Annotated in this window: 60 protein-coding genes and 2 pseudogenes (2 of these 62 running past the window's edge); 24 read left to right on the top strand and 38 right to left on the bottom strand. The window is 57.4% G+C overall.

What is annotated here, in order from left to right:
• From D8M41_RS10160 to D8M41_RS10115, 10 genes are all read right to left on the bottom strand, one after another.
• A protein-coding gene (locus D8M41_RS10160; protein ID WP_126854296.1) for a histone-like nucleoid-structuring protein Lsr2 crosses the window boundary here: on the bottom strand, positions 1-25 show its 5' end (the start). Its footprint begins 338 nt before the window's first position; 25 of the gene's 363 nt are visible here — the first part of the coding sequence; its start codon is at positions 23-25; the stop codon falls past the left edge of the window.
• Between the two features lie 165 nt (positions 26-190).
• On the bottom strand, positions 191-385 hold the full coding sequence (locus D8M41_RS10155; protein ID WP_006888603.1) for a hypothetical protein: 195 nt from the start codon (positions 383-385) through the stop codon (positions 191-193).
• A 169-nt stretch (positions 386-554) separates the two neighbouring features.
• Positions 555-2,087, bottom strand: a complete 1,533-nt coding sequence (gene lysS, locus D8M41_RS10150) for a lysine--tRNA ligase (RefSeq protein WP_238693521.1) — start codon at positions 2,085-2,087, stop codon at positions 555-557.
• Positions 2,088-2,235: 148 nt separating this feature from the next.
• On the bottom strand, positions 2,236-3,183 hold the full coding sequence (gene panC / locus D8M41_RS10145) for a pantoate--beta-alanine ligase (RefSeq protein WP_126499483.1): 948 nt from the start codon (positions 3,181-3,183) through the stop codon (positions 2,236-2,238).
• A complete protein-coding gene (locus tag D8M41_RS10140; protein WP_446737496.1) occupies positions 3,176-4,153 on the bottom strand; it encodes a Rossmann-like and DUF2520 domain-containing protein in 978 nt (325 codons plus the stop codon). The genes panC and D8M41_RS10140 overlap by 8 nt, the downstream gene beginning before the upstream one ends.
• 196 nt (positions 4,154-4,349) lie before the next feature.
• A complete protein-coding gene (locus D8M41_RS10135; RefSeq protein ID WP_126926946.1) occupies positions 4,350-4,883 on the bottom strand; it encodes a DUF3180 domain-containing protein in 534 nt (177 codons plus the stop codon).
• Positions 4,884-4,947: 64 nt separating this feature from the next.
• Positions 4,948-5,517, bottom strand: coding sequence for a 2-amino-4-hydroxy-6-hydroxymethyldihydropteridine diphosphokinase (folK, locus tag D8M41_RS10130; RefSeq protein WP_126926962.1), 570 nt, complete (start codon positions 5,515-5,517; stop codon positions 4,948-4,950).
• A 37-nt stretch (positions 5,518-5,554) separates the two neighbouring features.
• Positions 5,555-5,989 (bottom strand): dihydroneopterin aldolase, encoded by a 435-nt coding sequence (gene folB, locus D8M41_RS10125; protein WP_126926945.1) that lies wholly within the window; start codon positions 5,987-5,989, stop codon positions 5,555-5,557.
• A 37-nt stretch (positions 5,990-6,026) separates the two neighbouring features.
• Positions 6,027-6,977, bottom strand: coding sequence for a dihydropteroate synthase (gene folP / locus D8M41_RS10120; RefSeq protein ID WP_126926944.1), 951 nt, complete (start codon positions 6,975-6,977; stop codon positions 6,027-6,029).
• Between the two features lie 111 nt (positions 6,978-7,088).
• Positions 7,089-7,277 (bottom strand): hypothetical protein, encoded by a 189-nt coding sequence (locus tag D8M41_RS10115; RefSeq protein ID WP_094758617.1) that lies wholly within the window; start codon positions 7,275-7,277, stop codon positions 7,089-7,091.
• A gap of 250 nt (positions 7,278-7,527) precedes the next feature.
• On the opposite strand from D8M41_RS10115, the gene D8M41_RS10110 reads away from it, so the two are divergent.
• Positions 7,528-8,124 (top strand): GNAT family N-acetyltransferase, encoded by a 597-nt coding sequence (locus D8M41_RS10110; protein ID WP_126926943.1) that lies wholly within the window; start codon positions 7,528-7,530, stop codon positions 8,122-8,124.
• A gap of 126 nt (positions 8,125-8,250) precedes the next feature.
• Here the strand turns inward: D8M41_RS10110 and D8M41_RS10105 are convergent, their stop codons facing one another.
• Both D8M41_RS10105 and D8M41_RS10100 read right to left on the bottom strand, forming a co-directional pair.
• Complete coding sequence (locus D8M41_RS10105; protein ID WP_174232428.1) at positions 8,251-9,072, bottom strand: Fic/DOC family protein; 822 nt, start codon at positions 9,070-9,072, stop codon at positions 8,251-8,253.
• On the bottom strand, positions 9,069-9,323 hold the full coding sequence (locus D8M41_RS10100) for an antitoxin VbhA family protein (protein WP_126926942.1): 255 nt from the start codon (positions 9,321-9,323) through the stop codon (positions 9,069-9,071). The genes D8M41_RS10105 and D8M41_RS10100 overlap by 4 nt, the downstream gene beginning before the upstream one ends.
• 618 nt (positions 9,324-9,941) lie before the next feature.
• Here D8M41_RS10100 and D8M41_RS10095 point away from each other — a divergent pair.
• Entirely contained in the window at positions 9,942-10,157 is a 216-nt protein-coding gene (locus D8M41_RS10095; RefSeq protein WP_197720827.1) for a toxin HicA, read from the top strand.
• A 1-nt stretch (position 10,158) separates the two neighbouring features.
• Entirely contained in the window at positions 10,159-10,497 is a 339-nt protein-coding gene (locus tag D8M41_RS10090) for a type II toxin-antitoxin system HicB family antitoxin (protein ID WP_070534750.1), read from the top strand.
• A 48-nt stretch (positions 10,498-10,545) separates the two neighbouring features.
• Here the strand turns inward: D8M41_RS10090 and D8M41_RS10085 are convergent, their stop codons facing one another.
• From D8M41_RS10085 to ppa, 9 genes and pseudogenes are all read right to left on the bottom strand, one after another.
• Positions 10,546-11,682 carry a hypothetical protein gene (locus D8M41_RS10085; protein ID WP_126926941.1) on the bottom strand — a complete coding sequence of 379 codons (1,137 nt, stop codon included), beginning with the start codon at positions 11,680-11,682 and terminating at the stop codon, positions 10,546-10,548.
• A gap of 58 nt (positions 11,683-11,740) precedes the next feature.
• On the bottom strand, positions 11,741-12,391 hold the full coding sequence (locus tag D8M41_RS10080) for a Fic/DOC family protein (RefSeq protein ID WP_006888426.1): 651 nt from the start codon (positions 12,389-12,391) through the stop codon (positions 11,741-11,743).
• Positions 12,388-12,591: a hypothetical protein gene (locus D8M41_RS10075; RefSeq protein ID WP_006888335.1), complete on the bottom strand. Its 204-nt coding sequence runs from the start codon at positions 12,589-12,591 to the stop codon at positions 12,388-12,390. The genes D8M41_RS10080 and D8M41_RS10075 overlap by 4 nt, the downstream gene beginning before the upstream one ends.
• Before the next feature lie 149 nt (positions 12,592-12,740).
• Entirely contained in the window at positions 12,741-13,328 is a 588-nt protein-coding gene (gene folE, locus D8M41_RS10070) for a GTP cyclohydrolase I FolE (RefSeq protein ID WP_006888422.1), read from the bottom strand.
• A complete protein-coding gene (gene ftsH, locus D8M41_RS10065) occupies positions 13,315-15,579 on the bottom strand; it encodes an ATP-dependent zinc metalloprotease FtsH (protein WP_006888494.1) in 2,265 nt (754 codons plus the stop codon). The genes folE and ftsH overlap by 14 nt, the downstream gene beginning before the upstream one ends.
• Positions 15,580-15,975: 396 nt before the next feature.
• Positions 15,976-16,527 (bottom strand): hypoxanthine phosphoribosyltransferase, encoded by a 552-nt coding sequence (gene hpt, locus D8M41_RS10055; protein ID WP_006888433.1) that lies wholly within the window; start codon positions 16,525-16,527, stop codon positions 15,976-15,978.
• 266 nt (positions 16,528-16,793) lie between these two features.
• Entirely contained in the window at positions 16,794-17,996 is a 1,203-nt protein-coding gene (tilS, locus tag D8M41_RS10050) for a tRNA lysidine(34) synthetase TilS (protein WP_126926940.1), read from the bottom strand.
• Between the two features lie 153 nt (positions 17,997-18,149).
• Positions 18,150-19,286 carry a zinc-dependent metalloprotease gene (locus D8M41_RS10045; RefSeq protein ID WP_023133534.1) on the bottom strand — a complete coding sequence of 379 codons (1,137 nt, stop codon included), beginning with the start codon at positions 19,284-19,286 and terminating at the stop codon, positions 18,150-18,152.
• A gap of 190 nt (positions 19,287-19,476) precedes the next feature.
• Positions 19,477-19,965 (bottom strand): annotated as a pseudogene (gene ppa / locus D8M41_RS10040) (inorganic diphosphatase); the annotation flags it as partial.
• A gap of 90 nt (positions 19,966-20,055) precedes the next feature.
• On the opposite strand from ppa, the gene dacB reads away from it, so the two are divergent.
• The 3 genes from dacB to D8M41_RS10025 all read left to right on the top strand — a co-directional run bounded on the left by dacB (position 20,056) and on the right by D8M41_RS10025 (position 25,156).
• Positions 20,056-21,585 carry a D-alanyl-D-alanine carboxypeptidase/D-alanyl-D-alanine endopeptidase gene (gene dacB / locus D8M41_RS10035; RefSeq protein WP_126926938.1) on the top strand — a complete coding sequence of 510 codons (1,530 nt, stop codon included), beginning with the start codon at positions 20,056-20,058 and terminating at the stop codon, positions 21,583-21,585.
• A gap of 3 nt (positions 21,586-21,588) precedes the next feature.
• Positions 21,589-24,294 carry a DEAD/DEAH box helicase gene (locus D8M41_RS10030; RefSeq protein ID WP_126926937.1) on the top strand — a complete coding sequence of 902 codons (2,706 nt, stop codon included), beginning with the start codon at positions 21,589-21,591 and terminating at the stop codon, positions 24,292-24,294.
• 232 nt (positions 24,295-24,526) lie between these two features.
• Entirely contained in the window at positions 24,527-25,156 is a 630-nt protein-coding gene (locus D8M41_RS10025; RefSeq protein ID WP_037236636.1) for a hypothetical protein, read from the top strand.
• 284 nt (positions 25,157-25,440) lie between these two features.
• Here the strand turns inward: D8M41_RS10025 and D8M41_RS10020 are convergent, their stop codons facing one another.
• Positions 25,441-25,935 (bottom strand): thiol-disulfide oxidoreductase DCC family protein, encoded by a 495-nt coding sequence (locus D8M41_RS10020; protein WP_238693516.1) that lies wholly within the window; start codon positions 25,933-25,935, stop codon positions 25,441-25,443.
• Positions 25,932-26,759: a MarR family winged helix-turn-helix transcriptional regulator gene (locus D8M41_RS10015; protein ID WP_161970782.1), complete on the bottom strand. Its 828-nt coding sequence runs from the start codon at positions 26,757-26,759 to the stop codon at positions 25,932-25,934. Before D8M41_RS10015 ends, D8M41_RS10020 begins: the two co-directional genes overlap by 4 nt.
• 299 nt (positions 26,760-27,058) lie before the next feature.
• Here D8M41_RS10015 and D8M41_RS10010 point away from each other — a divergent pair, with 299 nt between their 5' ends.
• A complete protein-coding gene (locus tag D8M41_RS10010; protein ID WP_006888374.1) occupies positions 27,059-27,778 on the top strand; it encodes a metal-dependent transcriptional regulator in 720 nt (239 codons plus the stop codon).
• 24 nt (positions 27,779-27,802) lie between these two features.
• Here D8M41_RS10010 and D8M41_RS10005 read toward each other — a convergent pair whose 3' ends face one another.
• Genes D8M41_RS10005 through D8M41_RS09995 form a run of 3 tightly spaced genes read right to left on the bottom strand, consistent with a single transcriptional unit; the run spans position 27,803 to position 30,458 of the window.
• Positions 27,803-28,678 (bottom strand): metal ABC transporter permease, encoded by an 876-nt coding sequence (locus D8M41_RS10005; protein WP_126926935.1) that lies wholly within the window; start codon positions 28,676-28,678, stop codon positions 27,803-27,805.
• Complete coding sequence (locus tag D8M41_RS10000; protein ID WP_126926934.1) at positions 28,675-29,475, bottom strand: metal ABC transporter ATP-binding protein; 801 nt, start codon at positions 29,473-29,475, stop codon at positions 28,675-28,677. Before D8M41_RS10000 ends, D8M41_RS10005 begins: the two co-directional genes overlap by 4 nt.
• A gap of 17 nt (positions 29,476-29,492) precedes the next feature.
• Positions 29,493-30,458, bottom strand: coding sequence for a metal ABC transporter substrate-binding protein (locus tag D8M41_RS09995; protein ID WP_126926933.1), 966 nt, complete (start codon positions 30,456-30,458; stop codon positions 29,493-29,495).
• A gap of 383 nt (positions 30,459-30,841) precedes the next feature.
• On the opposite strand from D8M41_RS09995, the gene D8M41_RS09990 reads away from it, so the two are divergent.
• Positions 30,842-31,927 carry a 2,3-butanediol dehydrogenase gene (locus D8M41_RS09990; protein WP_006888352.1) on the top strand — a complete coding sequence of 362 codons (1,086 nt, stop codon included), beginning with the start codon at positions 30,842-30,844 and terminating at the stop codon, positions 31,925-31,927.
• 105 nt (positions 31,928-32,032) lie between these two features.
• Here the strand turns inward: D8M41_RS09990 and D8M41_RS09985 are convergent, their stop codons facing one another.
• The 4 genes from D8M41_RS09985 to D8M41_RS09970 all read right to left on the bottom strand — a co-directional run bounded on the left by D8M41_RS09985 (position 32,033) and on the right by D8M41_RS09970 (position 35,020).
• Positions 32,033-32,911 carry a hypothetical protein gene (locus tag D8M41_RS09985; protein WP_126926932.1) on the bottom strand — a complete coding sequence of 293 codons (879 nt, stop codon included), beginning with the start codon at positions 32,909-32,911 and terminating at the stop codon, positions 32,033-32,035.
• 152 nt (positions 32,912-33,063) lie between these two features.
• A complete protein-coding gene (locus tag D8M41_RS09980) occupies positions 33,064-33,270 on the bottom strand; it encodes a hypothetical protein (protein ID WP_006888626.1) in 207 nt (68 codons plus the stop codon).
• Between the two features lie 41 nt (positions 33,271-33,311).
• Entirely contained in the window at positions 33,312-34,187 is an 876-nt protein-coding gene (locus D8M41_RS09975; protein ID WP_126926931.1) for an alpha/beta fold hydrolase, read from the bottom strand.
• 29 nt (positions 34,188-34,216) lie between these two features.
• Complete coding sequence (locus D8M41_RS09970) at positions 34,217-35,020, bottom strand: exodeoxyribonuclease III (RefSeq protein WP_126926930.1); 804 nt, start codon at positions 35,018-35,020, stop codon at positions 34,217-34,219.
• A 178-nt stretch (positions 35,021-35,198) separates the two neighbouring features.
• Between D8M41_RS09970 and D8M41_RS09965 the strand changes: the two genes are divergently transcribed.
• Complete coding sequence (locus tag D8M41_RS09965) at positions 35,199-35,489, top strand: hypothetical protein (protein WP_126499463.1); 291 nt, start codon at positions 35,199-35,201, stop codon at positions 35,487-35,489.
• A 9-nt stretch (positions 35,490-35,498) separates the two neighbouring features.
• Here the strand turns inward: D8M41_RS09965 and D8M41_RS09960 are convergent, their stop codons facing one another.
• Complete coding sequence (locus D8M41_RS09960) at positions 35,499-36,110, bottom strand: TetR/AcrR family transcriptional regulator (protein ID WP_006888441.1); 612 nt, start codon at positions 36,108-36,110, stop codon at positions 35,499-35,501.
• Positions 36,111-36,210: 100 nt separating this feature from the next.
• On the opposite strand from D8M41_RS09960, the gene D8M41_RS09955 reads away from it, so the two are divergent.
• Entirely contained in the window at positions 36,211-36,864 is a 654-nt protein-coding gene (locus D8M41_RS09955; RefSeq protein WP_232018668.1) for a GAP family protein, read from the top strand.
• Between the two features lie 110 nt (positions 36,865-36,974).
• On the opposite strand, the gene D8M41_RS09950 is transcribed toward D8M41_RS09955, so the two are convergent.
• The 5 genes from D8M41_RS09950 to D8M41_RS09930 all read right to left on the bottom strand — a co-directional run bounded on the left by D8M41_RS09950 (position 36,975) and on the right by D8M41_RS09930 (position 42,248).
• Complete coding sequence (locus D8M41_RS09950; protein WP_126926929.1) at positions 36,975-38,057, bottom strand: diacylglycerol/lipid kinase family protein; 1,083 nt, start codon at positions 38,055-38,057, stop codon at positions 36,975-36,977.
• A 207-nt stretch (positions 38,058-38,264) separates the two neighbouring features.
• The gene (gene serS / locus D8M41_RS09945) at positions 38,265-39,566 is read right to left on the bottom strand and encodes a serine--tRNA ligase (protein ID WP_126926928.1); all 1,302 of its coding nucleotides are present in this window, start codon (positions 39,564-39,566) and stop codon (positions 38,265-38,267) included.
• A gap of 115 nt (positions 39,567-39,681) precedes the next feature.
• On the bottom strand, positions 39,682-40,647 hold the full coding sequence (pheA, locus tag D8M41_RS09940) for a prephenate dehydratase (RefSeq protein ID WP_126926927.1): 966 nt from the start codon (positions 40,645-40,647) through the stop codon (positions 39,682-39,684).
• A 216-nt stretch (positions 40,648-40,863) separates the two neighbouring features.
• Entirely contained in the window at positions 40,864-41,730 is an 867-nt protein-coding gene (locus D8M41_RS09935) for a spermidine synthase (protein ID WP_126926926.1), read from the bottom strand.
• Positions 41,731-41,930: 200 nt separating this feature from the next.
• Complete coding sequence (locus tag D8M41_RS09930; RefSeq protein WP_037236548.1) at positions 41,931-42,248, bottom strand: thiamine-binding protein; 318 nt, start codon at positions 42,246-42,248, stop codon at positions 41,931-41,933.
• 268 nt (positions 42,249-42,516) lie between these two features.
• Here D8M41_RS09930 and pta point away from each other — a divergent pair, with 268 nt between their 5' ends.
• The 3 genes and pseudogenes from pta (at position 42,517) to D8M41_RS09915 (ending at position 46,601) form a co-directional block, all read left to right on the top strand.
• Positions 42,517-44,610, top strand: coding sequence for a phosphate acetyltransferase (gene pta, locus D8M41_RS09925; RefSeq protein WP_126926925.1), 2,094 nt, complete (start codon positions 42,517-42,519; stop codon positions 44,608-44,610).
• Positions 44,611-44,683: 73 nt separating this feature from the next.
• Positions 44,684-45,739, top strand: a complete 1,056-nt coding sequence (locus tag D8M41_RS09920; RefSeq protein WP_238693515.1) for a DNA cytosine methyltransferase — start codon at positions 44,684-44,686, stop codon at positions 45,737-45,739.
• Positions 45,729-46,601 (top strand): annotated as a pseudogene (locus D8M41_RS09915) (NgoMIV family type II restriction endonuclease). The gene D8M41_RS09920 and the pseudogene D8M41_RS09915 overlap by 11 nt, the downstream one beginning before the upstream one ends.
• A 278-nt stretch (positions 46,602-46,879) precedes the next feature.
• Here the strand turns inward: D8M41_RS09915 and D8M41_RS09910 are convergent.
• Complete coding sequence (locus D8M41_RS09910; RefSeq protein ID WP_126926924.1) at positions 46,880-47,182, bottom strand: nucleotidyltransferase family protein; 303 nt, start codon at positions 47,180-47,182, stop codon at positions 46,880-46,882.
• Between the two features lie 68 nt (positions 47,183-47,250).
• Here D8M41_RS09910 and D8M41_RS09905 point away from each other — a divergent pair, with 68 nt between their 5' ends.
• The 6 genes from D8M41_RS09905 (at position 47,251) to D8M41_RS09880 (ending at position 52,447) form a co-directional block, all read left to right on the top strand.
• On the top strand, positions 47,251-47,574 hold the full coding sequence (locus tag D8M41_RS09905; RefSeq protein ID WP_013398024.1) for a metal-sensitive transcriptional regulator: 324 nt from the start codon (positions 47,251-47,253) through the stop codon (positions 47,572-47,574).
• Between the two features lie 55 nt (positions 47,575-47,629).
• The gene (locus D8M41_RS09900; protein WP_048755344.1) at positions 47,630-47,845 is read left to right on the top strand and encodes a heavy-metal-associated domain-containing protein; all 216 of its coding nucleotides are present in this window, start codon (positions 47,630-47,632) and stop codon (positions 47,843-47,845) included.
• Between the two features lie 2 nt (positions 47,846-47,847).
• Positions 47,848-48,285 carry a hypothetical protein gene (locus tag D8M41_RS09895; protein WP_048753608.1) on the top strand — a complete coding sequence of 146 codons (438 nt, stop codon included), beginning with the start codon at positions 47,848-47,850 and terminating at the stop codon, positions 48,283-48,285.
• Positions 48,286-48,374: 89 nt separating this feature from the next.
• Positions 48,375-50,774, top strand: a complete 2,400-nt coding sequence (locus tag D8M41_RS09890) for a heavy metal translocating P-type ATPase (protein ID WP_126926923.1) — start codon at positions 48,375-48,377, stop codon at positions 50,772-50,774.
• A gap of 170 nt (positions 50,775-50,944) precedes the next feature.
• A complete protein-coding gene (locus tag D8M41_RS09885) occupies positions 50,945-51,637 on the top strand; it encodes an O-methyltransferase (RefSeq protein WP_126926922.1) in 693 nt (230 codons plus the stop codon).
• A 150-nt stretch (positions 51,638-51,787) separates the two neighbouring features.
• On the top strand, positions 51,788-52,447 hold the full coding sequence (locus tag D8M41_RS09880) for an NAD(P)H-dependent oxidoreductase (protein WP_126926921.1): 660 nt from the start codon (positions 51,788-51,790) through the stop codon (positions 52,445-52,447).
• 435 nt (positions 52,448-52,882) lie between these two features.
• Here the strand turns inward: D8M41_RS09880 and D8M41_RS09875 are convergent, their stop codons facing one another.
• Entirely contained in the window at positions 52,883-53,527 is a 645-nt protein-coding gene (locus D8M41_RS09875) for a hypothetical protein (protein ID WP_126926920.1), read from the bottom strand.
• A gap of 427 nt (positions 53,528-53,954) precedes the next feature.
• Here D8M41_RS09875 and D8M41_RS09870 point away from each other — a divergent pair, with 427 nt between their 5' ends.
• The 5 genes from D8M41_RS09870 to D8M41_RS09855 form a co-directional block, all read left to right on the top strand.
• On the top strand, positions 53,955-54,218 hold the full coding sequence (locus D8M41_RS09870; protein WP_006888596.1) for a GlsB/YeaQ/YmgE family stress response membrane protein: 264 nt from the start codon (positions 53,955-53,957) through the stop codon (positions 54,216-54,218).
• A 362-nt stretch (positions 54,219-54,580) separates the two neighbouring features.
• On the top strand, positions 54,581-55,066 hold the full coding sequence (locus D8M41_RS09865) for an Asp23/Gls24 family envelope stress response protein (RefSeq protein ID WP_126854336.1): 486 nt from the start codon (positions 54,581-54,583) through the stop codon (positions 55,064-55,066).
• A gap of 24 nt (positions 55,067-55,090) precedes the next feature.
• Complete coding sequence (locus tag D8M41_RS11700) at positions 55,091-55,267, top strand: hypothetical protein (RefSeq protein WP_006888452.1); 177 nt, start codon at positions 55,091-55,093, stop codon at positions 55,265-55,267.
• Entirely contained in the window at positions 55,267-55,671 is a 405-nt protein-coding gene (locus D8M41_RS09860; RefSeq protein WP_126854337.1) for an Asp23/Gls24 family envelope stress response protein, read from the top strand. The genes D8M41_RS11700 and D8M41_RS09860 overlap by 1 nt, the downstream gene beginning before the upstream one ends.
• Positions 55,668-55,907, top strand: the 5' portion of a protein-coding gene (locus D8M41_RS09855) for a DUF6286 domain-containing protein (protein WP_126926919.1). The gene runs 309 nt beyond the window's last position; only the first 240 of its 549 coding nucleotides appear in the window; it begins with the start codon at positions 55,668-55,670; the stop codon falls past the right edge of the window. The genes D8M41_RS09860 and D8M41_RS09855 overlap by 4 nt, the downstream gene beginning before the upstream one ends.

Raw genomic sequence — 55,907 nt, 5'->3', positions numbered from 1 at the left:
GAATGATGCGCACTTTCTGTGCCATGTAGTTATCTCCTTAGTAGTTATGTGAACGCGCTAGAGAAAACTCAAATATAAAGAATTCTATATGAAACATTTTCTATCGCACATACATAGTAACAGACTTTAACGCTAAAGATAAAGGTTCCGAAATATGTTTTAATACTTTCGCGGGAAATATTTTATACAACTACGGTTTATCATCAGTAAATGGGTTAACAGACCCCCGTGAACTTTTTACCCGTTCATACCAAAGCTGGGCATCTTTTTCAGCCTCACGCTGCGCTGCACGCTCCGAACGGTCCGCACGATTAATCCACCGCAATATAAAATACAGGGCAATCCCGGCGAAAATCGGGGGAACCAACGCAATCAAAATATCCATATTTCCTCTCCCTTCATCTGGCTTTCTAGAGTCCAGAATACCCGCACACACAAGAAAAAGCCGCCCGCACGTCTTCAAAATTTCGTGCGGGCGGTTTAAGAACGCTCATTCCAGGATTAATGCCGCCCTGAATGTGAGCTCAATTAAATATTAAACCTAAAGTTATAATTTAAGCTTCGGGCTTCATGAGCGGGAACAGAATAGTTTCACGAATACCCGGCTGACGCACCACGGTTCCAGGGCGTTCAGGGTCCTGTTCACCCGCCAAAAGCATAATCAGACGGTCAACACCCAGCCCGAGACCGCCCATCGGCGGTGCACCGTGCTCTAGGGCGCGTAAGAAGTCCTCATCAAGTTCCATCGCCTCGTCATCGCCCGCAGCGGCCTTATGGGACTGCTCGGTCAAACGCTCGCGCTGAATCACCGGGTCGATCAGCTCAGAGAACGCGGTACCGCGCTCCATACCGCCAATAATCAGATCCCACGCCTCAATCGTGCGGGAACCATCGCGGTTTGGCCGAGCCAAAGGCTGGGCGCTGGGCGGGTAGTTATACACGAAGGTCGGGTTCAGCAGGGTTGGCTCCACGATTTCGCCGAAAAGCTCAATCACAAGCTTCTCTGCGTCCCAGGCGGGATTCACCTCAACATCATGCTTGGCGGCGATCTCGCGCAGCGTCTCAGCAGGAGTATCCGGGGTGATCTCAACGCCCACGGCCTCAGACAGTCCGGGGTAGACACTCAGCCACGCCCACTCGCCGCCCAGGTCGATCGTGCCGTCCTCGGTCTCAATCGCGGTAACCCCAAGCTCCTGTGCGCACGCAACGATAATCTCCTGCATACGCTCGGCCATCACGTACTGATCGGCGTAGGCTTCGTAGCATTCCAGGGTTGTAAATTCGGGGCTGTGCGTTGAATCCACGCCCTCGTTGCGGAATACGCGACCAATTTCGTAGACGCGCTCAATGCCGCCCACCACGGCACGCTTGAGCGGCAGCTCGGTGGCGATGCGCATCGTCATAGGCTGGTCGAAGGCATTCAGGTGGGTGCGGAACGGACGAGCCGTCGCGCCGCCGTGCACCAGCTGCAGCACCGGGGTTTCCAGCTCAATATAGCCGTGATCTTCCAGTACGCGGCGCACGGTGCGGGTAATCAGGGCGCGCTTTTTCACCAGCTCACGTGCCTCGGGACGAACCATCAGGTCCAGGTAGCGGCGGCGCACCCGAGTTTCCTCGTTCAAATCCTTGTGCAGCACGGGCATGGGGCGAATCGACTTCGCGGCCATCCTCCACTCACGCACCATAATCGACAGTTCGCCGCGGCGAGAGACCACCACACGACCGGTCACATACACATGATCGCCCAAATCCACCAGGGATTTCCAGTCGGCAAGCGACTGCTCACCAACCTCATTGAACGAAAGCATCGCCTGAATGCGGTCACCATTCGTACCCGCCTGCAGGGACGCGAAGCAGAGCTTACCGGTATTGCGTACGAACACCACACGGCCCGCAACGTTCACCACGTGGTCGGTCTCGTCCCCTGCAGTGAGCTCGCCAGCTTCTAATTTCGGGTCGTACTCGGCGCGCACATCCGCAATATGGTCCGGTGCGATACGCCCGCCCTGAGCATCCAACAGGCCCACAGGGTACGCCTGGCGCCCGGATTCGAGCAGCTTAGCGCGCTTCTCAAGGCGAATCTGCATCTGGTCTGACATATCTGCGATCGCCGGTGCGGCGTTCTGCTCGTTACTCAAGGGGAATACCTACCTGTTGTATCTCTGCTGAAAATATTGCGTCTTAAACCGCGAAGCGCCCACACGGGCTGTGTGGGCTGATGCGGTAAAAACTGAACTACCGTAAATCCATATTATCGATAAGGCGAGTCTGGCCAACATATGCGGCAACTAGGGCCAGCACCCGCTCAGACTCGCTGGTGGGGGCGTTAAAGTTATTCGGATCCACCAGCTCCAAATAATCCAGCCGCACCCCGGGGGTCGCGTTAATGCGTTCACGGGCACCGTCAAGGTCAATACCCTCAAACCCGCGGTTGAGCGAGTGCTCACGCAGCAGTGCCAAGGTACGGGAAATCACCAAGGCCGCCTCACGCTCATCATCCGAGAGGAACTCATTCCGGGAGGACAGTGCCAAACCATTATCCTCACGCACGATAGCGACCGCCCGCAGGGTCACATCATGGTTAAAATCGCGCACCATACGCTGAACCAGCAAGAACTGCTGCGCATCCTTCTGACCAAAGTAGGCGTTCACTCTGTGGCCGCCGGTCGCTGAACCAATAATGTTGAAGAACTTATTAACCACAGTCAGCACACCATCAAAGTGGCCGGGGCGGGTCGCGCCCTCAAACCGTGACCCCAGCTCGCCGCTCGAAATACGAACCAGCGGCTCACCATCCGGGTACATTTCTTCAACCTCAGGGGCGAACACAATATCGACGCCTACATGAGCGGCAAGCTCAACATCAGCTTCCAGGGTTCGCGGGTACTTCTCGTAGTCTTCGTCCGGGCCAAACTGGAGGGGGTTCACGAATACAGAGATGGCGACCACCTCGTTCTGTTCGCGGGCACGGCGCATCAGATTAGCGTGGCCGTGGTGGAGGGCACCCATGGTCGGCACATAGCCCAGCGACGCATCCGTGTACTCAACCGCAGTACCATTTTCGGCGGCCGCGGCCCGCGCCTGCGCATCCAGCTTCTCTTGCGCAGCAACCAGCGCCTCAGCAATAGCGGCGCGAAACTCTGCAATGGTCTTCACTACCAGGGGTTTCGTTATCTCAGTCATGACGAGAACTCCTTGTCTGAGGGGCGGGGTCGGTGGTATCCATGAACGAGGTATGCTCAGTCAAGGTGCTTTCAACCCGCCCCAGTTGTTCATCGTTTAACAAACCTCTATTATGCGCCCTTTTTGCGGTCGATTTTACCAATTCCGCGTAAGAGTCAGCTATATCTCGCGTATTTTCTTGTTCAGCGTACTCCCGCAGGGCCCGCAAATGTTCGGTAACGGTCCCCGAGTCGCCCCGAATAACAGGCCCGGTGAGCGCAGTTTCACCCGCCGCGAGCGCATTATCAAGGGCGGCACGCACCAGCGGCCCCAGATAGTGGGATGGGTCTTCAACACCGATAGATGCCAGCGCCTGCTGGGACTGCCCCATAATGGTCACCAGGTGGTTTGCGGCGTGCGCTAAAGCGGCGTGGTAGAGGGCACGGTCAGCCTCGGCAATATGCACGGGTTCACCGCCCATCTCAACGACGAGCGCCTGGGCGATAGGGATAAAAGGAGCCGGGCCGGTCACCGCAAAACTGGCCCCGTTGAGGCGCTGCACATCGAGGGAAAGCCCCGTGAACGTCATGGCTGGGTGCACGGCAAGGCCAATAGCCCCCTGCTCGGTGAGTGGCTTAAACACTCCGGCACCGTGCCGCCCGGAGGTGTGCACAAACAGCTGCCCGGGGCTGACCATGCCCCCCGCGGCGATACCCTCAATAACAGGTTGGAGCGCATCATCAGGAACAGCCAGAAGCACAAGTTCGCTTCGTTCAATAATCTGCTCAGTGAGCAGCACGGGTATGCCCGGCAGCAGGTTCTCGGCGCGCTCAGCTGACGCATCAGACTCGGCGCGCACACCGACAATGGCGTGCCCCGCCGAGCGCAGGGCGGCACCGAGCACCGCACCAACTTTGCCGGCACTGACAATACCGATACCCAAGCGTGCGGGTTTGAGATGGTTCATGGTCACACTATCAAGTATATTCACTGATTTTTACGGTGTGCCAGTGATATTCCTAAACACACATTGTTGGCGGCTCAAGGGCCCTGAGGAGGCGGCCACCCCGGCGGTGCAGATCGTCAGACGCACCAGCCTACTCGCCCTCGGTCGCGGTCACCGTTCCTTCGCCCTCGTGTGTGAGAGAATCGCTCTCAGAGTGCGGAAGCTGCACCATACATACCCTCTATTGCTGATCGCTCACCCGGGAGTACCCGTCGGCGGCAAGCTTACCCGAATTCGACCCGCCCGAAGACGAATTACCTTCGGAATCATCCGGTGGAATACGACACAGGTACTGCGCCCAAATACCCATCGCTAAAAGCGCTGCGGCGCCCACAAGGTTCGCACCCGTCACCCACAAAACGCCCGTCACCCCGCGTGCACTCACCAGCGAAAGCTGATAGATGAGAAGCCCCAGCATCCACCCGGTAAGAGAAGCACCCGTGAGAATTGAGCCCTGCGCGTACGCCAGCACCCGGGCAGCCGCCACCGGGTTCATGTTTTTCGCTTTCGCGCGGGTTTCAATATTGCGCCAGCGGGCCACCTGAAACCCCAGCCACAGGGCGCCGCCGCCCATGCACAGGCACACCACGATCACCACCGGCGACATCACGATCTCACCGCCGCCGGAGCTCACAAGTATACTGTTCACAGCAACGGCAACTATCACTCCCAGCGCCGCGCACAGCAGAATAATCCGCAGAGGGATAGGCTTCATAGACCCTCACTTTCATCTCTAGGCGGCGACTCTCCTTAGTTAAGGGTAGCCCGTCTGAGGGGGTTCAGGCCTCCTCCGGCATAAAATTCATGGGCCGCAGCAGTTTGACAGCATTAACGCTGGCATGCGAGTCAGCCGCACTCACCTCACACGCCAGCTCCGCAACCGCCCTATTGGCCCAGCCGGATGCGGTGCGCACCATCAGCTGCGCCTGCGGGTTTGCCTGCTCCCACGGAACCAGAACAAAAGCACGCTCATGCGCACGCGGATGCGGCAGAATCAGAACCGGATCGTCGCTGACAAGGTCGTCATAGGTAATAACGTCAATATCGAGAGTGCGTGGGCCCCATCGCACAAGCCGCACCCGGTGATGATGCGCCTCCACCTGCTGGCACAGCGCTAACAGCGCGTAGGGATCAAGGCTTGTGTGCACTTCAAGGACGGCGTTGATATAGTCCGGCTGGTCGGCGGGGCCGCCTACCGGTTCCGTCACATACAGCCCGGAGGCGCGCACTAGCCGCACTGCACCCCCGCTAAGATGCACGAGGTCGGCGGCGGCCTGCTCTAACGTAGTTTCGCTCTCGCCCAGGTTTGATCCCAGGGCCAGCACCGCCGTATGCGCTAACGCATCCATACCGGGTGCGTGGTGCGATTGGTTCGCGTTCGGCACATTACCCACGCGCGCAGGCACCCTTTCCGCCCTGAGACTGTGTGCCTTCACGCTCCCGGAATACGGTCACTGCCACGTTCCCGAAGGTTACCTCAATCGGGGCCTTCGGTTTATTGACGGTCACCTCAAGCGCATGCACATACGCGCATTCGTCCAGAATGTTCTGGGCGATACGCACGGCAAGAGTCTCAATCAGATCGAGGGACTCCCCCACAATATGCGTGCGGATAATCTCGGCAACTTCCGCATAGTTCGTGGTTTGGGCAAGGTCGTCGGTTGCAGCAGCCTGCGTGAAGTCGGTGTATAAAACCGTATCTACCACGAAGGGCTGACCTTCACGTTTCTCAAAATCAAGCGCTCCGTGAAAACCCACGGCGGCAACACCGGTCAGGGTAATGCGGTCGCAGGATGCGTAGGCGTGCGCTGGGTTTGGCATGGTGTTCCTTAGCTGATGTGAATACTGGTACATAATTTTAGGTCTGTTTGGTGCGGGTAATGGTGCGTAAAGTATTCGCCACGGTCACGGCATCCACCGTGGGGGGCACATTGTGCACGCGAACCCCCCACACCCCTTGGGCCGCCACGAGCGCAGAGAGAGCGGCGGATGCAGCATCACGGTCTTCGGGGGCGCGTGCTGGCGGCATCTGGTCGGGAACGGTGCTCGCGCCCGTGGCGGGATTCTGGGTTTTGGTGCGCGCCGCATCCGCCGCGTTCAGCGCATTCGCCAGAAAACGTTTACGCGAACCGGCGATTAGTACCCGGTGCCCCAGTGTGTGCAGCTGCCCAAGGGCGGCGAGCAGTTCCCAATCCTGCATGCCACCCTTCGCAAATCCCAGCCCGGGGTCAAGAATAATGTTCTCGGCATGAACCCCGGCGGCAACCAGGCGATCACGCAGGGCGGCGAGCTCGTCCAGCACCTCGGTGACGGTGCCGCGCGGGTAAGCGGCGAGCGCATCCATCGTGGTTGAGGTGCCGCGCGCATGCATCAAAATATAGGGTACGCCCAGCTCGGCTACGGTCTGTACCATCTCCTCGCTCACGCTCATGCCCGAAACGTCGTTAATGATGTGCGCCCCGGCGGCTACGGCGGCGCGGGCGGTCGCTGCGTTCATGGTGTCTACGCTGATGGTGATACCGGTTTCGGCAAGCCCCTCGATCACGGGCAGGATGCGCCGAAGTTCCTCATCAACACTGATGCGAACCGCACCGGGCCGGGTGGATTCGCCGCCTACATCAATAATGTCTGCACCCTGCGCGATCATGCGCTGTGCGTGGGTGAGAGCGTCGTTCGCGGTGTAGTGTTCGCCGCCGTCGCTGAAGGAATCGGGGGTGACGTTCAGGATTCCCATCACAAGGGTTCGCTCTGCGGCTGCGGCGTCGCAGGGCAGGTGTGCGGGGGACTGCGGGCTCATCATTGCGTGCATGATTCAATCCTAACGGATGCGCACCAGCCGCTCTTAGCTATCACGCGAGAAGCGGATGCGCCGACCACCTCTATCGGCATAAGATCCGCCTCTCGCGGCCTAAACGGGCGCCTAATCGTTGATTTCTGCGGGCTTATTCTCGCCCCAGCCGAGCGCCAAAACCACTACCAGCCCCAGGGCAATAAACCCGGTCATGAGGGTTTCCCCGAACGCAAGCCAGCGTAGCGGTCCGTCAATGAGCACAACAGCGATCAGCCCCGCAATAGCGAGTAGAGCTAGAACCCAGGCGCCGGTCTTCATAGTCACAGCATTCTCCCTTGTACGTACACATGTGATGCGCGCCCCGGCGCGGTTAGCGGAAAACCCGCGCCGGGCGCGAATAATCCCAGCATACTCTCACCGCAGAAACAACAAAACTAAATCCGTATAAATCATGCAATTATTAAGCACTGATGACGGCCCCGGGCACGGTGATTTATTCGGTATCTTGGGGCCTTTCATTTTATGGCAGCTTGGGAAGGCGGATCTTCACATCCGTTAGGATTAAGCCATGCCGGATGCCCTCACAATTCGACCCGCCGCCCCTAACGATGCGCAAGCAGTAGCGCGCATCCGTGTTCTAGGGTGGCGGTTCGCTTATCAGGGCTTGGTACCGCAGGGTTACCTCGATTCGCTCAACATCGCGGAAGACACCGAGAGGATGCGCGGGTACCTCAGTCAGCTTCCCCAAAACTTGCCGCCCAATAATTTAGCGTCCGTGCAGGGACCGAACGACGGTGAAAAACGGTCGTTTATGCTCGCGGTACGCGACGATGCGGTGCTAGGGTTCTGCCATTTCAGTGCGGCACCCAACAATGCTGACCGCCCCGAAAGGGCTACTCCGGGCGGGACGATGAACGGAAGACTCCACTCACTCTATATAGACCCGGATGCCCTCGGCCAGGGTGTCGGCCACGCCCTTATGAGCCATGCACTCAGCACCTTTGCCGCATGGGGGTGCGAGCGCGCGCATCTCTGGGTTTTAGAGGGAAATTCCCGCGCCGTCAGCTTCTACGAACGGCAGGGCTGGCAGCTAACGGGTGACACAAAGGTGGATCGTTCCCATGGGCCGAAGCTACATGAGCAGGAAATGGCTATCTGCCTCTAAGCTGTGCCCGCCCTTATTGGCGTAACTTGCTCACTGTGGCTATATCGCCGATTATTTCCAGCGATTTTGCCGCAAACGAGGGAACTACTAGCAAAATACTTACTTAATACAGCCTCAACGTGTTATCTACAGCCCCATCCCTGGACGCCGATCACCATACCCGCGTTTAGGTCGGTACGGCTGCTGCAGGGTCTGGCGTTGCTGGTTTTTCTGCGGTTGGCCCTGAGGTGATGGGGCATACCCTTTCTTCACCTCACCTATTTTCGAGCGCATCTGCCGCATTACGGTGCTCGTCTCGGACGGTGCGGAAACCTCCGGTTCGCGCCTGGTAGCTATCGCCTGAAAAACAGGAACCAGTGATCCCGGCACCACCTCATACTTACCCAGGTCGGGGCCGCTCAACATAGACGCCATATTCCAGTCTTTAGGGCTCACACGCGAATAGTCCAAATCGAACTTAGAGTTCTGCGCCACATGGTCCATAAAAACCCGTGACGTTCGGCCGTTTCCCTCCCGAAAAGGGTGCGCCTGGTTCAGGTTCGCAAAAACTGCGGCGGCTGCTTGGCTGAACTCGTCACGGTCTAACTGTGCCCAGTCAGTTGTGGTAACAATGTGGTGCGTTGTGTTGAGATACCGGTCTATTTCTCCCCCGTTCACGCTTGCGAATGGGACAAACCGCCCACCCTTGAACATGTTCTGTGTGCGGTAATCCCCAGCCCACTCATACACATCCTGAAAAAGGTACCTATGGATAGCGCGCACATGGTCAGCATCATAGGTGTGCTCAATGAGGGAGGGGTCAGTTTTCAGCTGTCGATTACGTAAATCTGTAGCCGCGTACTCATAGGCTGCTAAATCACGCGGGTTCAGAATCCCCTTAAGATTCCTTAACGTCTCATTATTGGGTGGTGGGTAGAAGTAGGATTCCCAGCTGTCAAAGACTGTCACGACGATTTCTCTACTTTATTCTCGGGTTCAAGGCCACGCGCTTTTTCCAGTGCTCGCCGGAGGTATTCTTCCTCACTGATGGCACCGCATGCTTCATCCACTAAATTTTCGACCTCTTGACGATCTGGCCTACGACCTTCAAGCCAGGAACTTGCCAAGGTTTGTATTACTGAGCGGCGCTGCGCGGGGTCAAGCCTGTCAAAAAGATCAGGCCACCGCTTATCAAGATCAAACATATCGCTCTGAGACATCAGCACTCCCCCAACACCTATCTTCTACCTACCTCATTTTACGCGAAAGCTCAGGGAGAAGAATAGGTTCTTCAGCTTGCACGCATGAAGATTAAAACTATGCTCCAAGAAGATTAGGCGCATCGCCTGGGTGCAGGTTGCCGCGTTCTTGAGCTACCCGTACACCTGCACCCTTAGCCGCTGCACACCATAAATACCCCTGCGGCTATACCCCCGCGTCTCACGTTCCTATTGTTTAGTCGTGTGAGGGGTTTATAGCGGGAAGGGGGTGAGGGCCGGATGTCGAAGGACAAACGCGAAACCGCCCGGATGATCGTGCGACTTGTTGAGGCAGGTTCACGATTCATCAAGGCGGTCGCTAAGTTAGTCGACGCTATTAGCCGCTGGCTAGTATAACGTCCTCACAGGGTGAGCACTCATAGTTTTAGCAGACTGGGTGCTCACCCGTATCGTTGCTACCTTACCCTATATCACGCGCATGCTCCACCCTCTAAAGCCGTCTATGCAGCTGTGTACATACGAATAATACTGCCTGTATCCTAATGCGCCTTCTAGTATTTCAGTACTATATTTGGTACTATTCTTGTTATGCCTAGTGTTGCTACGATCCTACAGAAAATGCGCAATAATCCGAAGAATATCGCTTTTCGTGATCTCATCAAAGTGAGTAAAGCATATTTTGGAGAACCGCGTATTCACGGATCTCATCACTTTTTCAAGACACCTTGGATTGGCGATCCGCTGGTTAACTTACAAGAGGGCCGAAATGGATCTGCTAAGCCATATCAGGTGCGTCAGGTACTAGCAGCCATTGAAAAATTGGAGGCAGAATAAAATGTCTATTCCTCGGGAAGAACTATACACATACCGCGTCGAATGGTCTGAAGAAGACCAAGAATTTGTGGGAACCGTTGCAGAGTTTCCTAGTCTCTCTTGCCTAGCTGATAGCTCTTTGGAGGCTTTATCCGGAATTCAGCAGGTAGTGCTCCAGGCTATCGATATCTTGGAGGAAGAAGGAAAACCGGTGCCAGAACCCTATCATTTACGACGATTCTCGGGACGCTTTAACCTGCGGGTATCCCCACAACTGCATCGTAAACTCAGCCAGCAGGCAGCATTCGCGCATCAGAGCCTTAACCAATATGTCTCGCAAGCATTAGAAGCAGCCGCATAAAACAGCATCTGTAGCAGGAATGCCCATCTTGCGGGGCAGAGCATAGCTTCATTCCGGCAGGATGCCTCGCTTCAGGCGGGTATGCTCGTCAGCGCTCATGCGCTCGCCTTTCTGAAGGGACCCGTTAACTTTGGGAGTGAGGCTTCTGAGATTCTGCGGGGTCATGATCGCCGAACGGCTAGAATGCTCATACGCATAGGTCGTGAAGATCCAGTCTGCGAGTTCACGCGCATCTTGAGGGTCAAACCTTAGCCCATAACGTGGTTCAGGGTTCGTGAGCACGGATTGAATTTGCCGATACCAAGCGCCGCGGCTGCGCATCACAAGCCAGAATCCGGGCTCGCTTTCCTGCTCATCGCGCAGATAACGCGCCAGACGGTATAACACCAATTGAGCACTGAAGTCCGAATAGACATTCTGTAAATCTTCAACCCCACTCACCCACGATGAACGAAACGGATACAACTCCACGTTGCAGGTACGCAGATTCTTAACAGTCTGATGCACATAATCGCCCAAAGTTCCCGCACGGTAGCGTCTAAGGAGCAGCTTACGAAAGGCCTCATAATACTGGCCATCAACGTCATTGACCAGAAGCGCTGAATCATAATTACGCAGATAATAACGCTCTGTGCGGGTAAAAGATTCTTGATCGGTTATATCAGGTCCAATAATGTTTTTGAGTTCGCGGTACAGAATATTTTCAGGGCACATCACGTGATTTAGTACGTCCTCCGGCGTAAGGTCGTAACCCTGTGTCTTGGTGTTATAAAAAGCAGAAAAGTTGAGGGTGCGATCCGAGTGTTTGTTGTTCCGTTCGTGAAAATCGCGGACACTCTGTGCTAGGTCTAAAGAGCTGTCGATGCTTGGGTTGAACAGGCAGTGCATCAGCCGGGCGTTCACCCAACGACCATGCACATGCTGCGGAATAGCGTAGGCTAGCGACTGCACAAGTCGCATCAGCCGTTCAGGCCTCACCCACGCAAAACTTTCCTCGGCTGCGCACGGTTTCTCCCCCGCACCCATTGCGGCACAAAACTCTTCGATCTTCCGGTACCCGCCCCTCCCGGGTAACCACGGCGAGCCTAGTGCGGCCTCTAGATGGTTTTGATCGGAAATTCTGCCCGCATCATCAATCTCATCTGCCCACGCAAGGAATTCGGGCAGGATTCTAGGGGGTCTCATATACATCCTTGTAAGACTGTTATAGGGCTTTTAGTTTTATTAAGTCTCGCTCTTGTCCTCAGAGCGTGATTACTTGCCTGAGAACAGCAGCCAACCTGTCGTTTCGTCCGGTATCCTGACTATAAAAACGCGCCTGTACGAATTCCTCACACAAGGAACTATCGGGAGCGAACGCGCTGGTATCAATGCTGTATCCTGCGTATTCGGTAAGGTATGAGAAAAACACAAACTGGCTACGAGTGTTACCCTCACGAAAACTATGGATTACATTAATCTCGCCCCAGCTTTCAGCGAGCTCAGCTGCAAAAGTATCTTGGTCTAAATCTCGCAGAAAATTCTTCTGAACAAGCTTTGCGTACTCGGCTTCTGCAGCTGCTCTCAGATGCGGGCCAGCCCCATAGTAAGCATGTCCGTTTTTAGACATAAACTGCCCCACTGGTGCAACCCGTTCCTGCCCTGCCCACTCGTATATATCATGGAAAATGGCGTAATGGATTGCTTTCATATGTTCATAGTCAAATTTACCTAGCACAGGGTTCTCACGAAGTTCCCGGATCCTCAGGCTGGTAATTGCTTCTTCCATAACCCGCAATTTTTCTGGGTCAGTCTCACCAAAGGGCTTGTTTGGCGTGGTGAATTTATTTCGCAGCACCCTAGTGCCGGGAATATAGTAATCATCCCAGGTGTGAAAGATAGCGTGGTCTCTCACGATGCCCTTTGCACATGGCGGCGGATCTCTGCGATAGCCTCATCGGCAGTGATGTCATGATGAGCTGCCCGAGCCACAATATCTTTCAGCACAGGATCAGTGACATGATGACCAGCTAATGCCAAAGCTGCATCTGCAAAAGCCTGGTTCTCCTCAGCCTCGGATGCGGTAATGCGAGTACCAGAGAGTATATGAGTCATATTTCCCCCCTACAGCCTTTATTGTACGTGAGAATGGTTCAAAACCAAGGGGACTCTTCTGTCTTCAATGCGAGCAGGTGGTTTTTGACCGAAAAGATAGGATTTTCCTACCTGTTCGGGCCAAAACCACCTGCTCGCGGATTAGGAAGCTACTGCTTCGAGAAAATCAGGCTCATTGCCTCGGCGCGAGTTGCCGCATTCTTGAGCTGCCCGCGCACCGCACTGGTGACGGTTTTCGCGCCGGGTTTGCGCACGCCGCGCATCGACATGCACATATGCTCGGCCTCAATCACAACGATCGCACCGCGCGGGCTCAGGTGCTCTTCCAGCGCCTCCACCACCTGCGTAGTCAGCCGCTCCTGCACCTGGGGGCGACGCGCATACACCTCAAGCACCCGCGCCAGCTTGCTCAGCCCCGTCACCTTGCCGTCAGCCCCGGGAATGTACCCAACATGCGCCACCCCGTGGAAAGGCACCAGGTGATGCTCGCACGTGGAATAGAACGGGATATCCTTCACCAGCACCATCTCGGAATGGGCAATATCGAAGGTCGTGCCCAGCACATCGGCGGGGTCGGCGTGCAGACCCGAGAAAAACTCCTCGTAGGCGCGAGCCACTCTCGCCGGGGTGTCCTGCAAACCGTCACGGTCAGGGTCTTCACCGATTGCCAGCAGGATTTCCCGCACCGCCGCCTCAATGCGCGGCTTATCCACAGCCGACCCGTTAGCCTCGCTCATCTGAGCCTCCGTGGGGGTTCTGCCGGTTCGGGCCGTTCTGCCCGGGGCGGTTCTGCGGGTTGTACGGGCTGCGGTACGGGGGCTGCTGAGACGCCCCGCCCCGGCCCTGTCCACGCTGCGGGGGGATGGCCACGGTCGGGTCTTCTTCCGGTGAGCTAGCAGGCCCGGGGGTGTCCGCTGGCGCGGTTGAAGTCACCGGAGCATCGTTTGCTGCCGCCTGTTTGGTGGGGGCGGTGGGGGGCTCCTGGGCAGAGCCGGTAAGTTCCTGCTGCTTCTGCTGTGCTTCCGCTTGGGCTTTGAGCTCGCTCGGGGCTTTCACCGGCGGAATGTCGGTGCGTTCGCGGCCCTCCTTGGAGTACCAGTGCTCGCGTTCAGGGCGCTTACGAACATCCTTGAAAATCTCCGCGATCTCGTTCTCCAGCAGGGTCTCTTTCTCCAGCAGGGCGAACGCCAGGCGGTCAAGCACATCGCGGTTTTCCACGAGAATCTGGAAGGCCTCATCATGAGCTTCTTCCAGAAGTTTACGCACCTCGGTGTCGATCTTGTAGGCGGTCGCGTCAGAGTAGTTACGTGCCGCCGAAGGATCGCCGCCCATGAACGGTTCGGTGTCGTCGCTGCCAAGCTTCACCGACCCCAGCAGGGCGCTCATACCGTAGTCGGTCACCATCTTGCGCGCGGTATCGCTCGCCTTCTGAATATCGTTCGCGGCCCCTGTGGAAGGATCGTGGAATACGATTTCCTCAGCCGCACGGCCACCCATCGCATAGGCCATCTGGTCCAGCAGCTCGTGGCGTGTGGTCGAGTACTTATCGTCCTGCGGCATTACCATCGTGTAACCCAGTGCACGACCACGCGGCAGAATCGTAATCTTGGTAACCGGCGCGGAGTTGCGCAGGGCGGCAGCCACGAGAGCGTGACCGCCCTCATGGTACGCAGTCACCTTACGCTCGTGCTCATTCATGATGCGCGAAGCACGCTGCGGGCCCGCCATCACACGGTCGATAGCCTCATCAATAGCGCGGTCATCAATCACGTTGCCGTTATCGCGGGCGGTCAACAGGGCCGCCTCGTTCATCACATTCGCCAAATCTGCACCCGTGAAACCGGGGGTACGTTTAGCGACCTGCCCCAAATCGACGCGACGGTCGATCGGCTTACCGGCGGCGTGCACCTCAAGGATGCGCTGGCGGCCCTTCATATCGGGCGCATCCACACCGATCTGGCGATCGAAACGCCCCGGACGCAGCAGGGCGGGGTCGAGCACATCCGGGCGGTTAGTCGCGGCAATCACAATCACGCTGGAGTTGCCGTCGAAGCCGTCCATCTCAACAAGCAGCTGGTTAAGGGTCTGCTCTCGCTCGTCGTTGCCGCCGCCCATGCCGACGCCGCGGCGGCGACCGACAGCGTCGATCTCGTCCACGAAGACGATCGCAGCGGGGTTAGACTTCGCTTCCTTGAACAGGTCACGCACACGGGATGCACCCACACCCACGAACATCTCCACAAAGTCAGAACCGGAAATCGAGTAGAACGGCACCCCGGCCTCGCCCGCAACAGCTTTCGCGAGCAGGGTTTTACCGGTGCCGGGAGGGCCGTACAGCAGCACACCCTTAGGGATCTTAGCGCCTAGCCGGGTGAACTTTTCGGGTTCTGCAAGGAACTCGCGCACCTCTTCAAGCTCGGCCAGTGCCTCATCAACACCGGCAACATCGGAGAAACGCACGGTCGGGTTGTCTTTGTTGAACTTTTTCGCGCGCGACTTTGAGAACGACAGCACCGATGAGCCGCCGCCAATGCGCCCAGCCATGAACCAGAAGAATAAACCAAAAATCAGCAGAGGCGCGAACAGGGAGAGGAGAGAACCGAAGAAATTACTCTCCACCGGCTGGTCCGTGTAGCTTTCCAGCCCGGCACCGTTCATGGCGTTCACTACGTCATGGGCGCGCGGTTGCACATAGTAGAACTTGACGGTTTTACCGTAGTTATCCCTGCCCTGCTTGTAGTCCTCATGCAGCTGCAGGTCTACGCGCTGGTCGCCATCATAAATTTTTGCGCTTTTGACCTTGTGCTCGTTTAACAGCTGAATACCCACGTTCGTATCAACCTGCCGGCTCCCCGAGCCGAAGGTTGACGGCGCGAAAATCGCGACAAGAATGAGGGCACCAACAATCACCCACAACCATGGGGTGAAGATCAGCTTATTAAGCCAGCCGTCCCGATTCTCAGGGGAATTATTGGGTTTTTGCGCCAACGCTTAATCCTTACATGTGCTAGGGCTGCCGTGTACGCGCCACAGCATACCGGAGCATTCCGTGACGGTAAAAAGATGCAACTTTAAATGTACCGTACCCCCGTCAAGGAACGCCCGCATCAGCGGCAGTTCCCCTCAAGGCTAAAAGGGCTCGGGGATGGGGTATGCGCACAAACACGAAATCTAATTTCCGCCATTCTTGAAGAGCACGCGGGTCGAACTCTAACTCATAGCTCATCAAGGGAGACCTTTACCCCTGGCTGCGGATTGGCTAAGCGGTGACGCACAGTTTCAAGAAGCTCTGCGTGCAGACATAAGCGTGCCCGCGCATCCAGAATTTCATTAGGATGCGCGGGCACCAAAAGCTCTTGTGCGCACGCCGCGCACAACCGGGTTTTAGGAGTATACGTGCGGGTGCAGGGTCGCCACGCAGTCCAGGTTGCGGTACTTCTCAGCGAAATCAAGCCCGTAACCAACCACGAATTCGGGGTCGATATCCCAGCCCACATATTTGACCTCTACGTCGGTCTTAACCGCCTTCGGCTTGCGCAGCAGGGCGCAGATTTCAACGGATGCGGCGCCGCGGGACATCAGGTTCTGCTGCAGCCACGCCAGCGTCAGCCCGGAATCAATAATGTCTTCAACAATCAGCACGTTCCGACCGGTCAGATCGGTATCAAGGTCTTTGAGGATACGAACCACACCTGAGGATTTCGTGCCGGACCCATACGAGGAAACCGCCATCCAGTCCATCGTGTAGTGCCCCTTGAGCGCGCGGGACAGGTCTGCCATCACCATAATGGCACCCTTGAGAACCCCCACAAGGAGCACGTCTTTGCCTTCGTAATCTTCGTCGATGCGCGCCGCCAACTCGGCAACTTTCGCATTAATCTCTTCCTTGGTGAAGAGTACGTTCTTCAGATCGTCCTGCACGTCTTGAGCCTGCACGGATTCTTCTTTCTCGCCGGGGCGTCTTCACGCCGCACCCGCCCCGAGGTTGCACCCCGAGGTGGGTATATTTTCTTGGTTCGCTTTAAGTATTACTTAAACCCTACTGGTTAAGCACACCTCGCCAGACACGCCAAGTACCAGGGCTTGGCTGGTAGGGCCACCATCAGCAAAGTGTAAGGTATAACCACTCATGATCTTCAGGGTGTACAAATTCCCCAACCTCCGCAGCGAAAAGCCTTACCTGGGCGGGGCCGATGAGCCACTCACAAGGCGCTTCGCCCCAGAAGCACAAGCGCATCCACGCGGGTGTCGGTGCGGGGGTCGTGTACCTTGCGGCGGCGGTAGGCGCTCACGTGCCCGGGCAGCTGCACTGGACCGGCGGTGGCGTGCTCGGCGACGAACTCGTCAAGCGCCTGCAGCCGCTCAAACCCGGGGTTCTCCCCCTGCGCGGCGCGGGTCGCCAGGGCGAGCACACGCATCCGGAGGGCAGGGTGTAGCGCCGCCGTTTCCGTACGGTTCAGGGCAATAACTGTGGGAGCAGGTTTCTCAGAGACAGCCTCCGTGGAGTGGTCGCCGGGCACCGTATCAGCCCCGGGAATATCCGACAGATGAACCCCGGTGGGCAGCTTCAGGCGGGCGTACTCGGCGGCGGCGAGCGCATCCAAATATTCGGCGTCAGGCCCGGCGACTGCGGCGGTTCGCGCCAGGGAGAGTGCCACATCCCCGCCAAGATGCTCGTGCAGGAACGGTAGGATGGTGTGCCGAATGCGCGCGCGCATGAGCGTCTGGTCGGTGTTGGTGGGGTCGTTCCAGGGGGTGGCACCTTCGGCTTCGCAAATATTCAGCATGTCGGCGCGGCGCAGAGTAAGGAAGGGGCGCAGGTAGGTTACTCCGTTTTCGATGCGCACGGGCGGCATTCCGGCGAGGGAGCGTGTGCCCGAGCCGCGCCCAAGCCCTAGGAGCACGGTTTCCGCCTGGTCGTCAAGGGTGTGGCCCAGCAGAACAGCCCGTGCGCCGGTATGTTGCACCGCACGTTCAAAGGCGCTGTAACGGGCGGTTCGCGCCGCCATTTCGGGGCCCATGCTGCCTTGCGGAACCTGCACGCGCTCCGTGAGCACGGGATATAGCCCCAGGTTCGTGAGGGTTTCTGCGGTAGATGCGGCAACCTCGGCGGAGTCGGCTTGCAGTCCGTGATCGACCACGACGGCGCCCACGCGCACATCGGAACGACGCGCAAAATGCGCAGCAATGCAGGCGAGCGCGAGTGAATCTGGCCCGCCGCTGCACGCAACCAGCACGAGGGGCTTCTCGGTTTCTGCGCCCTGATGCGATGCGGTCGAGTCTCGCCGCGCACGCCCGGTCGCCTTGATGGTGCCTTCACCCAGCAGGTTCGTCAGCGCGCGCGCCAGTTCCCGGCGAGCCGTCCCTACCGCCGGATGCAGCCGCCCCTGCCGTCCATGTTGCATGTGTTGTCCTTCTCTGTTGTATATGCCGCTGTGACAAAATCTATTCGCAAATTCCTTTGATCCCCACGGCAGACGCAGCAGCGAATTACGCATTATCAAGCCCACTGGCGTATTGGGATGTCGCTCGGTTTTGTCACATAATCCGCCCTGGGACTACTCGGTGATTTCTCCATGTTTAACCATGTCGGTCACCTCTGACCCCTCGTCCAACACGCGCTTCATCCAGGCGTCCGGGTTGTGAATCTCCCGCTCGGTCGGCAGGTTCTCGGGCCGCTCCCACACGGTATTGAAGCGTTCCATGCCGACCGCATCCACAATATGCTGCACGAACTTCTGCCCGTCGCGGTACTGCGCGGCTTTGCGGTGCAGCCCAAGCAGGCGCGAAATGAGGCGGGTTACGAGTTTCTGCGTCTCGGAGCGCCGGTTGAACCGGCGGCGAATTGTTTTGACGGTCGGCACTATCTCGGCGTCAACGGCATCCATGATCACGTTCGCGTGCCCCTCCAGGAGGCTCATGACGGCAGTGATCTCGCTGGCGATCTGTTTGGCACGGGCGGGTGTTTTTGCCAGGGCGGCAAGCTGCTCACCAATTTGCGGCTCGTTATCAGCCTCATCGGTGCGGGCGCCTTTGGAGGCAACGAGCGCGTCTTTAATGCTCAAGCCTGTGCTCACGCTATCACCAAGCTGCGCGATCTTGTTCAGGAAGTAGTCACGCAGCCACGGCGCGGCGGCGAACTGCACCCGGTGCGTCTGCTCGTGCAGGCACACCCACAAACGGAAATCTTCGGGCTCAACATTGAGCTCCTTTTCAACCGCCAGAATATTTGGTGCCACCAGCATCAGACGCCCGCCCGCAGCACCATACCCAGCGAGTGCCGCATACGGCTCGTACTGCCCGAGCACGCGGGTTGAAAGGTACGCAAGAATACTGCCGACTTCGGTGGCGATACCGTACCCGGTGATGCTGAGCGCGGCAGGGTTTTTCTGCCTTATTTTTTCCAGCGGGGCACGTAAGACGGGTTCGAGCATGACCGAGAACGCCTGCGCGTTAGCTTTCGCCCAGGTGCTGCGGTCGGTCACGAGCACCTGCGAGTCGCGTAGGTTGTGAGCAGCTTCAAGCCCGGTGATGCGGTGCACATGATCGACGGACACTTCGGCTGCGGCGCGGATAGATTCCACCGCCTGCCGCATCTTGTCGGGGGCGATGCGCGGCCCGGCGGGTGCTAGGGTGCCTACAATTTTGGTGACTGCCTCGGGGTTCAGCAGGTCTTGGATGCTGTTCTCACTCATATGCACAGTGTAGTTGCCGCCGCTGGTTGCGGCGGGGCTGATGCCAACAGTTTCACGGCGAGCGTGTTTTCTTGGGCGCGACACAGTGAAAAATACCCGCACAAAAGCAGGAGCGGAAATCTGCAGCGGGGCGTACCCTTTAGCGACTGCAGATTTCCGCCCCCGAAGTTATGAGGAACGCGCGTGAGACCTAGTGGCACTCTGTGGCGAAGCGGTCGATTGCCTCCTGAACCATCTTCTCCGCGGCAGGCAAATCATCCCAGCCTTCACCCTTGACCCATTTGCCGGGTTCCAGGTCCTTGTAGCGTTCGAAGAAGTGCTGAATCTCGGCTTTGAGCTGCTCGGGCACGTCCGCCAGGGTTTTAATGTGGTCGTAGCGCTTATCTGAGGGCACGCACAGCACCTTCGCGTCGCCACCGGCTTCGTCGGTCATATTGAACACGGCCACGGGGCGCGCCTCAACAATCACACCGGGCAGAACGTCAACATCAATCATGACCATCGCATCCAGCGGATCCCCGTCTTCGCCGAGGGTATTGTCAAAAAAGCCGTATGCGGTGGGGTACTGCATTGAGGTAAATAGCACACGGTCTAGGCGCAGGCGACCGGTTTCGTGGTCTATTTCGTATTTCACGCGCGATCCGCTGGGGATTTCAATGGTGACGTCGAGTTCCATGGGAACCTCTCTCTTACTGTGTTCTTGCTGTTTTCCGTCACGCTTGGTGCGCCGGAATCGTACCTATTGTACCGCGCGCGTTATGCTCTAAAGATGCGCTTTCGTCAAACACTCCGTTCACACCCTACCCGCCGCACCGTTCTTTTTTCTCTTGTGCCGCTGGCAGCCCTGGCGGCATGTGCCCGTGAGGAGCAGCCCGAACAGTCGCCTCAAAACACCGCGGAGTCGGCTGCCCCCGAGGCCTCCGCCGTTGCCCCGGAGTTTCCTCAGCTGCAGAAGCTTTTAGCGGATCGTGCCGGGGCGCATCGTTCGGTACTGGTCACGCACACCGACGGGAACATAGTGTACGGCGAGGGCGAGAACGAGCCGCGCGCGGCCGCATCAGCTATGAAGGTTCTCACGTATCTGGCGTTGGCGCACAGCATAGATCTGGGGGCACGTTTTAAAACAAGTGTGGCGCGTAACGGAAACGAGCTGACTCTCATCGCGGGCGGGGATACGATGCTGGGCGCGGGCGACTCCAAAAAGGATGCAGTGAATGGTTATGCGGGACTGGGGACGCTCGCGGGGGCGTGCATTGAGAGCCTGCGGTCTGCCAAGACCGAAAAAGGTAAGTTCCCGGTCTTTCTGGACACCTCCATCTATACGGGTCCTGAACTGAACCCGGGGTGGGAGAAACCAGACATTGATTCCGGTCAAATAACCGGGATTTCGCCGATTGCACTGGATTCTCACACTATTGCTGGCAAGTCTGGCCCCTACGGCACACCGGCACGGCCTACCGATGCGGCCTCGGCGGCGGCGCAGGCGTTTGTGGATGCGCTAAACAAAGCAGGCGAACCGCATGGTTATTCGTTTGAGCGTAAAGATAAGCGGACTAAACCGTCGGATGCCACCGACATTGCCAGCGTCGAATCGGCGACGGCTCTTCAGCAGGCGCAGCACATGATGCTCGAATCCGATAATACCCTCGCTGAGGCGCTCACCCGGAACGCGGTGATCGCGGCGGGCCGGCAAGGCAGCGCTGAGGAGGCGCAGAAGCTGGTGCGTGAAAAAATTGAGGCCGCCGGGGTGACCACCGAGCATCTGAAGCAGGCGGATGTGTGCGGGCTGTCCCTGGAGAATAGGGTGACGGCGCGTATGCTGGTTCAGGCGTTGGCCAAGCTGTTAGAGCATCCCCGGCACGAGGAGCTGCTGCAGGGGCTGCCCGTGGCGGGTAAAACCGGCACGCTCAAAGAACGTTTTACCGAGCCCGACGCCGCAGATGCGCGCGGGCATGTGCGGGCAAAAACCGGCACCCTGTTCACGGCGGTTGCATTGGCGGGGTACACCACCCGCCCAGACGGTACGCGCCTTATATTTGCGCTGATTTTGAACGATACAGACAGCATCGGTGGGCTGCCGCAGGCGAAGAAGGTGGCAGATGCTGCCGCTGCGGTCATTAGCAACCGGGCACCTAAACCTTCCCCGTCCCCTTCGGATTCTTCACACTCTGCTGGGGAGCACTCACCCTCCGAGTCCGCCAAGCCCACAGAGTCCCCGAAGGCCACCGATACGTCCACCTCGAACGCTCCTGTTACGTTGGCGCCCGCTGGCGAACCGGCACCGACGGAGGGGAAGTAGCACGTGAGCCTGTGGCTGTTCTCCGCAGCGAGTGAACCATTTATGTATTCTCTGGACGATGCGATACACACCCATATCTGCGAAATCGCGCTTTATGAGGACATGCGGGCACGCCCCGCACCGGGCGCGGATGAGCTCGCCCGCCGCAAACATGAAACCTTCGAGGCCGTGAACCGGGTGTTGGGTACGGAACCGGGCGGCGTGCTGCGTCTTGAGCACAGCGGGGACGAGGTGCGCGACCTGCTGGGTGCCGCATCCTTGCTGCACTTACTGCGTAACGCCCCCGAGCTGGGCAGCCGCCCGGCCCCGCATACTTTTGAGATTCACGCTGCGGATCAGGACGGTTCGGGACGGAGCGTTGCGGCGGCGCGTATCCTGCCGGTATTTCATGGGATGCTCACCCGTCTCGAACAGCTGGACCGCGCCGTTCGTGAGGGTGCAGACTCAAAAAATATCCCGGATGTGTTTGCCTGCGGCACTTGTGATGCCTGCGCCCGTTTGGAAGGCGCCGAGGTTCAGCTGCCCGCCCCTGAGCAGGTTGAGGCAGACGAACCCGACACGGCAGAACCAGACAGCGCCGCTGAGGCTCTCGAGGGCGGCTACCCGGTACCCGCACCGGTTGAGTCGGAGGATGAGCGGCACCTGATCCAGCAGCAGCTGGATGAGCGCCTGCAGGCCCTGGAAAGAGCGAAAGATGCAGCTCATTTCACGGAGGATGAGCGTACTCTGGCGTTTGCCCTGGCTGCGACGAACTATCACCGCCGTGAGCGCGCCCCGTTCTGGCGTGAGCATATGCGGCGCCTGTATGAGCCGGTGGCGTCGTGGGCTGGTTCGCGGGATTGTGCGGTATTTGAGTCGGTTCAGGTGATTTCTGATTGGCAGAAGGCCACGGTCGGTTCGGGGCAGGTGCGGGTTTTGCGTGCGGTAGCTCTTGTGGGTGAGGGCAGCGCACTCAAAGTAGGGCGTGATAAGGCGCTGTATGTGATGTATGAGGCCGCCCACGCACCGGCCCGGGCGGTGGATGCGATGGAGTCGCAGGTGAACACGTTCCGGCACGCTAACCCGGGTGCGTATGTGCCGCGCACTGTGGCGCGGGTGGGGTTTTTCGGGGCGCACCTGCTGGAGGCGGCCCCTGCCGAAGAGCCTGTGAGCGCGGATGGTTTGGCCCGGGTGGTGCTCGTGGTTGAGGAGCGCATTCGGGTGAAGGATGAACCGCATGAGGTGCTGCCGGTGGCTTTGGCTCCTGCGGCGACGGTTCCTACGGTGGCACTGGAGCAGTCGCTGCAGGATTTTGCGCGTTCTGTGGATGCGTCTCTGCCGGATGTGCTTCCAGCCTCAGAGGCTGTGGGGGTTGAGGGTTCACCGGGTGAGGCTATTGAGCCTGCGGCTGGGAGCGTCTCGGCGGCGGCGTTGGATATTTTGTATCGCCGCCCGCCGCGCCTTGTGACTGGCGGTTCTCTGCCGACTGAGGCTGATTTTTCGGGTGAGGATTTGCCGATGGTGCGGGCGGTGCACGCTGCGGTGTGTGCGCTGGACTCTTCGTATGTGGCGGTGCAGGGCCCACCTGGTTCGGGGAAGACGTTCTTGGGGTCGCATGTGATTGCGTCTTTGGTGGCTGCTGGCTGGCGGGTGGGCGTGGTGGCGCAGTCGCATGCGGTGGTTGAGAATATGCTCGCGGCGGTGGTTGAGCGCGGGCTGTTCCCTGCTGAGCGGGTCGCTAAAATGGCGGGGACTTCCCAGAGGCCGGATTTTCCGTGGGCTGAGTGGTCTCGCGCCACGATTCAGCAGCGGTGCGCGGGCGGCGTTAATGGGGAGGGTTTCGTATTCGGTGGTACCGCCTGGAGTTTTTCGAATGCTTCTCTGTTTGAGCAGGCGTCTTTGGATCTTCTGGTGGTTGATGAGGCGGGACAGTTTTCGCTGGCGAATACGCTGGCGGTTGCCCGTTCGGCCCGTAACCTGCTGCTGTTGGGGGATCCGCAGCAGCTGCCGCAGGTGTCGTCTGCCCCGCACCCGTACCCGGTGGATATTTCGACTCTCAGCTGGCTTTCGGGTGATGCTCCCACTGTGGATGAGCGTTTCGGGTATTTTTTGCCGGTGAGCTGGCGGATGCATCCGCAGCTGTGTGCGCCGGTGTCTCGGCTTAGCTATGGTGGGCGTCTGGCCTCGGCACCGGCTGCTGCGCTGCGGCATCTTGAGGGTCGTGAGCCGGGGCTGCAGGTGGTTCCGGTGTCTCACCGGCGGTGTACGGTGCGTTCGGAGGTTGAGGCAGCTGAGGTGGTGCGCCTGGCGCAGGAGTTTGTGGGTGCCAGGTGGGATGCTGGCGATGGGGCTGTCCGGGCGTTAACGGGCGATGATATTGTGGTGGTCGCCGCCTACAATGCGCAGGTTGATACGATTGTGCAGCATCTGGAACGCGCCGGTTTGCGGGATGCGCAGGGGCACGGTGTGCGCGTGGGTACGGTTGATAAGTTTCAGGGTCAGCAGGCGCCGGTGACGGTGGTGTCGTTGGCGGCTTCTAATGCTGGGGCTTCGGGGCGTGGGGCGGAGTTCTTGCTGTCCCCGAACAGGCTGAATGTGGCGATTTCACGCGGGCAGTGGTGTTCGGTGCTGGTGTGTTCGAGTACGATCCACCGGTTTGTGCCCGTCACGGCGCAGCAGCTGGCGGTTCTTGGTGATTTCATGGTGTTGTGCAACCTCAGTGATTATTAGCTCTCAAGTGGAAGGTTAGATTTTCGTTTTTGGGGTGTTGACGTGTTCCAGCATCTGGGCATCTGGGTTTCTGTGGCGAATGACTCTGATGGGGTGCCCGGCCGTTCTTTCCGCGTGGTATGTGGGTTTTATGCATATTTTCGGTCTGGCGAAATATTACGAAATCATTATGTCGTTATCTTGGGCCTTCGAGCTCCCGCATTTCCGGAGGGGTATGCGGCATAATGGTAGTGTGTTCGTCCTAACTTTTATACAACGATCTGATACTGCATCAGTTCCAAGTCTTCTTGAATCGCTAGAGAAGCTTAATCCGCAGGTCACATTCGCACAAACATATCCTGATGAGGCTCAGGGGGCTTTTGAGAGCGCCTCTGATGCATTGCATGCGGCTCTTTTAGCGGCACACGCCCACGGTTTTTGGGTGGGCATTGGCGCTGGTGAGCTTACTTTCCCTCGTTTTGCCGGGGCGCTGGGCGCGCTGAACATTACGGATTGCACGGGGGACGCCCTGGAGTTTTCACGGCTGGCGGTTGAGTACGCCCGTGGGGGTGCGCCCTCACGCGGTATTGCGGTGATGGCTAGGGACCGCTCTCTCGCCGAGATGGCTACGGGGTCTGCGCGGCTGCTGTACCGGGTATGTGCTGACCGTACGGAGGCTGAATGGCGCGTGGTGCGGCTGCTCGTTCCGGGGGTACGGGGCCAGCAGAAGGCAGCAGCAGCGGCTCTTGGTATTACTACCCAGGCGGTTAGCCGTGCCCTTGTGCGTTCACTGTGGCATGAGGAGCAGGCGGCGCGGGCCACGGTGGTGAACTTGCTGGACCGTATGGATGTTGCTGAGCCCTCGGTTATTGCAGCTGAGTAGTCGGTTTCTTTTTCTCGCGGTTTATCTAGAGCGTTATGGGTACTCGGTGCCCTCATTTTTGTGTGCCCGCTAATGCTCGGCCCATTGCCGTACCCACCCGATGGTTCGCATATTTTTGCATTACTATTCTCTTGGTTTTCCGGGGAGTGAATGCATATATGCACTTTATTTATCCGGTTATTGGCTGCCCCATATCTAATATCCCTGCATAACAGTGGCAATAGGGGAAGCATTATATGCACATACTGTAAATATATTCTTTTATCCCCTGCTATTTCAAGATTCTATTGGGGTGAAATGGAGCATGATTCGCCCCAGCGGGCACCGGCTTTCGCAGCTGCCCGGGAAATGAGCGGGCGGTTCTCCGCAATAAACCTGTAGGCGCGGTGTGCCAGCGGCCGAACCGGCGCCCGCAAAAGCATCCAGCCGGTCAGCCGCAGCAGGGGTGCACGGTGGGTGCGCAGGGTCAGCGCTATAGCATCCGACCCGAAAATGGCGTGGTGGCGCGCATTCACCAGCGGAATGGCGTGCGCAAACCTATCAGCGCACACCCCGTAGTACTCAAGAGCCGCGGGGGTTCCGGCCATAATGCGCACCTGCGGCCCCAGCCGCGCAAGCATATCTGCGGCTGCCACACAGAAGCCGCAGTCAGGGTCATACAGCAGCACCGGTTCATCTATGCTGCGAGAGTGGTAGGAGGGCAAAGTGCTCACACCCCCATTATGCACCACAGGTTCCCAGGTGCCGCCCCGCTTGGTTTTACCGGTATCTATTGTCACCACATCATCCAAGATGCCCACGGTGAAGGGCGGCGGTGATGCTTACCTTCAAACCCCTTGGGGAACTCGCCACGCTCGCCGCGAGATTTGGGGCCACCGTGACGACGGCGCTTGCGGCCACGGCCAACGCCCGGGCCACCAAAACCCTGAGGCCCGAAGCCGGGCCCAAATCCACCCAGCGGACCGAAGCCAGCCAGGGCACCGAACCCGCCGCGTTCTTGGGCTTGTGCTGCCCACGCTTCAAACGCATCATCCCCCATGCGTTCCCGGGCAGCCTTCTCCCACTCTTGACGGTCGGCTTCAAGGTCGGGCAAATCCTCGTGCATGCGGACGATCAGCCTATCCAGGTAGTCGTTCAGGTTCGCGCGTTCCTGCTCGGTCAGCACCTCAAAAATATTATCGCCCTCGGGCTCCCCCTCCCCCATCTGGTTGGTGAGAGCCCGCCCCAAATCGGTGAGTGTAATCAGCTGCACGCGGCGGTCACGCGGATCGGGCTCCCGCACAATATACCCAGCGTTCTCTAACTTGCTCAGTGCCTCATTCAGTGAGGGAACACGAATGCCCAGCACATATGCGAGTTCGCGGGTTGCGATGCCGTCTTTGAGTTTCAAGGCTGCGAGGATGCGCCCCTGCCCGCGGGTGGTGTCGATGCGCCTGGGGCCTGTACGCTCGCGCTGCTGGGCTGCCCACAGGTGAGTGAGGCGACCAATGTGTCCCAGCTTCTTGTAGAGCTCCCGGGTAGGCGACGGCTCCCCGCAAGGGTGGTTGCGGCGTTCTTGTTCGTCCTGGGCGGTATTATCGCCCGTATTATTCTGTGCGTTCATGACTGCACCTTCCATATTGTGTTGTGTCATGCTGTGAGCCTTGGTAAGTTACGGGCCGGAGTTCTACCGCCCATATGCGCCTCAGCGGGCGAATAGCCCGGGGTTTTACGGTTTTCACCGGGCGTCAATGACGGGCCCCAGGTTTCTTACTGGACCCTGTAAGAAAATACTACAGGACCCTTCTAGAAAATTCAACAGGTACCTTCTGAATATTTTTATTAGGGCGTAAACACAGCAGTAGCACCCCCATATGACTTTCCGCAGCGCACCACAAACACCAACTTAGGTAAACTTGACCTATGCCATTGTCAGAACTGTCCGCCAGCACCCAGAACTACCTCAAAGCTATCTGGAGCCTTGAGGAATGGTCCAATATGCCTGCCACCGCATCAGCGCTCGCCGAACGCATGGGGTTACGGGCATCCTCAGTTTCGGACGGGCTTAAACGCCTGGCGGCAGCTGACCTCATTGAACATCAGCGGTACGGCACCATTGAACTCACCGAACTGGGGCGCACCTATGCGGTGGCAATGATCCGCCGCCACCGCCTCATCGAAACTTTCCTCGTCGAAACCCTGGGGTACACCTGGGACCGGGTGCATGATGAGGCCGAAGTACTCGAACACGCCGTCTCAGACTTCATGATTGAACGCATCGACACGGTACTTGGGCACCCCAGCCGCGACCCGCACGGCGACCCCATCCCAGACGCCTCGGGGCGCATCTCATTCCCACATACGGTGCCGCTGAGCCAGTGCGAACCGGGCGAGACCGTTGTACTGGAACGCATTAACGACAGTGACCCCAAGCTGCTGCGTTACCTGTCCGAGCATGGTTTCACTCCCGGTGCGCACCTGGCGATCGAAGAGGGCGCACCGTTCTCCGAGGCCATTAATGTGCGTGTTGTCGCACCAGCGGATGCAGGCGCTGCATCCGCCCAAACCCCTGCTGCCCCGCCGCAGACCACCGTGCCATTGGGTGCAGCTGCCGCAACCGACCTTTTCGTCTCCCGCCCCTAAGAACCGCCCAACGATGCGCGTCTGCTACCCGTGTGTGACAGTACCCTGCTGCGCACGATGGGCGGCGCGGATCCGTCCCAGCACCCCGTGATGCGGGGCGAATAGGTACGCCAGTAGGAACAGCACCCCCTGAGTGAGCACCACAGCACCGCCGGGGGAAACATCCATGTAGTAGCTGCTGTAGAGGCCAATAAGGGTGCCCAATAGCGAAACACCCACCGAGATCGCCAGCATCACGGAGAACCGGTCGGTGAGCAGACGCGCGGTTGAGCCTGGGATCACCAGCATCGCCACCACCAGCACCACTCCCACAATTTGCAACGCCACCACACTGGTGAGCGCCAACATGACCAGCAGCATACCGCCCAGCAGGCGCGGCCGCAGACCGATCGCGTGCGCAAAACCTGGGTCGAAGGCGTACAGCACAAAATCGCGACGCTTCACCAGCAGAACAGCCCCCACCACTGCGGCAAGGGCAAGCACCTGCCACACGTCCAGCCACGATACCCCCAGCACGTTCCCGAAAAGAATGTGGTTAAGGTCAGTATTTGAGGGCGTTACAGAGATAAGGATCAGCCCGAAAGCAAAGAGGGTGGTGAAAACGATACCGATCGCGGCATCCTCGCGCACCCGCCCGCTGTGCTGTACCGCACCAATGAGAGCGACCGCTACGAGGGCTGCAATAACCGCCCCCACGGCGAAGGGGGCACCGGCGATATAGGCGAGCACCACCCCCGGCAGCACGGCGTGGGATATCGCGTCCCCCATTAGCGACCAGCCAAGCATAATAAGCCAGCAGGACAGCAGTGCACAGACAGCCGCGGCGGCCACGGTGACTAGGACGGCGCGCATCATAAAGGGCAGGGTGAGGGGCTCCGTCAAATAATCCAGAATACTCATTCGTTATTTACCCTTTTCACCTGCTCGTCGGTATTGTTCGCTGTGTTTTTCTCTGGTGTGGACGGGCTGTGCTCGGTATTAATGTGCATACCAAACGCCTGCACCAGGTTTTCTGGGGCGAGTACCGCCTCGGGGGTGCTGTGCATGAGCACAGTTTTACGCAGCAGCACCGCCTCATCAGCGAAGGAGTGAAGCGACGCAAGGTCGTGGGTTGACACCAGCACCGAGGCGCCGCTATCACGCAGCTGTTTGAGAACGTCAATGAGCATCGCTTCGGAGCGTTTATCAACCCCGGCGAACGGTTCATCAAGCAGCAGCAGCCGTGCGCCTTGGGCGATAGCGCGGGCCACAAAGGCCCGTTTACGCTGCCCACCCGATAGTGCCCCGATCTGCCGCGCTGCCAGGTCGGTAAGCTCCAGACGCTCTAACGCATGAGCAAGCGCTTGCTTGTCCTTACTGTGCAGACGGCGGGTGGGCCCCAGGGTACGGTAGCGGCCCATCGCCACGACATCGCGCACCGATACGGGAAAGCTCCAGTCGATCTCCTCGCTTTGCGGCACGTAGCTGACAACACCGCTTTTACGGGCGGCGGCAGGGTCACCTCCGGCGATCTCAACGGATCCGGTGTGGGCGGGCGTAACGCCCATAATCGCCTTGAACAGGGTCGATTTCCCCGAGCCGTTCATGCCAATAAGCCCGCAGATACTCCCCGCACCAAGCCTAAATGTGGCGTCGTGCAAGGCCTGTACCGAACCGTAGTTCACACCCAAGTTCTCGACGTTCAGTAGCGTTTCCATACTCTGCCCTACACCCATTACTGCTTACCGGTCAGACCTTTCACAATGGTTTTCGCGTCGTGGCGGATCATCTCCAGGTAGGTGGGTACCGGCCCGTTAGCGTCTGAGAGCGAGTCCACATAGAGCACCCCGCCAAATTTTGCACCGGTCGCATCAGCCACCTGTTTCATGGGGTTGTCCGAGACAGTGGATTCGCAGAATACGGCGGGCACTTTATTGGTTTTGACGAAGTCAATAGCGGAGTTAATCTGGGAGGGAGTTGCCTGCTGCTCAGAGTTCACGGCCCAAATGTATTTCTCTTTCAGTCCGGCATCTGCGGCCAGGTACGAGAAGGCCCCTTCGCAGGTGACAAGCGCCCGCTGGTTCTCGGGCAGGGTGCGCACCTCATTGGACAGTTCGTCCTGTACGTCCTGCAGCTGCCGTTTATAGTTTTCGGCGTTCTTTTTGAAGTCTTCGGCGTGGTCGGGGTCGAGTTTACTGAACTCCGTCACCATATTATCCACGTATTTCTGCACGTTTTTGGGGCTCATCCAGGCGTGCGGGTTGGGTTTGCCCGCGTAGGCGTCCTCAGAAATATTCATGGGGGTCACGCCCTCAGAGACCGTGGCGTGCGGGGCGTTAGCTTCTTGCACGAACTTAGCGAACCAGGTTTCTAGGTTAAGCCCGTTGTCGAGGATTAAATCGGCGCTGTGGGCTTTTTTAATGTCGCTGGGGGTGGGCTCGTATTCGTGGATTTCAGCCCCTGGTTTGGTAAGGGACTCCACGTTCAGGTGGTCACCCGCCACGTTCTTAGCAATGTCAGCCAGCACGGTAAAGGTGGTGAGCACGGTCTTCTTACCATTTCCGGACGATGCGGGGCCCGCACCTGAGCAGGCGGTTAATAAGAGAATGAACACGCTGAACATTGCAAGAGCTGCAATGCGGATGCGTCGGGCGGCATTGTGGGTGTTATGCCGTGTAATGAAAGCCAGTGGAGTAAACATCGGTTGTCTTTCTATATGATGTGCTGATACTTCGTAGTGTCTGCGTTTTGCGCGGGTGGTTCTGCGACTGTGAAAACCACCTACTTTGTGGATGCTATTAACATTAGTTCGCCTAGGCGAACTTTACAACTTAGGCGGCATGGCATGGAAAAAATTAAGGCTCCACTCAACGTCAAGAAAAAGCCTACAGAACGCTATAGAACACAGAACTGCACAATCTATTGAGAATAATTCCTAATAGCATCATTGCGCGTCATATACGCAAAAATACGCCTAAAATCTAGGCTTTTTAGACACATCGGAGTACCTTAAAAAGGTGAGAAGCATGCGATTCTCACCCCAACCACTCACAGGGGCCAGCGCCCCAGATTAAGGAGTCTCCCATGAAGGCAGCTCGTTTCTATGACCGCAACGATATTCGTATCGAAGACATCCCGGCCCCCAAAGTAGCCCCCGGTGAAGTACTCGTTAAGGTCGCCTGGTGCGGCATTTGCGGCACCGACCTGCACGAATACCTCGACGGCCCCATCTTCTGCCCCCAGCACGGGCACCCGCACCCCATCTCGGGTGAGGATTCCCCCGTCACCATGGGCCACGAGTTCTCTGGCGTCGTGAAAGAACTCGGCGAAGGCGTCACCGACCTGGAAGTCGGCGACCATGTGGTTGTTGAGCCTTACATCATTGATGACGCAGTGGATGTTGGCCCCGATTCGAAGACCTACCACCTGTCAAAGAACATGAACTTTATTGGCTTGGCAGGCCGTGGCGGCGGGCTCTCCGAAGTTGTGAGCGTCAAGCGCCGCTGGGTCCACAAGATCTCCAAGAACATTCCCCTTGACGAGGCGGCACTTATTGAGCCGCTCACCGTGGGTGTGCACGCTGTTGAGCGCGCCGGCGAAATCCATGAGGGCGATTACGCGCTGGTGACCGGCGCAGGACCGATTGGCCTGCTCACCTCCGCAGTGCTTAAGGCAAAGGGCGCTAAGGTCATTATCTCTGAGCTGTCACCGCTGCGTCGCCAGAAGGCGCTCGACTCCGGGGTTGCAGACTACACCTTCTCCCCCGCCGAGACCGATGTGCTCGCTGAAATTCAGAAGCTCACCAATGACCGTGGCGTGGATATTGCCTTCGAGTGCACCTCTGTTCAGCCCGCGCTCGATTTGATCCTGGATGCCATTAAGCCCACCGGTAAGGTCGTGGTGGTCTCTATCTGGGGCAAGCCTGCCTCGCTGGATGTGCAGAAGCTGGTGCTGAAAGAGATCGACCTGCGCGGCACCATCGCCTACGTGAATAACCACCCCGAGAGCATCGCTCTCGTCGAGTCGGGCAAGCTCGATCTGAAGCCGTTCATTACCGGCAAGATCGCCCTGGAAGACCTGATTGATAAGGGCTTCGACACCCTGATTAACCACAACGAGACCGCTGTGAAGATCCTCGTCACCACCGACCCGGAGCTGCTGGCACAGTAGCTCTAGGCGTACCGTTTAGTCAGTGCGACGGTTTCAAACGCAATAATGCCCCGCGCATTCACCTTTATACGGTGGATGCGCGGGGCGTTTGTAACGGGTGAATGTTTAGCCGCACGCCCAGTCGAAGGTATCGGACTCAAGGTCAAGCTGAGCGTTTCCGCCGCCGAAATTCATGACGTCCATCTCCTCGAACTCAATATACCAAGCAGTCAGCCCCTCCGGCATGTTCTGCACACAGAACACGGTACCGCCCAAGTGGCACCGCCCGTACAGCGGCTCCGCCCACGGCTTATCATCGCGCGTGTCTGGGTCGTAAGGATCCTCGTACCCGTTAGAGCAGACATCCTTCGGGGTCATCTCACCGTCCGAATCGGACGTGTACTCATACACCGGCGCAATCCCGGCGTTCGGGTCGATACGCTCCACCAGCCCCAGGGCGCGCTCACACTTCTGCCGCGTATACGTGCTGTAGGCACTATAGCTCTCGGCGTCCTCCCGATGCTCGCCCTGACGGCGCACATCCTCCGGGCCGTGCGAACGCCCCGAAAACTCAGCCTCGGTAAGGAAGATTGTCGCGTACTCACTATCAAGAATATCGGTGAGAATGCGGCACTTCGGGTGCGGGGTGTACTCTGCAAGCTGCACCAGGAACGGGTCGTCACTATGCGGGTCGGGTACGGCCCGTTCACCTAGCTCAGCGAACTGACCATCCCCAGCGAAAAATGAGACGGCCACATATTCGGGGCCTTGCGTGCGGTACTCCTCGGGCAGGTGCAGGGTGAAGATATGCTGCATGGGCAGCCCCGAATGGGAGCTGCGCGGCCACTGGTTATCTGGGATATTCGGGCCAGCATTTCCCAACCAGCCGCTCTCAGTTACTTTATCAGGGGTGGAGTCCATGTCGCGGTTCATCGCGTCATATGACCACACGCGCTCCGTCGCGCCTTCGGGAGTGTGGTCGAAAACAATATCGTAGGCTTTCACAGATGCTTCTTTCTGCGTTAATGCGGGTTATTCCCTTCTAGCATAGGCGTTCCGGCAGTTCAGAAGTAGCTGGCTGGTCATCCGCACACAACAAACCCGCACGAAACGCGCCATCGTTGGCGGCCCGTGCGGGTATTCTGCTAAAAAACCTGTTAGATATGGAAGGTTTTGTAGAACCAGCGGCGTATTGGGTTCATCGCCTGAATGCGCTCCAACTCGGCAATACGAGCCTTCATACCTGCAATGGCTTCTTTGGCTTCATTAATCGTGTGCTGCTTCTTATCCAGGTAATCCTGGCGCTCCTCGGGAGTAAACGACGTAACGTCGCGGCGCTCACCACGATAAAAAACGGTCGTCATTATTCCTCCTTCTTCAGTGCAGGGTTGGGGGAGTGTACGGGTTACCCGTCCAGCTCTTTCCGCAGGGCGTTCGCCACAAATTCGGGCTGATCCAGCTGGCTGAATGCGTAGCTTTCCGGCACGGGAACCACGTGCGCATCCGGCATGCGGGAGGCTAAACGACGCGCATACTCGATCGGGAACAGCTTCGTGGTATCGGCCCATAAAAACAGGGTCGGATGCTCAAACCGCTCCAAATCCCGCGCGGACTGCACCGTATATTTCGTAGAAATACCCTTCAGCACTTTCGCCAAATCGCGGCGAACCCCGGCATCTTTCAATGGAGTAATAATACTATTCCACTCGGCGGCGTCAAGCTCGCGTTTCACTAGCCGCCCGAAGGCAATTGGTAGGCGGCGCACCCACCCCAGATGCAGGGCTGCTCGGAGTGCCTGCATGGTTCCGGGAATGTACGCCACATACTGTAGGTAGCGTAACGGCAGGGGCAAGAAGTTCTTCTCGGTATCGCACGAGAGCAGCACCAAGCGCTTGAGCCCTGCGGGTTCCCGCACCGCCGCCAGCTGAGAAACCACTCCGCCGGTATCGCTGCCAATGAGGGTAAACCCGTGTGGGCATAGCTGTTCTGCCGCTTCGTTCACGGCCTGCGCCAGCTCGGCAACAGTGAGGGCTGCATCTTCTCGGGCGGGAATAGTGTGACTCCCCAAGGGAATATCGAGGGTTATGCACCGAAAATCTTGGGAGAGATTCTGCACCACTTCGCCCCAGACATCCGAATTCGTCAGCAGCCCGTGCACAAACAGCAGGGTCCTCTCGCCTGCGGCTTCACGGGGACCACCGTATTCACGCCAGCGAAGCTGACCGATTCGGGTTTCTGCGCTGCCCGTCGCCACCGGTTCAGGGGTAAGGTTCCGGCTCATACTATCTCCTCACATCACACGCTGAGCTGCTAGTCAGCAAGCTCAATCACCACGGGAGTATGGTCGCTCGCGCCGTCCCCCTCGCGCTCTTCCCTATCGATCCAGGCGTTTTCCACACGGGCGGCGAGCGCCGGGGAGCACAGCTGAAAGTCGATGCGCATCCCCTCATTCTTCGAGAACCGCCCGGCTTTGTAGTCCCAGTAGGTGTACTCACCCTGGGTGTAGGGGCGCACCGGATCGACGAGCCCTTCATCATTAAGCAGAGCATAGAAAGCCTCGCGTTCGGGGGCGGAAACGTGGGTGAGGTCGTTCTCCCGGAAAAAGTCGATATCCCACACATCGGTATCTTCGGGCGCCACATTCCAGTCTCCGACGAGCGCAAACTGTGCGGCGGGGTCGGCGTGCAGCCAGCCGTTGACGTTGGTGCGCAGCTGGCGCATCCACTCCATTTTGTACGCCATGTGCGGGTCGGTGAGCCCGCGCCCATTCGGCACGTATAGGCTCCAGATGCGCACACCGTTGCAGGTGGCGCCGATGGCTCGCGCCTCAACTTCGGCGGGGTCGCCAGGTTTTCCGAAGGCGGGCTGGTTCGGGAAGGTTCGTTCGACGCTGTCGAGCCCCACGCGGGATGCGATTGCTACCCCATTCCACTGGTTCAGCCCGTAATGCGCCACCTCGTACCCCAGGAATTCAAAGAGCTCGAAGGGGAAGGTTTCGTCCTTGGTTTTGGTTTCCTGTAGGGCGAGCACATCGACTTCGGTTTTATCGAGCCAGTCCTCGATGCGGTCGGCGCGGGCGCGAATGGAGTTCACGTTCCAGGTAGCAATCTTCATGTACACCAGCTTACCGTGTGCGCCCTGCCAGGCAACGGTGAAAGTTTCGCCGGTAAATGACTCGGATCTGACGAGCCGCGCACCGCCCTTCCGAAGCTGGAGCGGAGAGCACTCTTTACACAGCATATTGGAAAAAACGGCTGTTTCTTCCAATATGCCCCTGCGTAAAGGCCTGTAAATGGAAAAATCCGCTATTTTTTCCATTGAGGGACACTCGATGGCCTCGGCTGGCGCATCACAACCTGCAAAGTATCGCACTCTCAAGAGCATTTTTCGTGAACGCGGACAAGCTGCCGCGAGCACTGAACTCGCCCGGCGCCTTGAAGGCTACTCCACTTACACCGCGGACTTTATGGTGGGTGATCATCAGCTCTTCTACGTTGCCACCACTGACATCGTTGATGCCCAGCAACGCATCCTACAACGCGAACGTGACATTGACGCTCTTCTGCGTGTGCTCCCCTGTTAGACTTCCAAATTATTTTTGTGGTATTAAATCAGCAATCTCACGCTCGATATCGTCAAGAGTTTGGCGCAATTCTTCCTGAATATCCGCAGGGTTTATGTAACTAGGATAGATAATTTCTTGCGCAGCCAATCCGTCAAGCACCCAGTGTAACCGACGTGCCAGTTGTGCGCGACGTGCTTTATCAAGGACGCGATGCACGTCCAAAGCTTCGAGCGAAGCCTCACAGACCTTAGCGATTTCTTGCCCTTCCTCTAGGCGACCTGTTGGTCGAGCACGTTCAAGACGGCCTAACTCCGCATAGGCAACGATCTCCCGTTTACGCATAGCATCAAGCGGAAGAAGCTGTTCACAGGCTTGCTCCACACGCTGCCGTACCGTAAGTTTTTCATCTTGGGCAATAGCTGAAATACGATTTCCGATTTGTCGCGTCAGGTAGCTTGAGACGTAACGCAGAAGCTCATCATGCACAGGGAAATAGTGTCGGATTGATCCAGCTGAATACCCAGAATAGTCGGCGACAGCTCGAACACTGGCGTTCATCAGACCATTACGAGCAATGAGTTCAAAGGTAGCTTGCGCAATGTCATCTCGACGCTGCTGATGATCAACATTTTTCGGCACATGTCTATCTTACGTCTTCCGTCTAAACTGTATGCTAATTTTAATAACACAGTCGTACTAAAACCATCACTCTGCTCTTAGGAGGTTGCTCTTGTTTTTCATGACACTTCTCAGTTTGGCTCTTCTTGATTCCCTTAGCACAGGAACACTAGTTATACCGCTTATTTTTCTGGCGCAACCACGATTTCAGGTACGCACACTAGCCCTTTATTGCTTCACGTTAGGGCTGTTCTACACGGCACTCGGCACCCTTCTTCTACTTGGTGTAGAAGCTATCACTTGGAACCATCCTATCTTTTCATCCCAAGGACGCTACTGGATTCAGCTGATTCTAGGGGCTATCCTCTTCGCATACGGTATCCTCTCACCCAGCCCTGACAGCCGCGCCAGCGAAATAAAATGGCGCACCCGTCTCGAAAAAGTCACCAATCCGCGCGCAGCAATCTTTATCGCGCTTCTCGCTGGGGTTCTCGAAGCTGCAACTATGCTCCCTTACCTTGCCGCCATCAGCATGCTTAACACCTGGGATTCCACTATTATCACTAAGCTCATAGTGCTGATAGGTTATTGCCTCATAATGTTCATCCCTGCTGTTACCCTCTTGGTAATACGCCGTCTTGCTTCATCATGGATCACACCTAAGCTTGACCATTTTGTTAGCTTAGCAACCCGTAACGCCGATGGAGCCATACTATGGATAGCTGCAATTATCGGTTTTCTCATGGCAAGGCAGGCGTATACAGAGATTTTTTGACCTCCGCCCATATATTTCTAGGAGCTATCGTGTAAACCGCCGGCACTGCTGCCGTCATAAATTACCCAGACTAACCGCATATCGGGCCACAAGCCCTACCCCTGAGTAAGTTATGTCAGCCGGTGCGCATCCGGGTGAATATTAACGTGAATAGCGGCAGGAATAATATGCGCGCATATATGCGACGCGGACGGGGCCGGGTCGCCGTCAACCTCCACAGGCTGAGGCTCGTCCAGCATCTCAAGCTCAACCTTGTGCCCCACAAAATGGCGGATCATCGGCATTTCTACACGCGGTGCCCCCAGCAGGGTACGGCGCATAACCTTTGCGGTGAGCAGCCCCCACTCCAGCACCGTGCGCGGGGACGCCACAATCACCTCAAGGTTACCGTCGTCCAAATCGGTCATATCGGTCAGCTGCAGCCCACCCTGAAGCCGCCCGCAGTTAGCGATCAGTACCGACCGCACGCGGGTTTCAATCACTGGCTCATCATCCATTTTTAGCCGCACCATATGCGAATGCCCCATCATATGCCGCAGCCCCGTGCGCACATAGGCGAGCCACCCAATACGAGCTTTAAGCTCCTCAGTGGTATCGTTCATCACCAGCGCGTCAAACCCGGCACCACTCATAACAAAGAACGTATGTTCGGTTTTTTCGTCGCTGCCGGGGTCGGTCACCATCCTAATAGCATCTACCGGCTGCTGCACCCCGTTAAGCGCAATATTGACACAGGAGGCGACATCACCCACCGGCAGGTACAGGTTGCGGGCGAGCAAGTTACCGGTACCCAACGGGATAATACCAAGAGTCGCCTGCGACCCCTGTAACGCCGTGGCTACGGCACGAACCGTCCCGTCCCCGCCAACGGCGATCACGGTATCCGCGCCTTCAGCCAGTACCTCACGGGCGGCTTCCCCACCGGGCTCATCAATGCGGGTAGTGCGGGTAATAGGTGCGGGCCAGCCGTTCGCTCTAATGGTGCGTTCAATAATGCCAACAGCGGCGGTAGCCCCACCCTTACTTGGGTTGTACACCACGCCCACGCGACGCATATCGCCGGTGGGGATTGTTCGCCAGATACCAAGCGGGGCCACAATTTTCTGCGCATGTGAACGGGCACGCGCCACCAGCGCAGCCGTTGTTGCAGCTAAGGCTGATGCGCCAATAAGTTTAGAACGCGAAATGGACATACTTTAAGAGTAACGCTTTTTAGAGACCTAAACGCACACTAGAAGCTGAAATAACACTGTACGGTAGTTAGTACTGCCCTCTTCCCGGGGTGCGCCGCAGCACATCCATTTCAGTAATATCCCCATGTTAACACACCGCTCTTGGGCTGCTAGTGGGTTCCCACACGATGAAACGGCAGGCTTAGCAACTCGGCGAAGCACCCGTTTTTACACCACAGGAATAACCTCAGCGCCGCCCATATACGGGCGCAGTGCTTCAGGGATACGCACCGAACCGTCGGGCTGCTGGTGTGTCTCCAGAATCGCCACAACCCAACGGGTAGTCGCCAAGGTGCCGTTGAGGGTTGCGACCGCGCGGGTACGACCTTTGCGCACATTGCCCGCATCGTCTACGGTGTCTGCGGTACGTTCGCGTATGTTCAGGCGGCGTGCCTGGTAGGTGGTGCAGTTCGAGGTCGAGGTCAGCTCGCGGTAGGTGCCCTGGGTGGGAACCCATGCCTCACAGTCGAATTTGCGTGCGGCAGAGGTGCCCAGGTCCCCTGCGGCGGTATCAATTACGCGATACGCGAGGCCGCATTTTTGCAGCATTTCCTCTTCGAGGGCGCGCATCTGCTCGTGTATTTCTTCCGCCTGCTCCACCTGGCAGTAGACGAACATTTCGGCTTTGTTGAACTGGTGCACGCGAATGATACCGCGGGTGTCTTTACCTGCGGCACCGGCTTCGCGGCGGTAGCAGGATGACCAGCCCAGGTATTTTTTGGGTCCGTCGCTAAGGTCGAGTATTTCGTCCATATGGTAGCCCGCAAGCGCCACCTCCGAGGTGCCGACCAGGTACAGGTCGTCACGTTCGAGGCGGTATATTTCGTCGTCGTGTTTGACGTTGAACCCGGTTCCGTTCATGATTTCGGGGCGCACGAGGGTGGGGGTTGTCATCATGGTGAAGCCGTTGGCTGTTGCCAGATCGAGTGCCATCCACATGAGCGCCTGCTCCAGGCGGGCAACCTGCCCTTTGAGGAAGTAGAAGCGCGAGCCGGAGACCTTGGCGCCGCGTGCCATGTCGATGCCGCCGATGAGTTCGCCTATTTCTAGGTGGTCGCGCGGTTCAAAACCTTCTGTGCTGAAATCGCGGGGGGTGCCGACTTCTTTGAGCACCACAAAGTCGTCTTCGCCGCCGGTGGGTACGCCGTCGATAATCAGGTTTTCGATGGAGCTTAGCAGCTCTTCATATTCGGCGGTTTTCGCCTCAGATTCCGCTTTTGCCTCTGCGACTCGGGCGGCGAGTTCTTTCGCCTGGGCTACGAGGGCGGGTTTCTCTTCCTTGGGTGCCTTCGCCACCTGTTTACCGAAGGCGTTCTGTTCGGCGCGCAGGTTCTCGTAGGTGCCGATCGAGGCGCGGCGTGCGGCATCCGTCTCAAGAATACGGTCTACGTGGGCTTCGTCTTTGCCGCGTGCTCGCTGGGAGGCGCGGAAAATCTCGGGGTTTTCGCGGAGGAGGTTAATATCAATCACATATCAATAGTACCCAGTCGCCCCCAGCCGTAAAAAGAGCCTTTATGTGAATAAAGCGGGATTCCCAACGCTTTATTCACATAAAGGCTCTTTTTATACGGTTGCGGGGAGCGGTTTAGCGCTTCAGATGCGCCGGTCGCCCACCCGGGAAGAGCGATTCCACCCAGGCGTGGGCAGCATCGAACGAGTTCTCGGAGTGGATGCGCGGCGCAACGGTGGGCTGCCGGTCGGCACGCGGGTACGATCCCAGGTATTTAATGCCGGGTGCTATGCGGTGCAAGCCGCGCAGGGCATCGCGCATTCGAGCCTCATAAATATGCCCGTCTGCATCCACACTAAACATATAGGAACCCATCTGCCTGCCGGTGGGGCGCGATTCGATGCGTGAGAGGTTAACGCCGCGCGAAGCGAACTGTTCGAGCAGTTCCAAGAGCGCACCCGAACGGTTTTCGGGAGTGCCCTCTCGATTTTCGGGCAGAGGGATCGTGAGCGTCGTCTTATCGGCACCGGTAGGCTCTGGAATATCCGCGGTGCTGCTGATAAGCACAAACCGGGTGACGGCGTTTTTGTTATCGCCGATGTCCTCGGCGAGCACATGTAGGTCGGGGTGGGTTGCCAAAAGTGCGGGGGAACAAATCGCGGCATCATACGCACAGGAAGGATCAAGCAAACCCACGGCTGCTGCCGCGGTGGAGGAACCGGGCAGGTACTCGGCGGTGGGGATAGTCTCATCTACCCATTGCCGCACCTGAGCCCAGGCGTGCGAGTGGGTTGAAACGGTTTTGATGTCTTCCAAAGCGAGTGGACGCGCCGCGACCAGCACGAACCTGATGGGCACCAGCACCTCGCGGATAATGCGCATTCCCTCGGAAGCCGCGATCGCATCAAGAGTAGCGCTCACCCCGCCTTCGACCGAGTTCTCAATGGGCACCATGGCGGCATCCGCATCGCCGCTGCGAAGACGTTCGAGCGCATTAGGCACGCTGGTGGCGGGAATGCGTTCGGCACCGACCGCGCCGGGCACGGAAAGCAGCGCGGATTCGGTGAAGGTGCCTGAGGGGCCAAGGTAGGTGTATCGCATGGGTTCAATCTTAGCGCGAGGCGCCGCAGCGCGAACCGGGCAGGCAGGTGATTTCGGGATGCGGGATACCCCAGATTCGGCACGGCCCCATCCCCACCAGCGACCCTGCGGCAGGCGCCTCGTAAGCGCGGGATGGCTCGGGACGAAACCTCCACACATAGTAGAGTGTGCGTTCTATTTTATGTGGCCGTAAGTGGCTTGCCCTATCAGTGGAAGCTACAGGCGGGCAAACTGCCGGGTTTGTGCCGAATCCCGGTACTGCGCTGGCACACCGCCGCCCATGAGCGTTCGTGAGATAGCCGCCGCCTCAGCTGAGCCTGCCGCCGGCAGCGGACTGTGCGATGCGGCAATAATAATATTGCCCCGCCGCCTGCCCTTGAGCATCGCAGCATCAGCCACCAGGCACACCTGCTCAAACACCTCAAACAGGGCAGCCACCTCAGCACGCGCCCCATCCAATGAGGGGCCATCCCCGCAGTTGAGAATATACAGCCCACCGGGCGCCATGGAGTGATCAACCTCCCGTACGAAATCCACGCTTGTAAGTTCCGCTGGGGTTTTATCTACCGCGAACACATCGCGAATAACTACATCGCGCGATGCCGGGGCGAACGAGCGAGTGACGGTGCCTGCATCACCCACCCGAATTTTTACGCGCGGCGACTTAGGAATATCGAACCACTCACGCACATATTCGGCCAGTTTGGCATCAAGCTCCACAACGGTATTGCGTGAATTTGGGTATACGTCCGCGCAATAGCGCGCTAGAGAACACGCCCCGCCGCCCAGATGGGTAATACGCAGTTTTTCGGGATTAAGGTGAGTCTGAATATGCGAGTCGAGAACCGCAGCAATCCAGCGCATGTACTCAAAATCGAGCATGCGCGGCTGCCCCACTATCACATGCGAAGACTGCACCCCGTTGACGAGCAGAAGCCAACCATCAGCGTGGTAGCCATCGGGCACAAGCTCAGCCTCACCGGTCGAAATGGGGTACACACCGGCAGCCGCACCTGTTGTGTGCGGATACTCGGAGCGCTCAGCGCGGCGTGAGGCAGCGGTGCGGTTTTTCTTTTTCGCCATGCACATAAGCCTACGCTAGGTTCGGACAGCAGCCGGGTGGGCAACCATCAAGGAGCCTAGATACAAGACCCCGCAATAGCCGTGTGAATCTCACGGACTGGCGGGGTGCAACTTCTAGGTGCCCTTCGCGTCGCGTCACTGACCGACATAGAGGCTCACAGGCCCCAAAGAAGCAGGTGCGCCGAACCCTCGCAGAGTGGTTACTTCCCCGAATCCAGCTGCTCTATGGCGGCATTAAGCCGCTGTACCTTCCCCTCAATCTCCCCGTGGTCATGGCCGGGGCGGATATCCGCCTTAATCACCAGCGAAACGCGCGGGCCGTGCTTGCCCACAGCCTCCGTGGCGCGCCTAATAACGTCCATGCACTCGTCCCACTCCCCCTCAATCGTGGTGAACATGGGCCCGGTCTGATGCGGCAGCCCGGATGCGCGCACAATCGCCACCGCATCGGCGACAGCACGGTGGACCGACCCGTCAGGGTCACTAACAGTGGGGGCTACAGAAAAAGCAAACAACATACTCCCATGGTAGTGCGAACCCAGAAGATAGGAACACCCCCAGCAGCACCCCGTGCAGGAACAACACCCCTGCCGCAGGCCCCGAACCCAGCCACGCACACAACCCACACCCACAACACCCCATGAAATACCACACACCACAACATATAATGTGTGCCACACCCCGGAAGCATCCTTAGAATGGAAAAGACAACACAAACTCGACGAGAGTCGCCCACACCCCATAGAAGGGCCGCCCCCGCCGAACGTTCAACGCCAAAGGAGCACTATGACCACCGGCATTTATCTCTCGGCGATGACCCAGGATTCAGGCAAATCCCTGATCGCCCTAGGCCTCGCCGACTCCCTCGTAAAACGCGCCGACCGGGTAGGTTTCTTCCGCCCCATCTTTAAAGGCGAAACCGCCCACGACGACCCCATGATTCGCCTCATGAAGGAGCACTTCAACCTCTCCGACAAACAGGTAGGCGGCGGCGTCTCCCTCACCGAGGCGCTAGAGTTCATCGCGGAAGGCAACACCGAAGAAATTTCGGCCCGCGCGGTTTCCGCCTACGAAGAAATTGCCGCCCACAGCGATGTTGTGGTCGTGGACGGCATATACCTGACCGCACAGAACGCGCTCGCTGTCGAGTTCGACCTCAACGCCCAGGTTTCCCGCGATTTGGGCCTGCCCGTAATCGCTATTGTGGGTGCAAACGATGCGTCCCTCGAAGAGGCAACCAACGCCGTGGAGGTGGCCCGTTCCGAGCTTAAGGCGGCCAAGGTTGATCTGTTCTCGATTATCGTCAACCGCGCCGACCCCGAGCTGCGTGAGAGCATTGAGAAGAACGTCAAGCTGGGCGAGCACAAATTCCCCGTCTACGTTCTGCCCGAGATCGCCGAACTGGGTAAGCCCACCATCGCGGAAGTTGTTGAAGCCCTCAAACTTGACGGCTCGCATCTGAAGAAGGAAGACCTTGACCGCGATATTAGCGAAGTCAAGATCGCCGCAATGACCGTCTCAAACTTCCTGAACCAGTTCACCGACGGGGACTTCGTGATTGTTCCCGGTGACCGCGCCGACGTTGTGGCCGCAACCCTCGCATCCGCGCTCTCCCCCACATTCCCGGCGCCGTCGGGTCTGCTGCTCACCGGCGGGCTCAACGAGCTTCCCGGGAAGCACACCGCTGTGGGCAGCCTGCTCGATAACGCCCCCTTCCCGGTGCTATTTACCGAGCGTGACACCTTCAAGTCGGCACGCGCCGTCTCCCGCGTGCACGGCAGTGTGATCAGCGGCCAGGCCCGCAAGCTTGCGAGCGCATTCGGCGGCTGGGACGAGTACGTGAACCAGGAAGAGCTGCTCTCGCGCCTTGAGCTTGAGCGCCCGGCTTCGATGACTCCGCTGCGGTTCCTGCACAATCTGATTGAGACCGCCCGCGCGAACCGCCGTTCCGTGGTTCTGCCGGAGGGGTACGATGTGCGTATTCTGCGTGCCGCCGAGATGATTGCGCGCCGCGATTTCTGTGACCTGATTCTGTTGGGCAACCCCAATAAGATTACGGAGATCTGCCAGTCTGAGGGCATTAACCTGCCCGCCTCAATCCGTATTATCGACATTGAGAACAACGAGTACAGTGAAGACTTCGCAGCAACCTACGCCGAACTGCGCGCCCACAAGGGCATGACCATTGAGGCCGCGCGTGAACGCATGAGCGACCCCTCGTATTTCGGCACGATGCTGGTGTACAAGGGTCTTGCGGACGGCATGGTCTCGGGCGCTATTAACACGACCGCGAACACGATTCGTCCCTCACTGGAGTTCATTAAGACCCGCCCGGGCACCAAGATTGTGTCTTCGGTGTTCCTGATGCTCATGGAAGACCGCGTACTGGTGTACGGCGACTGTGCCGTGAACCCGAACCCGAACGCCGAGCAGCTGGCGGATATTGCGAAGGCTTCCGCCGAGACCGCGCGCCAGTTCGGGGTTGACCCGAAGGTGGCTATGCTCTCGTACTCGACCGGCACCTCCGGCTCTGGCGCGGATGTGGATGTGGTGCGTGAGGCAACCGAGATTGTGCGCGCCTCTAACCCGGATTTCGCGGTGGAGGGTCCGATTCAGTACGATGCGGCATCGAACATGTCGATTGCTTCGACCAAGATGCCCGACAGCCAGGTGGCGGGCCAGGCGACCGTGTTTATTTTCCCCGACCTGAACACCGGCAACAACACCTACAAGGCTGTGCAGCAGTCTTCGGGTGCCCCCGCCGTTGGCCCCGTGCTGCAGGGTCTGCGCAAGCCCGTGAACGACCTTTCACGCGGTACCACCGTTGAGGACATCATCAACACGGTGGCGATCACCGCCATCCAGGCGCAGGGGATGTAAGGGCTTATTACGCGCGTAGGGCGGGGTTTGCAAACTTGCTTGCACTCCCCGTCCTGAGGTAAAAATCGAAATCGTGCGCCTAATAACGAACTTCAACACATTCATTATTCCGACCATATATATTTGTTTTAAGACTATTTACCCGAAAGATAAAGGCTTAATGAGAAAGTATACTTCGATAGAAGTTTGCGCTGGAGCTGGTGGGCAGGCTCTTGGTCTTGAAATGGCTGGATTTAACCATGTGGCTGCAGTTGAGATTGATAAATATGCGTGCGCTACCTTACGAGAGAACCGCCCACATTGGAATGTATATGAGGGCGATCTAGATGATTGGATTGACAGTTACTCTCTACAACATATAGGAGTAGACCTAGTAGCAGGAGGAATCCCCTGCCCTCCATTTTCTGTGGCAGGTAGGCAGCTAGGAAATAGTGATGAACGTGATCTATTTCCAGTTATGGTGAAATTAGTATCAATCATCCGTCCACGTGCAGTCATGATCGAGAACGTTAAGGGGCTTCTCAACCCAAAGTTCAAAGACTACCGACAAGACTTGAACGACCAATTCTCTGACATGGGGTATACGTTATATTGGAAACTACTCCAAGCTTCAGATTACGGAGTACCTCAGTTAAGGCCTCGTGTGGTGATTGTAGGTATAAGTAGTTCTGAGTCAGGCACTTTCCAGTTCCCAACCCCCCAGACTCAGCCAGCTCCTTCTGTGGGAGAAGCCCTTAAAGACCTCATGGGAGCCAACGCATGGAAAGGTCTTCACAACTGGGTATCGACCGCTAGAACTATAGCTCCTACATTAGTTGGAGGCTCCAAAAAACATGGAGGTCCTGATTTAGGACCAACTCGCGCCCGCCAAGCTTGGGCCGAGCTTGGCATAAATGGCAGCACACTTGCGCTCGATGCACCGGATAAAGATTTTGAAGGAATGCCTCGCCTCACAGTTCCAATGGCTGCTAGAATTCAGGGTTTTCCAGATGAATGGAAAATTACAGGAATGAAAACTAATGCTTATCGCCAGGTAGGAAATGCATTCCCCCCTCCTGTGGCAGCGGCTGTAGGTCGCGAGATTATATCATTTCTAAAAGAAAGTGACAAAAACAAAAATGGAAAATAATCATTTCTTATGTGATTTTGAACGTTCGGAATTCCATAAATTATTAATATCATCTAGGGTTTTATCAATCAACAGTAACAACATAGCTTCAAATGCAGACAAGTCTCAGAAGTTCTCTATTGAAATTGCAGGTGATGTAGCACGAAAATTAGGAGTTTACCCCAACCAAGAGAAACTCCAAGGCCAAACTGCTGGAAAGTTATTCGAAGATGCCGTAAGTAAATTTATAGAGTCCACTTTTCCCAATCTCTCTATGTTGCGTCCTGGCACTTGGATCATTGAGAATGTTGGAAGCTCACGAAAAGAGTATCATATATCTCAATACTCCCCCTACAAACATCTCAAAGATCTTTCCAAAGCGATTACCAAAAGCCCTAATCTACGCGCCGCACTAGGAAATGGGTATGACATTTCTCCTGACGTTTTAGTGCTTCGTAATCCAGAATCTGATGACTTTATCAATCAAACTAATAATATTGTGAGTAGCTCAGTTGCTCAACAAACTCCTATACGCCTTGAAAATAATAGAGATTCCATCGTGCATGCAGTGATTTCCTGTAAATGGACGTTACGATCTGATCGTGCACAGAATGCCCGATCATAGGCTCTTAACATAATCCGAAACAGAAAAGGAAGAACCCCGCACATTGTAGTTGTGACAGGAGAACCCACGCCTTCACGATTAGCTTCACTCGCATTAGGCACAGGAGATATAGATACGATCTATCATTTTGCCCTCTATGAACTAATCTCTGCTATAAATAATTCCGGAAACTCAGAAGCTCAAAATATTCTTGAAACTTTAATTTCAGGGGAACGTCTTCGCGATATTTCAGACCTACCTTTTGATATGGCAATCTAATATCGTTCTTAGCAATATTTAGGACACATAACTCCTAATCATATTAAAAATTTCCTTATAAACAGTGTCTTCTTTTAGAATTTCCAGAATACAAGAACATTACAAGCTCACTCTGAAAAGAACTTTGAGAGTCACCCAGCTTTACCTGCACTAAAACCACACCAACGAAGCTCTCGCTGAACTCTTCAGCGAAAATCGGTAAAGTCCCGGAATGCAAAAGTATTTCTGCGCTCCGAGGCTATTGCTATCTCAATCGATGATGTAAGGGTCTGGAACTTTCACAACGGCAGCTCCGTCAAGTCGGGTTCGATGTAAGGGCGAAAAACAGGCTTAATAGAGGTCAGCACATCGACCGGGTACCCTGTAATCTGCTCAAGCTCCTCAGATAACCGCAACAATACGCCGTAATCTGGGGAGTCTTTCATCTCTACCAAAAAATCAAGATCACTGGCGGGGGTAAGCTCGCCGCGTGCCGCGCTACCGAATAGGTGCGCTTTAACCACCCCATACTTCCGCAGGGTATTGAGCACCGCTTGCTCGTGCGGAAGCGTATAGACCGATTGAGGGTGTGGTGCACGCATAAAGCCAATATATCAAATCACTTTCACCACCTCTTGAGATATACCCCCCTAGGGTATACACTGGATCTATGACAAACCGTGATTCCTCAGCACAGCCACACGGGTACACCCCAAACAAGGAGGCGCATTTGAAGCGCCTGCGCCGCATCGAAGGGCAAGTGCGCGGTATCGCCCGCATGGTCGAGGAAGACAAGTACTGTATTGATGTGCTTACTCAGGTCGCGGCGGTTTCCAAAGCGCTTCACGCAGTCTCACTCAACCTGCTCGAAGAACATATGGGGCATTGCGTCACCAACGCCGCAATTGAATCCGAACGTACAGGTGATGCGACAATAGTTGATGAGAAAATAAAAGAGGCAACCGCCGCCATATCCCGCATGATGCGCAGCTGACACGCGGGCGGCGTATCCACAAGTTTTGTAATTCCAAAAAATCGGAAGGAACATCATGGCAACCACCACCGTCAAAGCAACCGGCCTCACCTGCAACCACTGCGCCATGAGCGTGAGTGAAGAAGTCGGCGAAGTTCCGGGCGTCACCGGCGTGAACGTAGACGTGGTCAAAGACGGCGTTTCGACCGTCACCATCGAGCACGAAGGCACCCTCAATACGCAAGCCGTAGCGGACGCCATCGTTGAAGCTGGCTTCACTCCCGCCCTCTAATCATGGCGTATTCTCCGCAGTACCAGGCAATGGCGGTCGGGGCAGTGCGCGCACTCGTAGGCACCGAGAACATTCACCTGACCGAGGCGATTTCCCGCGTGGCACGGCAGATGGGACTCGACTCCGATCTGCTGGATGCGTGGGTGCGCGACTTCACCCCCTATACGGCGCGCGAGGATCAGCGCGGGCTGAAACGGCGGGGCGCATCGCGTATACATTCCTCACAGGATCATGCGGCGAATACCCCCGCTGACGGCACCGGCGATAAGCCGCATCCCGGTGTGCACGGCACCGCATACGACGCCCTCGCTCAACGCCGCACATTCAGGCGTGCCGCCGTCACGCGGGTTCGCGGGGTGAACAATCGAGGCTCAAAACTAACCGGGCAGCGACCGCGCAGCAACCGTGCCGATGGACTGCCGGACGAAGGCGAAGTATAGATCAGGGCGGCCTGCGGCAGGCGCATCCGCAGCAGGCAAAACCCGAAGACAGCACAGCATCGTGAGCATTGAGAACAGAGGCGAAGAACATGGGTAACTCAACTCAAACAGCATCCACCACAGCTGAGAACGAGCGTTCTCTTTTCGATTCCTCGGCTAATGGCGGGCAGACGCGCATTATCCACCTGGATGTTCAGGGCATGACGTGCGCATCCTGCGTGGGCCGCGTGGAACGTAAACTCCGCAAAATTCCGGGGGTTGATCCCGCCGTGAACCTGCCGCTGGAGTCTGCGCGCGTGATCGTTCCCGCCGATATTACCGATGAGCAGATCATTGAAACGGTCAATAACGCCGGGTATACGGCATCGCTCAAAACCGAGGTTCGCGATGCAGAGTCCGAAGAGACGACCAACGCGCGCAGTGGGGGCCTGGGATGGCGCATCGTTGTGGCGTTGTTGTTGAGTGTGCCGATTTTCTTGATTTCAATGTTCCCCACATTCCAGTTCCCGCACTGGGGCTGGGTGCTTGCGCTTATCACACTGCCGGTTGCAGTCTATAGCGCCGAGCCGTTTCACCGCGCCGCTCTCACGAACGCACGCCACTTCAGCAGCACGATGGACACGCTGGTTTCTCTCGGCGTGATTGTCGCCTACCTGTATTCACTCGCGCAGCTGTTCATGAACCCCGGGCTGACCGAGCATGTTCACCCCATGCAGGGGGGCATTCTCGGCATGTTCTTGAGCGGTAACCATGCGCCACTGTATTTTGATTCGGCGTCGATGGTGACTTTATTCCTGCTGATCGGGCGGGCAGTTGAGCACCGCACACGAACCCGCTCTTCCGAGGCTCTGCGCACCCTGCTGAGCCTGGGAGCACGCACCGCGACCCTGCTTCGCACCGACAAGCGGGGAACCACGCGCGAGGTGCAGATTCCGGTCGAGGACCTGCTGCCGGGAGACGAATTCTTGGTGCGCCCGGGTGAAAAAATCGCCACTGACGGCACGGTTATTGCGGGGTCTTCCGCCGTGGACGCTTCCCTGCTGACCGGCGAATCGGTGCCTGTCGAGGTGGCGGTAGGCGATGCGGTCACCGGCGCAACCCTGAACACCTCCGGGTCGCTGACGGTGCGCGCAACCCGCGTGGGGTCTGAGACGACGCTCGCGAAAATGGGTGAGCTGGTTGCCGCCGCCCAGGAAACGAAGGCACCCATCGCGCGTCTTGCCGACCGTGTTTCTGCGATTTTCGTGCCAACGATTCTGGTGATTTCGCTTTTGACCCTCATCGGGTGGCTGTCTGTATCGCACGATGTGCCGCGTGCGTTCAACGCGGCGGTTTCGGTGCTGGTGATCGCCTGCCCGTGCGCGCTCGGTTTGGCGACCCCCACGGCGCTGCTGGCGGGTACCGGGCGCGGCTCGCAGCTGGGCATACTGATTCGCAACGCGCAGGTGCTGGAAACTACGTATGCGGTGAACCGCATCGTGCTGGATAAAACCGGAACCGTCACCGAAGGCACAATGCGCGTGGCACGCTTTGGAACCTTCGACGATTTCACCGAAGTCACAGACGACAACGCCTCTTCAAAGAGCGAACGTTCTGTATCTATTCTGAGCGATGCCGCAGCTGTGGAGGCGCTGAGTGAGCATCCAATAGCCCGCGCTATTGCGCGTTTTGCAACAGAAAATTATGGGGCGTTTCTCGGTACCGTCGAGGGTTTTGAGGGCGTGCCCGGAGGTGTGCGCGGTGAGCTTGTGCCCGCCGATACCGACGGGGAGCCCCGCTGCCTGGTGCTGGTGGGCACCCCCGAATACCTGCTGCAGGCGGGCGTTGCGCTCACCGAGAGGCAGCATCAGATGCTCGCGCAGGCGCGCTCGGAAGGGCTGACTACTGTGGTTGTGGCTCGCGCGATCGGCGCAAAGGACCCGCAGCCTGTTGGGCTCATCGCGCTGGCGGACTCCCCTAAACCCGAGTCTGCGCAGGCTATCGCCGAGCTTCACGAACTGGGCTTAGAACCCGTACTGCTGACCGGCGACGCCCCCGAAGTTGCCCAGGCTATCGCATCCAGTGTGGGGATTAAGCCGGAGAATGTCTTTGCGGGGGTCACGCCCGAACGTAAATCTGAGGTTATCGCGCAGCTTCAGGATGAAGGCTACCGGGTGGCGATGGTTGGCGACGGGGTGAACGATGCGCCCGCCCTGGCCCGCGCGGACCTGGGCGTGGCGATGGGTTCGGGTACGGATGTTGCGGTGCAGGCGGCGGATATTGTGCTGATGCGCTCGGATATGCGCGCGATTCCCACGTCGCTGCGGCTTTCGCGGGCGACTTTGCGCACCATTAAGTCGAATCTGTTCTGGGCGTTCGCGTACAACACCATCGCGGTACCGGTCGCGGCGGCGGGGCTGCTGAACCCGATGATTGCGGGCGCGGCCATGGCGTTCAGTTCGGTGTTTGTGGTGCTCAATTCGATGCGCCTCACCCGATTTGAGCGGTAGACCGGTCGGGGCGCTAAGTTTCGGCTTTTGTGCGTTTTCGCGCAAATCCCTTGTACTCCCCTGCTGGCGCTGGCATGATAAAAGAATCCAGACCCGCGCTACCCTTCAGAGAAACGCCTGAAACTGCGGTGCAAATATATGCTGCGCAACGAAGCACCCGGGAGATTCACATGCCCAAATTAACCCCGCAAATGTTCACATTCCTTAACGACCCACCGGTCGAAGGCACGCTCTACAACCTTTACGACGCCACGCTCAAGCAGGGCAAGCGCATGTTCCTGCATTTTCTGCCGAAAATCCACCAGCTTTTAGGTAAGGGGATCGATTGGAAGACTGAGGATGAGGGCTTCTACGCCGATAAATATATCCCCATCACCCCGCAGCAGGGAGAGTTTCTGTACATGCAGGCGCTGGCGAGCGGCGCGCGGAATATCGTTGAGTTCGGTACGTCCTACGGCATCTCGACGCTGTATCTTGCCGCCGCCGCAAAACGCAATGGCGGCCGCGTGATCACCTGCGAATACGTGCCGCATAAGGCGGAGGCTGCGCGGAAAAATTTTGAGCGGGCGGGGCTTGCGGACTATATCGAGCTGCGCGAAGGCGATGCGCTGAAGACCCTGCAAGACCTGGATTTCAGCCCCGATTTTGTGCTTCTTGACGGGTGGCCCAACCTGGTGCATCCCGTGTTTCAGCTGTTAGAGCCGCATCTTGCCGACCGCGCCGTGATTGCCGTAGACGATGTTGAGGGGTTCAGCCCGTCCATGCAGGATTACCTCGACTATGTTCGCGCGCCCGCCAACGGGTACGTCTCAACGACTCTGCGACCGCACAAGGCCCTGGAATACACCGTGAAAGTGGCGTAATTACCGATATGGCTACACCAGTTTGAAGGGTAAGTTAAAAAGGACGGGGCTTCTCCCACAGTCACGCTGTGCGAAAAAACCGGCGGTATACGCACCCTGGATCGATATACTAGATTCCGTCATAGAAGCCCAGCACAGAAAAGGAAAACCATGATTCTCACCCGTGAACAAGCACTCGAAATTTTCAAGCGCCGCGTTTCTACCCGCTCCTACGACCCCACCCGTACAATCAGCGATGAAGACTTCAACACAATCCTTGAGTTTGGGCGCCTCTCCCCCAGCTCGGTTGGTTCCGAGCCGTGGAAATTCCTGGTGATACAGAATAAAGAGCTGCGCGAAAAGCTCAAGCCTATCGCCTGGGGCATGGCAAACACGCTCGATGACGCCAGCCACGTGGTGATTATTGTGGCGAAGAAGAACGCCCGCTACGACTCCGATTTCCTGCTGCAGACGCTCGCGAAGCGCAATCTTCCCGAAGACCAGATGCAGATGGCGCTGGACAGGTACAAAAAGTTCCAGGTGCACGATATGAAGATCGCCGACGACGAGCGTGCCCTCTTTGAGTGGACTAGGAAGAACACTTATATTGCGCTGGGGAATATGCTCACGGGCGCAGCAATGCTCGGCATCGATTCCTGCCCCGTTGAAGGCATGGACTACGATGCGGTCACCCAGCTCCTCACCGAGGAAGGGCTTCTCGACCCCGAGGATTACGGCGTATCCGTTGCCGCGACCTTCGGCTACCGCTCGCGCGAGATCGACCCGAAGCCGCGCAAACCGCTCGATGAGCTCGTTGTGTGGGCCAAGTAGTCTGCCCTCCACGGACTGGCTCACCCGATAGCTTCCATACATAAGTGCAGCTATTGACCTGCTGAGTACTACTGCCGAAAAAATTATGCGTGAATTCCGCGCCCGCGAACGCTAGCCTTAGCTGCGTGCAGCTTCAAACCATTATCACGTCCCTGAACGAACACGGGTGAGATGTAGCGGTTCAGATATTCGGTGAATAACGCACCAAAAGGCGTATTACATACCTTCTAGGGGCGGGTAATACACCTAATGATGCGTTATTCGGGTCTTTCCCTTGGTGCGAGAACGGTCTGCAACGAAACAGAATATTGACCAAAAACAACCTTTAAAGGTTAATTTTCAGCTTTTTATCGGCCGTGTTCCCCCCGGTGAAGGCATAGCCCTAGCGGGCAGCCGAACAAGCTGCCCCACTAAAGCGTCCTTGGGTCTGCTGCCCTATAGATGTTCTACGACGGTAAACTTTACTTCACCAGCTGCGGTGTCAAAAGACCCTTCATGGGTGGTTGCATCTTGCGGCGGTTCAGGAACAAGATGCTCCCACGCAGCATCAACAAACACCTCACAGCAGGAGAGAGTCTCCCCGGAGTCGCTATCGTAGGCGGCACCCGCAAGATCGCGGTAATACAACAGGGCGGTACCCGCGTTCATGAGTGCATCCACCGAAGAAAAATTGGTGTTCGCCTGCTCGTCATGCGGCGTATACTCACGCAGGAGGATGTCACGAAGATTCTCGGGCGAGGCGGGGTCTTTGACAAGTAGCACCTGGCCGTCCTTCTCAGCAATACCGCTTTCTTCAAAGAAGGCACTTACCGCACCGGCACCACCAGCTGGCACATTAAATTCGATCAGCCCAATGAAGGCACGTTCAGCAAGAAACCCCATAGGTCCTGTTGCGACGCTGTGGACCCACCCCACTTTTCCCGAAATCCGCGCAGCCGTTTCCTCAAATTCTGCTTCACGGTCTGCACTGAAAAACAGGTAGGCGCGCACGTCAGCATGTTTAACGGCGTTCGCCAGGATATGCGTGAGCGTGTGGGTGATTGCAGAGCTGCTGTGATAGTACAGGTGATTTATGTACATGCGGGTTCCTCCTCGGGGTCCTAAAACTCCTGGAAGTTTCAGCCTAACAGAGGGCAGCCGTTACATCTTTTTAGGACATGCGGCCGGATTCTCTGAAGGCACCGGTTACTTTTTGTTCCACACGTCTGAGGCGGCGCGGCGGCAGAAGAAAAACCCGCTAACACATACGTGATGCAAAACACTTGTTAAGTACGTGAGGATTTGCGTGCCCATGGCGTCTTCATATCAGCGCCGCAAGTTTTGAGAGACGACGGCAGGCGGCGACAGCCCTGTCGGATCACACAATATGTGGCAGTAACGGCAACTGGAACCCCGGCTGCCACTGAACTTTCAGACAGAAACTCACCGATCTGCGCGCTAAGACCCCATACCAACATCCGCTCAGGCGCGCCCGCGCCATGGCGGATACTCACAAAGGAAGAACATCATGCTTGGACTCATCGGAATGATTATTGCTGGCGCTATTATTGGCGCTTTGGCCCGCCTCATTATGCGAGGCCACCAGAACATCTCGGTGCTGTGGACCATCATCCTGGGTGCTGTTGGCGCATTCGTAGGAGGAGGGATCGCCAGCTTCTTCGGTGTCGCAGATACCGCTGGCGTTGACTGGATTCGCTGGATCCTCTCCATTATTGCCGCCATTATCGCAATCTCCGTATACCTAAGCGTGACCGGCAGGAAGAACCAGTAGCCCATATTCTTGCGTCGCTTCAGCATCGCAGAAACAAAACTAGGCGGGTTATGCAGAAACTCCGAGTTTCTGCATAACCCGCCTAGTTCCATATGAGGACTACTCGCCTAGCAGACAGCTGAGCCGAGCAAACATGGGCAACAGTCGTGTTTGCGCACACCCGCCAATATAATGTGATACATACCACTGTTTTAATTCGTGAGGAATTCTGTACCTCAAGCGTCTTCATAGTAGCGTCACCATTGACTGCAAGAACGGATAAAGGGCGTGGGTAGCGCCCAAACTCCCCAGCCGTCGATGCGTGCCGCACATATCAAACATCATAATCCGCGCAGCGGAAAAACACATGAAATGAGGCTCCCATGAGCGATAACTCCATCCCCCAAACCGGCCAGCAGCGCGAGCGCGAAAACAACAAGGAGATTAAGAAACAGGACAAAACCCCTCGCGGCCCCCTGCAGACTTCACACGGTGTAACCACCATTGAAGAGAACGTTGTTGCCAAAATCGCTGGCATGGCAACCCGCGAAGTCCCCGGTGTGTACGATATGGGCAATGCTGTACGCCGCGCCTTCAGCGCTGTGACCGACCGCATCCCCAACGCCCAGACCAATGTTGCTGGCGGTATTAGCGTCCAGAAGGGCGAGACCCAGGCGGCCGTAGATGCTACCGTCGTGGTCGAATATGGAGTCTCCATTGTGGAAGTAGCCAATGCTATCCGCCGCAACGTTATCGAGCAGATTGAGGGGACCACGGGTCTGGAGGTAGTAGAGGTCAATATCGACGTCACCGACGTTCACCTGCCCGACGACGACTCCAATTCTGCTGACTCCGCCGACCTCAAGTAACCAGCCACGATCTGAGGATCTTTTATGAAGACAACACACCTGGCCCTCTTGGTGGGCCTATTCCTGGGAACAATTCTTGCTTTCGGTTCCTTCACCGATTTCATCCTGGTGGCACTGTGCGGCCTGGTTGGTACGGTGGTGGGTCTTTACCTGGAGGGCCGGGTCGATGTCCAAAGCATCCTTAATCGATGGAGGAAGTAATGACGGAGACCAGCACACAGCCCGCTGCTGCCGGTGCAGAGAGTTCCGGGCAGGAGCAGCGTGGCGTCACCGTCATTCCCGCCCAGGTTGTTGCGCAGATCGCGGCCCAAGCCGCCTATGAGAGCGCAAATGTGGGCTCGAACGCCGGAGGGCTGCTCGGGATCGGGGCACGTCGAAATTTCCATTCGCGTCCCGAGGCAAAGTGCGATATTTACGGCCAGGTTGCAGTCCTGCACCTGGATATCGGCCTGACCTTCCCCACAGCATTGGTTTCAACCCTGCAACAGCTGCGTGAGCATGTGAGCCAGCGTGTCGAGCACTTCACCGGGTTGAAGGTTGAGAAGATCAACATTGAGATCTCCTGGCTCAATCCGAGCAGCCAGGCAAGGAGGGCTCTGCGATGAAAACCCCCGTACAAAATCTCATACGGCGCCCGTCGCGGAGTGCACCTGTCATTGTCCTAGCGTTACTACTTCTCATCGTAGGAGGGCTGGGCGTCTGGGCGTTGGGAAACCGGCTCCTGAACGGAGCGTGGCCGAATGAAATATCCTCAGCAGTCAGCAGGATCGGCTCCACGATTATCGGGTCACCAGCGGTACTAGCAACGGCCTGTTTTGTGGCCGTATGTGGTCTGTTCATG

It is taken from the genome of Rothia sp. HSID18069 (assembly GCF_003989155.1).
Taxonomy (GTDB): domain Bacteria; phylum Actinomycetota; class Actinomycetes; order Actinomycetales; family Micrococcaceae; genus Rothia; species Rothia aeria.
Note: the sequence above shows the minus strand (reverse complement) of the source record. Positions and strands in the feature narration are given on the sequence as shown.

What these genes read in the sequence shown, in the direction of transcription:
- D8M41_RS10155 (WP_006888603.1), bottom strand. Translation starts at nt 385, where the DNA reads ATGGATATTTTGATTGCGTTGGTTCCCCCGATTTTCGCCGGGATTGCC.
- lysS (WP_238693521.1), bottom strand. Translation starts at nt 2,087, where the DNA reads ATGCAGATTCGCCTTGAGAAGCGCGCTAAGCTGCTCGAATCCGGGCGC.
- panC (WP_126499483.1), bottom strand. Translation starts at nt 3,183, where the DNA reads ATGACTGAGATAACGAAACCCCTGGTAGTGAAGACCATTGCAGAGTTT.
- D8M41_RS10135 (WP_126926946.1), bottom strand. Translation starts at nt 4,883, where the DNA reads ATGAAGCCTATCCCTCTGCGGATTATTCTGCTGTGCGCGGCGCTGGGA.
- folK (WP_126926962.1), bottom strand. Translation starts at nt 5,517, where the DNA reads ATGGATGCGTTAGCGCATACGGCGGTGCTGGCCCTGGGATCAAACCTG.
- folB (WP_126926945.1), bottom strand. Translation starts at nt 5,989, where the DNA reads ATGCCAAACCCAGCGCACGCCTACGCATCCTGCGACCGCATTACCCTG.
- folP (WP_126926944.1), bottom strand. Translation starts at nt 6,977, where the DNA reads ATGCACGCAATGATGAGCCCGCAGTCCCCCGCACACCTGCCCTGCGAC.
- D8M41_RS10115 (WP_094758617.1), bottom strand. Translation starts at nt 7,277, where the DNA reads ATGAAGACCGGCGCCTGGGTTCTAGCTCTACTCGCTATTGCGGGGCTG.
- D8M41_RS10110 (WP_126926943.1), top strand. Translation starts at nt 7,528, where the DNA reads ATGCCGGATGCCCTCACAATTCGACCCGCCGCCCCTAACGATGCGCAA.
- D8M41_RS10100 (WP_126926942.1), bottom strand. Translation starts at nt 9,323, where the DNA reads ATGTCTCAGAGCGATATGTTTGATCTTGATAAGCGGTGGCCTGATCTT.
- D8M41_RS10095 (WP_197720827.1), top strand. Translation starts at nt 9,942, where the DNA reads ATGCGCAATAATCCGAAGAATATCGCTTTTCGTGATCTCATCAAAGTG.
- D8M41_RS10090 (WP_070534750.1), top strand. Translation starts at nt 10,159, where the DNA reads ATGTCTATTCCTCGGGAAGAACTATACACATACCGCGTCGAATGGTCT.
- D8M41_RS10085 (WP_126926941.1), bottom strand. Translation starts at nt 11,682, where the DNA reads ATGAGACCCCCTAGAATCCTGCCCGAATTCCTTGCGTGGGCAGATGAG.
- D8M41_RS10075 (WP_006888335.1), bottom strand. Translation starts at nt 12,591, where the DNA reads ATGACTCATATACTCTCTGGTACTCGCATTACCGCATCCGAGGCTGAG.
- folE (WP_006888422.1), bottom strand. Translation starts at nt 13,328, where the DNA reads ATGAGCGAGGCTAACGGGTCGGCTGTGGATAAGCCGCGCATTGAGGCG.
- tilS (WP_126926940.1), bottom strand. Translation starts at nt 17,996, where the DNA reads ATGCAACATGGACGGCAGGGGCGGCTGCATCCGGCGGTAGGGACGGCT.
- D8M41_RS10045 (WP_023133534.1), bottom strand. Translation starts at nt 19,286, where the DNA reads ATGAGTGAGAACAGCATCCAAGACCTGCTGAACCCCGAGGCAGTCACC.
- dacB (WP_126926938.1), top strand. Translation starts at nt 20,056, where the DNA reads ATGCGCTTTCGTCAAACACTCCGTTCACACCCTACCCGCCGCACCGTT.
- D8M41_RS10015 (WP_161970782.1), bottom strand. Translation starts at nt 26,759, where the DNA reads ATGAACGCACAGAATAATACGGGCGATAATACCGCCCAGGACGAACAA.
- D8M41_RS10010 (WP_006888374.1), top strand. Translation starts at nt 27,059, where the DNA reads ATGCCATTGTCAGAACTGTCCGCCAGCACCCAGAACTACCTCAAAGCT.
- D8M41_RS10005 (WP_126926935.1), bottom strand. Translation starts at nt 28,678, where the DNA reads ATGAGTATTCTGGATTATTTGACGGAGCCCCTCACCCTGCCCTTTATG.
- D8M41_RS10000 (WP_126926934.1), bottom strand. Translation starts at nt 29,475, where the DNA reads ATGGAAACGCTACTGAACGTCGAGAACTTGGGTGTGAACTACGGTTCG.
- D8M41_RS09995 (WP_126926933.1), bottom strand. Translation starts at nt 30,458, where the DNA reads ATGTTTACTCCACTGGCTTTCATTACACGGCATAACACCCACAATGCC.
- D8M41_RS09990 (WP_006888352.1), top strand. Translation starts at nt 30,842, where the DNA reads ATGAAGGCAGCTCGTTTCTATGACCGCAACGATATTCGTATCGAAGAC.
- D8M41_RS09980 (WP_006888626.1), bottom strand. Translation starts at nt 33,270, where the DNA reads ATGACGACCGTTTTTTATCGTGGTGAGCGCCGCGACGTTACGTCGTTT.
- D8M41_RS09975 (WP_126926931.1), bottom strand. Translation starts at nt 34,187, where the DNA reads ATGAGCCGGAACCTTACCCCTGAACCGGTGGCGACGGGCAGCGCAGAA.
- D8M41_RS09970 (WP_126926930.1), bottom strand. Translation starts at nt 35,020, where the DNA reads ATGAAGATTGCTACCTGGAACGTGAACTCCATTCGCGCCCGCGCCGAC.
- D8M41_RS09965 (WP_126499463.1), top strand. Translation starts at nt 35,199, where the DNA reads ATGGAAAAATCCGCTATTTTTTCCATTGAGGGACACTCGATGGCCTCG.
- D8M41_RS09955 (WP_232018668.1), top strand. Translation starts at nt 36,211, where the DNA reads ATGACACTTCTCAGTTTGGCTCTTCTTGATTCCCTTAGCACAGGAACA.
- D8M41_RS09950 (WP_126926929.1), bottom strand. Translation starts at nt 38,057, where the DNA reads ATGTCCATTTCGCGTTCTAAACTTATTGGCGCATCAGCCTTAGCTGCA.
- pheA (WP_126926927.1), bottom strand. Translation starts at nt 40,647, where the DNA reads ATGCGATACACCTACCTTGGCCCCTCAGGCACCTTCACCGAATCCGCG.
- D8M41_RS09935 (WP_126926926.1), bottom strand. Translation starts at nt 41,730, where the DNA reads ATGGCGAAAAAGAAAAACCGCACCGCTGCCTCACGCCGCGCTGAGCGC.
- D8M41_RS09930 (WP_037236548.1), bottom strand. Translation starts at nt 42,248, where the DNA reads ATGTTGTTTGCTTTTTCTGTAGCCCCCACTGTTAGTGACCCTGACGGG.
- pta (WP_126926925.1), top strand. Translation starts at nt 42,517, where the DNA reads ATGACCACCGGCATTTATCTCTCGGCGATGACCCAGGATTCAGGCAAA.
- D8M41_RS09910 (WP_126926924.1), bottom strand. Translation starts at nt 47,182, where the DNA reads ATGCGTGCACCACACCCTCAATCGGTCTATACGCTTCCGCACGAGCAA.
- D8M41_RS09905 (WP_013398024.1), top strand. Translation starts at nt 47,251, where the DNA reads ATGACAAACCGTGATTCCTCAGCACAGCCACACGGGTACACCCCAAAC.
- D8M41_RS09900 (WP_048755344.1), top strand. Translation starts at nt 47,630, where the DNA reads ATGGCAACCACCACCGTCAAAGCAACCGGCCTCACCTGCAACCACTGC.
- D8M41_RS09895 (WP_048753608.1), top strand. Translation starts at nt 47,848, where the DNA reads ATGGCGTATTCTCCGCAGTACCAGGCAATGGCGGTCGGGGCAGTGCGC.
- D8M41_RS09890 (WP_126926923.1), top strand. Translation starts at nt 48,375, where the DNA reads ATGGGTAACTCAACTCAAACAGCATCCACCACAGCTGAGAACGAGCGT.
- D8M41_RS09885 (WP_126926922.1), top strand. Translation starts at nt 50,945, where the DNA reads ATGCCCAAATTAACCCCGCAAATGTTCACATTCCTTAACGACCCACCG.
- D8M41_RS09880 (WP_126926921.1), top strand. Translation starts at nt 51,788, where the DNA reads ATGATTCTCACCCGTGAACAAGCACTCGAAATTTTCAAGCGCCGCGTT.
- D8M41_RS09875 (WP_126926920.1), bottom strand. Translation starts at nt 53,527, where the DNA reads ATGTACATAAATCACCTGTACTATCACAGCAGCTCTGCAATCACCCAC.
- D8M41_RS09870 (WP_006888596.1), top strand. Translation starts at nt 53,955, where the DNA reads ATGCTTGGACTCATCGGAATGATTATTGCTGGCGCTATTATTGGCGCT.
- D8M41_RS09865 (WP_126854336.1), top strand. Translation starts at nt 54,581, where the DNA reads ATGAGCGATAACTCCATCCCCCAAACCGGCCAGCAGCGCGAGCGCGAA.
- D8M41_RS11700 (WP_006888452.1), top strand. Translation starts at nt 55,091, where the DNA reads ATGAAGACAACACACCTGGCCCTCTTGGTGGGCCTATTCCTGGGAACA.
- D8M41_RS09860 (WP_126854337.1), top strand. Translation starts at nt 55,267, where the DNA reads ATGACGGAGACCAGCACACAGCCCGCTGCTGCCGGTGCAGAGAGTTCC.